At 61.3% G+C, this 51,224-nt stretch carries 47 protein-coding genes and 1 other RNA gene (1 of these 48 only partly in view); 14 read left to right on the top strand and 34 right to left on the bottom strand.

Annotated features, from left to right (window positions below):
* From JIN84_RS15810 to JIN84_RS15755, 12 genes are all read right to left on the bottom strand, one after another.
* Window positions 1-767: filamentous hemagglutinin N-terminal domain-containing protein (locus tag JIN84_RS15810; RefSeq protein ID WP_200350456.1), on the bottom strand; the 767-nt coding region annotated here is incomplete at its 3' end.
* Between the two features lie 324 nt (window positions 768-1,091).
* On the bottom strand, window positions 1,092-1,751 hold the full coding sequence (locus tag JIN84_RS15805) for a hypothetical protein (protein ID WP_200350198.1): 660 nt from the start codon (window positions 1,749-1,751) through the stop codon (window positions 1,092-1,094).
* A 9-nt stretch (window positions 1,752-1,760) separates the two neighbouring features.
* Window positions 1,761-3,572, bottom strand: coding sequence for a putative porin (locus JIN84_RS15800; protein ID WP_200350197.1), 1,812 nt, complete (start codon window positions 3,570-3,572; stop codon window positions 1,761-1,763).
* Window positions 3,573-3,590: 18 nt separating this feature from the next.
* Complete coding sequence (locus tag JIN84_RS15795) at window positions 3,591-4,304, bottom strand: energy transducer TonB family protein (protein WP_200350196.1); 714 nt, start codon at window positions 4,302-4,304, stop codon at window positions 3,591-3,593.
* A gap of 101 nt (window positions 4,305-4,405) precedes the next feature.
* Window positions 4,406-4,810 (bottom strand): ExbD/TolR family protein, encoded by a 405-nt coding sequence (locus JIN84_RS15790; protein WP_200350195.1) that lies wholly within the window; start codon window positions 4,808-4,810, stop codon window positions 4,406-4,408.
* Between the two features lie 79 nt (window positions 4,811-4,889).
* Window positions 4,890-6,746: a MotA/TolQ/ExbB proton channel family protein gene (locus JIN84_RS15785; RefSeq protein WP_200350194.1), complete on the bottom strand. Its 1,857-nt coding sequence runs from the start codon at window positions 6,744-6,746 to the stop codon at window positions 4,890-4,892.
* 52 nt (window positions 6,747-6,798) lie between these two features.
* A complete protein-coding gene (locus JIN84_RS15780) occupies window positions 6,799-8,400 on the bottom strand; it encodes a ShlB/FhaC/HecB family hemolysin secretion/activation protein (protein WP_200352004.1) in 1,602 nt (533 codons plus the stop codon).
* A 44-nt stretch (window positions 8,401-8,444) separates the two neighbouring features.
* Window positions 8,445-9,158, bottom strand: coding sequence for a hypothetical protein (locus JIN84_RS15775; RefSeq protein WP_200352003.1), 714 nt, complete (start codon window positions 9,156-9,158; stop codon window positions 8,445-8,447).
* A gap of 117 nt (window positions 9,159-9,275) precedes the next feature.
* On the bottom strand, window positions 9,276-10,634 hold the full coding sequence (locus JIN84_RS15770) for a hypothetical protein (protein WP_200352002.1): 1,359 nt from the start codon (window positions 10,632-10,634) through the stop codon (window positions 9,276-9,278).
* Between the two features lie 35 nt (window positions 10,635-10,669).
* Entirely contained in the window at window positions 10,670-11,461 is a 792-nt protein-coding gene (locus JIN84_RS15765) for a hypothetical protein (protein WP_200352001.1), read from the bottom strand.
* 187 nt (window positions 11,462-11,648) lie between these two features.
* Window positions 11,649-12,701 carry a thrombospondin type 3 repeat-containing protein gene (locus JIN84_RS15760; protein ID WP_200352000.1) on the bottom strand — a complete coding sequence of 351 codons (1,053 nt, stop codon included), beginning with the start codon at window positions 12,699-12,701 and terminating at the stop codon, window positions 11,649-11,651.
* 1,215 nt (window positions 12,702-13,916) lie between these two features.
* Window positions 13,917-15,959, bottom strand: coding sequence for an ATP-dependent helicase (locus tag JIN84_RS15755; RefSeq protein ID WP_200351999.1), 2,043 nt, complete (start codon window positions 15,957-15,959; stop codon window positions 13,917-13,919).
* 107 nt (window positions 15,960-16,066) lie between these two features.
* On the opposite strand from JIN84_RS15755, the gene JIN84_RS15750 reads away from it, so the two are divergent.
* Window positions 16,067-17,131, top strand: coding sequence for a TerC family protein (locus JIN84_RS15750; RefSeq protein WP_200351998.1), 1,065 nt, complete (start codon window positions 16,067-16,069; stop codon window positions 17,129-17,131).
* Window positions 17,132-17,326: 195 nt separating this feature from the next.
* Here the strand turns inward: JIN84_RS15750 and JIN84_RS15745 are convergent, their stop codons facing one another.
* Window positions 17,327-18,418, bottom strand: coding sequence for a hypothetical protein (locus JIN84_RS15745; protein WP_200351997.1), 1,092 nt, complete (start codon window positions 18,416-18,418; stop codon window positions 17,327-17,329).
* A 113-nt stretch (window positions 18,419-18,531) separates the two neighbouring features.
* Between JIN84_RS15745 and JIN84_RS15740 the strand changes: the two genes are divergently transcribed.
* The gene (locus JIN84_RS15740; protein WP_200351996.1) at window positions 18,532-20,919 is read left to right on the top strand and encodes an MMPL family transporter; all 2,388 of its coding nucleotides are present in this window, start codon (window positions 18,532-18,534) and stop codon (window positions 20,917-20,919) included.
* 48 nt (window positions 20,920-20,967) lie between these two features.
* Here the strand turns inward: JIN84_RS15740 and JIN84_RS15735 are convergent, their stop codons facing one another.
* The 13 genes from JIN84_RS15735 to JIN84_RS15675 all read right to left on the bottom strand — a co-directional run bounded on the left by JIN84_RS15735 (window position 20,968) and on the right by JIN84_RS15675 (window position 32,248).
* Window positions 20,968-21,366 carry a hypothetical protein gene (locus JIN84_RS15735; protein ID WP_200351995.1) on the bottom strand — a complete coding sequence of 133 codons (399 nt, stop codon included), beginning with the start codon at window positions 21,364-21,366 and terminating at the stop codon, window positions 20,968-20,970.
* A gap of 64 nt (window positions 21,367-21,430) precedes the next feature.
* Window positions 21,431-22,138: an ABC transporter ATP-binding protein gene (locus JIN84_RS15730; protein ID WP_200351994.1), complete on the bottom strand. Its 708-nt coding sequence runs from the start codon at window positions 22,136-22,138 to the stop codon at window positions 21,431-21,433.
* Between the two features lie 60 nt (window positions 22,139-22,198).
* On the bottom strand, window positions 22,199-22,558 hold the full coding sequence (locus JIN84_RS15725; protein ID WP_200351993.1) for a four helix bundle protein: 360 nt from the start codon (window positions 22,556-22,558) through the stop codon (window positions 22,199-22,201).
* 52 nt (window positions 22,559-22,610) lie between these two features.
* Window positions 22,611-23,384 (bottom strand): ABC transporter ATP-binding protein, encoded by a 774-nt coding sequence (locus JIN84_RS15720; protein WP_200351992.1) that lies wholly within the window; start codon window positions 23,382-23,384, stop codon window positions 22,611-22,613.
* Window positions 23,381-24,304: a branched-chain amino acid ABC transporter permease gene (locus tag JIN84_RS15715; protein WP_200351991.1), complete on the bottom strand. Its 924-nt coding sequence runs from the start codon at window positions 24,302-24,304 to the stop codon at window positions 23,381-23,383. Before JIN84_RS15715 ends, JIN84_RS15720 begins: the two co-directional genes overlap by 4 nt.
* On the bottom strand, window positions 24,304-25,212 hold the full coding sequence (locus JIN84_RS15710; protein WP_325099606.1) for a branched-chain amino acid ABC transporter permease: 909 nt from the start codon (window positions 25,210-25,212) through the stop codon (window positions 24,304-24,306). The genes JIN84_RS15715 and JIN84_RS15710 overlap by 1 nt, the downstream gene beginning before the upstream one ends.
* A gap of 104 nt (window positions 25,213-25,316) precedes the next feature.
* On the bottom strand, window positions 25,317-26,453 hold the full coding sequence (locus JIN84_RS15705; RefSeq protein ID WP_200351990.1) for an ABC transporter substrate-binding protein: 1,137 nt from the start codon (window positions 26,451-26,453) through the stop codon (window positions 25,317-25,319).
* Between the two features lie 117 nt (window positions 26,454-26,570).
* Entirely contained in the window at window positions 26,571-27,308 is a 738-nt protein-coding gene (locus JIN84_RS15700; RefSeq protein ID WP_200351989.1) for an alpha/beta hydrolase, read from the bottom strand.
* 14 nt (window positions 27,309-27,322) lie between these two features.
* A complete protein-coding gene (locus JIN84_RS15695) occupies window positions 27,323-28,210 on the bottom strand; it encodes an NAD(P)-dependent oxidoreductase (RefSeq protein ID WP_200351988.1) in 888 nt (295 codons plus the stop codon).
* A gap of 72 nt (window positions 28,211-28,282) precedes the next feature.
* Entirely contained in the window at window positions 28,283-29,392 is a 1,110-nt protein-coding gene (locus JIN84_RS15690; protein WP_200351987.1) for a lactonase family protein, read from the bottom strand.
* A 119-nt stretch (window positions 29,393-29,511) separates the two neighbouring features.
* Window positions 29,512-29,997: an Lrp/AsnC family transcriptional regulator gene (locus JIN84_RS15685; RefSeq protein ID WP_200351986.1), complete on the bottom strand. Its 486-nt coding sequence runs from the start codon at window positions 29,995-29,997 to the stop codon at window positions 29,512-29,514.
* A gap of 196 nt (window positions 29,998-30,193) precedes the next feature.
* Window positions 30,194-31,267: a 6-phosphofructokinase gene (locus tag JIN84_RS15680; protein ID WP_200351985.1), complete on the bottom strand. Its 1,074-nt coding sequence runs from the start codon at window positions 31,265-31,267 to the stop codon at window positions 30,194-30,196.
* 27 nt (window positions 31,268-31,294) lie between these two features.
* Complete coding sequence (locus JIN84_RS15675) at window positions 31,295-32,248, bottom strand: D-alanyl-D-alanine carboxypeptidase family protein (protein ID WP_200351984.1); 954 nt, start codon at window positions 32,246-32,248, stop codon at window positions 31,295-31,297.
* A 177-nt stretch (window positions 32,249-32,425) separates the two neighbouring features.
* Between JIN84_RS15675 and JIN84_RS15670 the strand changes: the two genes are divergently transcribed.
* Together JIN84_RS15670 and JIN84_RS15665 are read left to right on the top strand one after the other, a co-directional pair.
* On the top strand, window positions 32,426-32,902 hold the full coding sequence (locus JIN84_RS15670) for a hypothetical protein (RefSeq protein ID WP_200351983.1): 477 nt from the start codon (window positions 32,426-32,428) through the stop codon (window positions 32,900-32,902).
* Window positions 32,899-33,222 (top strand): hypothetical protein, encoded by a 324-nt coding sequence (locus tag JIN84_RS15665; protein ID WP_200351982.1) that lies wholly within the window; start codon window positions 32,899-32,901, stop codon window positions 33,220-33,222. The genes JIN84_RS15670 and JIN84_RS15665 overlap by 4 nt, the downstream gene beginning before the upstream one ends.
* Before the next feature lie 135 nt (window positions 33,223-33,357).
* Here the strand turns inward: JIN84_RS15665 and JIN84_RS15660 are convergent, their stop codons facing one another.
* Window positions 33,358-34,740, bottom strand: a complete 1,383-nt coding sequence (locus JIN84_RS15660; RefSeq protein ID WP_200351981.1) for a Gfo/Idh/MocA family protein — start codon at window positions 34,738-34,740, stop codon at window positions 33,358-33,360.
* Between the two features lie 211 nt (window positions 34,741-34,951).
* Between JIN84_RS15660 and JIN84_RS15655 the strand changes: the two genes are divergently transcribed.
* The 8 genes from JIN84_RS15655 (at window position 34,952) to JIN84_RS15620 (ending at window position 39,980) form a co-directional block, all read left to right on the top strand.
* Window positions 34,952-35,488: a DUF456 domain-containing protein gene (locus JIN84_RS15655; protein ID WP_200351980.1), complete on the top strand. Its 537-nt coding sequence runs from the start codon at window positions 34,952-34,954 to the stop codon at window positions 35,486-35,488.
* A 4-nt stretch (window positions 35,489-35,492) separates the two neighbouring features.
* Window positions 35,493-35,699 carry a type II toxin-antitoxin system HicB family antitoxin gene (locus tag JIN84_RS15650; RefSeq protein ID WP_200351979.1) on the top strand — a complete coding sequence of 69 codons (207 nt, stop codon included), beginning with the start codon at window positions 35,493-35,495 and terminating at the stop codon, window positions 35,697-35,699.
* Window positions 35,700-35,738: 39 nt separating this feature from the next.
* Window positions 35,739-36,029, top strand: coding sequence for a hypothetical protein (locus tag JIN84_RS15645; protein WP_200351978.1), 291 nt, complete (start codon window positions 35,739-35,741; stop codon window positions 36,027-36,029).
* 35 nt (window positions 36,030-36,064) lie between these two features.
* Window positions 36,065-36,454: RNase P RNA component class A (gene rnpB, locus JIN84_RS15640), an RNA gene on the top strand.
* 288 nt (window positions 36,455-36,742) lie between these two features.
* A complete protein-coding gene (locus JIN84_RS15635; RefSeq protein WP_200351977.1) occupies window positions 36,743-37,333 on the top strand; it encodes a fasciclin domain-containing protein in 591 nt (196 codons plus the stop codon).
* Between the two features lie 162 nt (window positions 37,334-37,495).
* Window positions 37,496-38,503 (top strand): DHH family phosphoesterase, encoded by a 1,008-nt coding sequence (locus JIN84_RS15630; RefSeq protein ID WP_200351976.1) that lies wholly within the window; start codon window positions 37,496-37,498, stop codon window positions 38,501-38,503.
* Between the two features lie 18 nt (window positions 38,504-38,521).
* Complete coding sequence (gene truB / locus JIN84_RS15625; RefSeq protein ID WP_200351975.1) at window positions 38,522-39,256, top strand: tRNA pseudouridine(55) synthase TruB; 735 nt, start codon at window positions 38,522-38,524, stop codon at window positions 39,254-39,256.
* Window positions 39,257-39,440: 184 nt separating this feature from the next.
* A complete protein-coding gene (locus tag JIN84_RS15620) occupies window positions 39,441-39,980 on the top strand; it encodes a hypothetical protein (RefSeq protein WP_200351974.1) in 540 nt (179 codons plus the stop codon).
* Window positions 39,981-40,093: 113 nt separating this feature from the next.
* On the opposite strand, the gene sucD is transcribed toward JIN84_RS15620, so the two are convergent.
* From sucD to trpD, 5 genes are all read right to left on the bottom strand, one after another.
* Window positions 40,094-40,990 (bottom strand): succinate--CoA ligase subunit alpha, encoded by an 897-nt coding sequence (gene sucD / locus JIN84_RS15615; protein WP_200351973.1) that lies wholly within the window; start codon window positions 40,988-40,990, stop codon window positions 40,094-40,096.
* A gap of 32 nt (window positions 40,991-41,022) precedes the next feature.
* A complete protein-coding gene (locus JIN84_RS15610) occupies window positions 41,023-41,424 on the bottom strand; it encodes a VOC family protein (RefSeq protein WP_200351972.1) in 402 nt (133 codons plus the stop codon).
* An 18-nt stretch (window positions 41,425-41,442) separates the two neighbouring features.
* Window positions 41,443-42,624 (bottom strand): ADP-forming succinate--CoA ligase subunit beta, encoded by a 1,182-nt coding sequence (gene sucC / locus JIN84_RS15605; protein WP_200351971.1) that lies wholly within the window; start codon window positions 42,622-42,624, stop codon window positions 41,443-41,445.
* Between the two features lie 223 nt (window positions 42,625-42,847).
* Complete coding sequence (locus JIN84_RS15600; protein ID WP_200351970.1) at window positions 42,848-45,538, bottom strand: 4-alpha-glucanotransferase; 2,691 nt, start codon at window positions 45,536-45,538, stop codon at window positions 42,848-42,850.
* A 163-nt stretch (window positions 45,539-45,701) separates the two neighbouring features.
* The gene (trpD, locus tag JIN84_RS15595) at window positions 45,702-46,772 is read right to left on the bottom strand and encodes an anthranilate phosphoribosyltransferase (RefSeq protein ID WP_234043482.1); all 1,071 of its coding nucleotides are present in this window, start codon (window positions 46,770-46,772) and stop codon (window positions 45,702-45,704) included.
* A gap of 323 nt (window positions 46,773-47,095) precedes the next feature.
* On the opposite strand from trpD, the gene JIN84_RS15590 reads away from it, so the two are divergent.
* On the top strand, window positions 47,096-48,343 hold the full coding sequence (locus tag JIN84_RS15590; RefSeq protein ID WP_200351969.1) for a TraB/GumN family protein: 1,248 nt from the start codon (window positions 47,096-47,098) through the stop codon (window positions 48,341-48,343).
* Between the two features lie 11 nt (window positions 48,344-48,354).
* Here JIN84_RS15590 and JIN84_RS15585 read toward each other — a convergent pair whose 3' ends face one another.
* Both JIN84_RS15585 and JIN84_RS15580 read right to left on the bottom strand, forming a co-directional pair.
* The gene (locus JIN84_RS15585; protein ID WP_200351968.1) at window positions 48,355-48,612 is read right to left on the bottom strand and encodes a histidine kinase dimerization/phospho-acceptor domain-containing protein; all 258 of its coding nucleotides are present in this window, start codon (window positions 48,610-48,612) and stop codon (window positions 48,355-48,357) included.
* Window positions 48,613-48,700: 88 nt separating this feature from the next.
* Window positions 48,701-50,437, bottom strand: coding sequence for a 4-alpha-glucanotransferase (locus tag JIN84_RS15580; RefSeq protein WP_200351967.1), 1,737 nt, complete (start codon window positions 50,435-50,437; stop codon window positions 48,701-48,703).
* A 282-nt stretch (window positions 50,438-50,719) separates the two neighbouring features.
* Here JIN84_RS15580 and JIN84_RS15575 point away from each other — a divergent pair, with 282 nt between their 5' ends.
* Window positions 50,720-51,224 carry the beginning of a glycogen synthase gene (locus JIN84_RS15575; RefSeq protein ID WP_200351966.1) on the top strand. The gene runs 1,034 nt beyond the window's last position, so 505 of the gene's 1,539 nt are visible here — the first part of the coding sequence; it begins with the start codon at window positions 50,720-50,722; its stop codon lies off the right edge, out of view.

Here is a 51,224-nt window from a genome sequence, read left to right as displayed (position 1 = left end):
TCCGGGTTGTTGAGCAGGCCGCGGCCGATGAGGTTGTCGTTGATCGGAAGGCTCGACGCCGTCAGCGCCCGCGCGTTGACCTGGCTGCCGCCGCCGAAGATGATCCCGTTCGGGTTGATGATGTACACCTGGCCGTCCGCCTTGATGTTGCCGAGGATCTGCGTCGGGTTGCCGCTGGGGTCGGTGATCTTGTTGAAGGCGATCCATTTGCCCGCGTCCGCCCCGCCGGCTTTCTGGTCGAAGTTCAGCGTGGTTTTCTTGCCGACGTTCATCGTCTTCCATCCGAGCAGCGCCTGCTGGGTGGTCTGCTTGATGGTGACGGTGGTCCTGCCGTCCTTGACGGCCTGCACGGGGTTGTGCGCGCCGGTGACGGTGCCGAGGTCGAGCCCGCCGGCGCCGAGGCCGTTGGGGACGTTGGGCAGGGTGACGGTGGGGCGGTTGGGGTTCTTGCCGAGGTTGTTGGCGCCGTTGCGGATGGCGGCGTCGCGCGCGGCGTTCTGAAGGTTGCGGACGGCGGCGAGGGTCCGGGTGGTGCGCGCGAGGGTGTCTTTCGCGCTGGCGCGCGCGGCGTCGGTGGCGGCGGGGGTGGGCGCGCCGGCGGTGGCGCGCGCGGATTTCCCGGAGCGCGGGCTGCCTCCCCGCAGGATGTCTCCGGCGTCCGCGGTGAGCCCGGTGATGGCGAAGGTGAAGCCGATGAAGACGGGGACGCCGTATTTGAAGGTGGTGCCGAAGAGGCCGGTGGCGCGGTGGTGGCGGCGGGGTTTCATGCTGGTGGGCCGGGGTGCGGTGGAGAGTGGGTGCCGTCGGGCGGCGGTGGTTGGAGGGGTGCCGGGTGGCCGGTGGCCGGGTGACTTATGGCCGGTGATCGGCGGAGGGGCTTCCGCCGGATGGCGGGTGGCGGGGTGTGATGGTTTTCCCTGTTTCCGGCGGGAAGAGCGCGGGCTCCGGCGGGGGAGCGCGCGCCCTGTCTTTCCATAACTCGGATGATCCGCCGCCGGGGGCGGCCTTGGATCACCTTCATCATGTTTTTGTCATCTTTATGTCATCTTTTAATGATATGTTTTTAAGATATGCTTTCCGGCATGTCACGGTCACGGGGCCTTGCCGGCGGCGGGGGCGGCGATGCGGTTGTCGAGGATCCGGTCCTTGTAGCCCTGGACGAGGTTCTCGACCTTGACGCGGGTGGTGCCGATGAACGGCTCGCGCGCGGCGAGGGCCTTGCCGAGGGAGTAGTTCTCGAACTTGTCGAGGATCTCGGTGGCGGTGTTGAAGAGGGCGATGTTCTTGCGCTCGCGGTCGGCGAGGGTGTTTTTCGCGGCGGTGAGTTCTCCGGCGAGGCGGGCGCGTTCCTGTTCCTTCGCGGTGGCGGTGGCGGCGGCTTTTTCGTAGCCGTCCTTCCATTTGAGGAGGGCTTCCTTGTGCTGGGCGAGGCTGGCGTCGCGGTCGGCGACCTTCTTTTCAAGCGCGGCGGTGGATTGCTCGGACGCGGTCTTGTCGGCGAGGGCTTTCTTTTCGAGGGCGGCGCCGCGTTTCTCGAGCGTCTCGATCTTCGCGGCGAGGTCCTTGGATTTCTGGTCGGCGGCGGCGGCGGCGGCCTGGGCGTTGGCTCCCTCGGTCTGGGCGGTGCGCAGCTGGAGGGTGACGGCGCGGAGCTGCTCGCGCAGCTTGAGGCCCGGATCGGGTTCTTCGGCGGCGTGGAGGAGCGAGGGCAGCGCGGCGCCGAGGAGGAGGATGGCTTTGAGGAGTTTCATGACCGGTTGTTAGAACTTGGCGTTGATGTCGAACTGCAGGGTGTCGGTGCTCAGCGGGGAGCCGATGATCTCGTCGCTGCTCATCCATTTGAGGCCGACGCGCACGGCGGGGCTGACGGCCATGCTGCCGCCGAGCAGGAAGCCCTGGACGTTGGTGCCTCCGCCGCCGAAGTCGGAGTCGGTGAAGCCGTCGACGACCGCGTCGCTCTCGACGTAGCGGTAGCCGAAGCCGGCCTGCCAGTCGCCGAATTGTTCCATGGCGGGCTTGCCGACGGTGAAGGCGAGGTTCCAGGCGGTGTCTCCGCCTTCGAACTCGCCGGCCTTGCCGGCGGAGCCGGGACCGCGGTTGTTGACGGCCTTTTTGCCGATGGCGCCGTTGTCGAAGGCGATGTTCTTGGTGACTTCTCCGGCGAGGGCGAGGCGGACGGGGTCGTAGGCGTCGTATTCGAGCTTGCCGGTGATGGTGAGGTTGCGGAATTCGGAGGCGAGGCCGTAGTACTGGTATTGGTATTTGGTGCCGAAGTCGTTGGCCGCGGTGGGGACGATGTCGCGCAGGGCCATGTAGGTGTTGCCGCGCTGGGCGAAGCCGGGCCGGGTGCCGTCGGTGCTGCCGGCGTCGCTGGCGGTGAGCGGGGTGTAGGGGTCGGACAGCTTGCCCGAGATGTTGCTGAAGTCGTAGTAGGCGATGCCGAACCTGGCGGTGAGGTCGTCGGTGATCTTCCAGTCGATGCCGATCTGCGCGCCGGTGAGCCACTTGTCGGTGCTTTCGAACTTGGAGGGCTGGTTGGAGGCGAAGTTGAAGTCGGTGTTGTAGACGGGGAAGTAGCCGGCGGTGAAGAAGGTGCCGGCCTTGTCGTTGAGCCTGACTTTCCCGCGCACGGCGAGGCCGTCGAAGCCGAGGTCGTCGTCCCACTGGACTTCGCTGGAGAGGAAGGGGTTGTCGAAACGGCCCATCAGGAAGACGAGCTCCTCGCCATCGCCCGGACCGGCGTCGTAGCTGAGGAAGGCGCGGTCGAGCCAGATGGCGTATTTGGAAAAATTCCCGCCGGAGCCGCCGAGCGTCTGGTTGGGCGAGGTCGGGCTGTTGGTGTCGCCGGTGGCGACGCGCAGGCCGCCGTTGAAGCCGTCCCCGAGCATGATGTCGGTGCCGACGCGGGCGCGCAGGCGGGTGCGCTCGCGGTCCTGGTCGACGTTGTATTGCGGGGAGAACTGGGTGCCGGAGGTGTCGAAGGGCGATCCGGTGTTGATGGCGTTGAAGTTGGGGAAGGCGCCGGTGTTGTCGTTGCCCTCGCCGAAATAGACTCCTTCGTAACGGCCGCGCAGGTCGCCGAAGGGGCGGAATTTATCGGTCCATTCCGGGTAGCGTTTCTCGCTCCATTTCTGTTCGCGGGCCTCGGCGAGGAGCTCCTGCTTGATCTCGTCGCGCATGTTGTTCTTCACCACCTCGGGGATGTAGCTGACGCGCATCTCGTCGGCGGTGGGCTCGGGCGGCAGCGCGGCGATGTCGGCGGCGGCCGCGGCGGCCTGCTGGGCTTGCAGCGCCTGCTGTGCCTCGGCCTCGGCCTGTTGGATCATGGCGGCGGCCTCCTCCTTGCCGAGGATGCCTTTTTCCACGAGCCGGGCGATGAGGTTGACGGTGACGTTGGTGGAGGGGGCGGCGGGCTGCTCCTCCGCGGCTCCGGGTGGAAGTACGGGAGTTTCCGTAGCTGGCACGTCTTCGGAGGGGTTGGCGGGCGCGCTGCCGATGTCGGGTTCCTGCGCGTGGAGCGGGGTGCCGAGGGCGAGCAAAAGGGTGGCGGCGATGGGGCGGATGGAAGACATGGGGAACGGGAAAAGGTGTCAGTTGCCGGGCTTGCGGGCTTTGATGCGGATTTTGACGGAGGGTGGCATTTCGGCGGCGCTGGCCGCGGGCGGTGTTTGCAGGCCGGTGAGGACGCGCCTGACGGCCTGGTCGAGATCCGAACCGGCGGAGGAGCCGATGATGCGGGCGCGGGTGATGGTGCCGTCGGCGCCGGGCCAGAACTCGAGGGTCAGTCCGCTGATGACGGCCTTGCGGGTGACCGGGTCGTTCCTCAGGGCGTTCTCGATGGAGGTCTTGGCGGAGAGCGAGTAGCGGGCGTACTTGTTCCCGCCGCCGAGGCCGCCCTTGCCGCCTCCGGCGCGGCCGCCGCCCCCGCCGGCGGTGAGCCCCATGTCGGGACCGTTGCCGCCGGTGATGTTGGTGCCGAGGTCTTCGGACGGCGGGGCCTCCGCCGGTTCGTCCGGCGGCGTCAGGTCGACGGGCTGTTCCTCGACGAGCTCCTCCTCCGGCTTGTCCTCCTGTGGCGGGGGCTCGACCTTCGGTGGCGGCGGCGGCGGCGGTGGCGGCGGCGGCGGTGGCAGCGTGATGGTGACCACTTCCTGGCGCGGCACGGCCTTGCGCGTGTTTTTCCCACCGTTGAGCAAAAAGGAGAAGAGCCCCCCCACCAGCACGACGGCGAGCATGATGCCGATCAGCAAGCGGTGCTTGGACGGCTTGCGCGCGGGCGGCGGGAATGGCGGGCGTGGGGACATGTGGGAGGAAGTGGAGAGTGGATGGTTGATGGTTGAGAGTTGGAGGAAGAAGGCGGAGGCCTGTTCTTCGTTTCGAATTCAATGCTTGTGATTCAGTGCTTCTACTTCGGCGGCTGGGTGGCCAGGCCGATCTGGGTGATGCCCACGCGGCCGAGCACGTCGAGCACGTCCATGACGCCCTGGTACTGGCTGGCGCGGTCGCCGCGGACGACGACGGGCACCTCCGGCGTGGCGGCCTTGATGGCGGCGAGCTTGGTCTCCAGGTCCGCCAGCGTGACGGTGAACGTGTTGAGCTTGATGTTGCCCTGGTTGTCGATGGTGATGGCCTGCGTCTTGGGCGCCTCCAGCTTGGGCGAGGACGCCTTGCTCGCGCTCGGCAGGTTCACCTTCACCCCCTGCACGCCCGCCGTGGTCATGATGATGAAGATGAGCAGCAGCACCAGATAGAGGTCCACCATCGGGGTGACGTTGATGTCGTCGTAGCTTTTGTCGTCGGCGGAGGCCATGGAAGAGGTTGAGGGTTGGAAGTTGATGGTTGATGGTAAGAGGAGGATATAGGTCCCATGGGTCCTATGGGACCTGTCCTCAGTGAGAAGAACCTCCGTTGGTGTCCGCGCCGGCGGCGGGGCTGTGGAACTCGGCCATCTTGGCGACGAACTCGTCGATGAAGACCTGCATGAGGCCCAGCGAGTTCTTGATCCGCCCGTTCAGGTAGCTGTAGATGAACAGCGCGGGGATGGCCACCACCAGGCCCACCACGGTGGCCAGCAGCGCGGAGGCGATGCCCGGCGCGATCGAGTTCACGTTCACCTCGCCGGACTTCGCGATGATCGCGAAGGTGATCATCACACCCACCACGGTGCCGAGCAGGCCGACATACGGACCACCGGCGATGCTGATGGTCAGGTAGACCAGGCCGTCGGAAAGGCGGTGGCTCTCATGCACCAGCCCCGCGTCCAGACTGGCGCGGATGGCCTGGATGGAGCGGCCGTTGAGCCCCTGCCCGCGGGCGTCGCCCTTGTCGAGGCGGTGGCGGATCTCCTCGGAACCGATCTGGTAGATGTGGTAGAGCGGCGACCTCTCGATGAGGTGCTGCTCGTCCTCGCCGGTCTTGCCGCCGAGCGTGCTGATGCTGGACCGGTCGCCGTGGTCGAGCGCGGTCAGGTCGGTGGACAGGTGCTTCCATCGCTCGAGGAAGACCTTGGTGCCTTTTTCAATCGAGTTGAGATAAAGGAATTTCCGGACGGCCACCGTCCAGCCGATGACGATCATGATGGCGCACACGCCGATGGCGATCCAGCCGTCGAACATCATGTTGTTGGCGATGTCGCCGAACAGCGAGAGGTGCTCCATGAGGTGGCTCTGCTCGCCGCCGCCCTCGCCGCCCTCGCCGCCCTCGCCGGCTCCCAGCACCACGGTCCGCTGGGCCGCGTCCGTGGAACCCTGGTTCACCGCGGCCAGCTTGATCCACGCCTCGGAACGCGCGGTGGTGGAGAGCGTGAACTCGTCGACCTCGCCGGCGAACCCGGAGTTCTCCGCGCCGAGCGTGATCGGCGCCGCCAGCGCGGGAAGGCCGGCGGCAAGCGTGGCATACGGCGCGCCGTTGACGAAAAGCTGCAGCTTCGCGCCATCCGCGACGAGCGCAAGGTGGCTCCAGGTATTCGCCGCGACAGGCGCTCCGGCGGCGCTGGCCTGCGTGCCGAGCCTGATCACCGGCACCCCCTGGTTGAGCAGGAGCTGGAAAGAGGACGCACCCTCGCCACGGCTGAGCAGGACCGCGTTGTCCTGCAGCGCGGCGGGCTTGATCCAGGTGGAGAGCGTCAGCGCCTGGCCGGCCTTCCACTCGAGCGACGGCGACTGGGGCAGCGTCACCGGCGTGGCCAGCAGGCGCAGGCCGTTGCCGATGAGCGAGCCCTCCGCCGTGGTCGCCGGGGCCGTCGCGCTGTTGTTGTTCCCCGTGGTGTCGGCCGGGGCCGCGCCACGTCCGGCGAAGTGCCAGACCAGCGCCGTGTCCGCGTCATACGCCTCGGCCGCCTTCGGGCCGGCGTCCGGCGCCGGATTGCCGGAATAAAGATGGATCGTCGTCTTCCCCGACGCCCCGATGTCCGGCACCTTCACCCACACGAACGCCTCGTTGAGCAGGTTGTCATAACTCTCGATCTGGTGGCTGAGCGCCGTCTTCCCGTCCGCGGCGATGAAGCGCAGGTCGCTGCCATCCTCGCGGGCGCTGGCGAACGGGAAGTTCCCGTCCGACAAACGCACCAGCACCGTGGCCGTGCCGGGCGATCCGGGAAGAGCCGCGGCGTCACCCGAGGTGTCGAGCGTGAGCGTCTGGCGCTTCGTCCAGGCGGGGTTCCACCACGCGGCTCCGGCATCGCCGGCGGCGATGCCTGCATGGGCGAGCAGAAGCGAAACGGGGAGAATGAGGGCGGGATGTTTCATGTGGGAAAAATGAGGAAAATGAAGGAGGTCGGCGGATGCGGGCAAGGGGTGGTCAGAAGTCCGCCCAGCCACGGAAGGTCACCCGGACGTCTCCGGACTCCGTGTCCGTCTGGCTGATGAAAGGCACGGCCAGGTCCACCGAGCCGTTGTAATGATCCGCGAACTTGAAGCGCGTCCCAGCGCCCGCGCTGGCCAGACCGAAACGCTTCCGCTGGCCCGGCAGCGGGTCATAAATCCCCACCAGCCCCGCATCCACGAAACCATGGAACCGCCACTCGTTGGGCGTCGTCCCAGGCTTCGCTTCGGACCCGCCGGTGAGCGGCCGCGTGCGGTACTCCACCGTGCCGAAGACACCGTTGTCACCCAGCGACGTCGCCTCCAGGTAACCCCGCACCGTCCCCAGGCCGCCGCCGGAGATCTGCTCGTTGTTCACCAGCGGCTTGTCCGCCAGCTGGTACTGCACCTTGCCGAAAAGCTGCGAATCATCCCGCAGATCGCGCGTGTGCGCCACATCCCCGCGCAGGAACACATAACTCCCGTCCGCGTTGTAACGCTTGTTCGCATAATCCCTCTCCCCGCTGCCGATGCCCCGCAGGTGCAGGTTCAGCGAGGTATTCGCCTCCGTGAACGCCTTCTCCGCCAGCCACGTCGCCCCGTAATTCGCCGAAAGCGGCCAATACTCGATGGCGGTTTCATCGATGGTGAACTGTTTCTTCCCCAGGGAAACGACCTCGTCGGAGAAATGCTTGTAGTCGAGGCCCAGCGACAGCGTCTGGTAAAACTTGTCCTGTGACGGCAGGTCGATGAGCGCCTGCAGGCTCACCGTGTGGCCGCGGCCGATGCTCGCCGAGCCGCCGACGATGGCCACATCGCTGTCCTGCTTGGTGCCCTGCAGCATCAGGCTCACGCTGTCCGAAACCCGCGCCAGATAATAACCCGAGAACACCTTCGCGTCATCCGTGTTTTCCGGGGCCACCTGGAAATTGAAACCACCCGTATGCCCCAGCTGGTAGAGATTGCCATGGCTCAGCGACCCGTTCAACCGCAGCGGCGTCGTGTTCGAACTGTAACGGTTGTTGAGCTCCAGCGAACCATGCAGCGGATTCTTGTCCTCCACGTTCAGATCGATGTCCACCGTCCCCGGCACCACCCCCGCGCGCAGCTCCGGCGTCACCCGGCGGTCCGCCAGACGGTTGAGCGCCACGATCTCCTTCTCCACCCGCTTCATGTCCGGCACGTTCCCCTCCGCCAGCGACGGAGCGTCCGCCTTGATCCGGCTCGGCAGGAAAAACCGCGCGCCATTGACCCGCAGGCGCCCCACCCTCGCCTCCGCCACCTCCAGCCGGATCACCCCGCGCCGCGGATCCTGCTGCGGCACCACCACCGAAACCGTCTGGAAACCGCGGTCGTGATACGCCTTTTCCAAGGCCACCCGCGCCGCCTCCACATCATCCGCCGAACGCCCCGGCCCGAGATACGGATACACCGCCTCCTCCACCGCCAGCCGCGGCAGCCGCGCCGGGCCCGTGACGCGATATTCACGGATGTTGAATAAAACGCCTTCCTGGCCTTGGGCGTTTCCCATGGCGATCAGTATGGCGAAAGGAACAATCCGGAGCCATCCGGCGTGTCCTGCTATGTTAAAAAATTTCATCAATGGGAATCTATGGTAAGGTATCTCATCATTGCCGCCTCCATTCACTCGCTATGGCTCTCCCGGAGGACCTTCTGAACTTGATCGTATGCATGCCACCCCCACTTGGTACGGAAGAGCTCCTGCTCGTAGGACAATCCCTGCCAACTGGCGGTGCCTTGAGGCGGGACTTCTGTTCCAGGGGTCGCAACCACGTCGGAAGCAGCAGGCGTTTCAGGATTTGGCAATGGTGAAAAATTAATGGAATCGGGCGACGAGGGGACGGCATCAACCGCGAGTGACAGCATCACTCCGGAGGTGCCGGAAACCTGGCGGGAATCCTCCACCGTCACACGGCGGCCGAAGGCGGTTAAAGAATGTCCGGCTGGCTGGGGATCAATCACCCTGCTTTTCATGGTTGTTTCAAGCTCATTGAAAGCCGCGATGATCGGATCGGGACCAGCGTCCCCACGATGTGCCGCCTGTTGGGAGATTGGGTCATGGCTGCCAGCGGGCAACATTTCCAACTGATGCGATCCATGCATGGAAGCGGCATGGACCAACAATCCGGATCGGGCTCGCGAGGGTTCCTCATGAGATATTGCAGCCTCAATCCGTCCGGAACCCGGCAAGGATGATCCAATACCAATCCTCTTTGTTTCAGGATTGCGATTCACCGATACCGCGTCCGACGGCGCGGTAAGCTTCAGGGCCAGCAGGACCGCAGCAAGCAGAATCCCTGTTCCAATCATTTGAAAGAACTGGCGCGACAGCTTCATGCGGTGTTCGTCTGTGTGTATCTGGAGAAAGGTGGAGACTTGGGCACCGGCCCGCGGCATTGCCGCCGCAGGCCGGTGGAGCGAATTCATCGGTTTTCCATCAGGCTATGACCGGGATTATTTCGGCACGACGAGTCCACCGTCGGTGGTGCGTCTCACCTTGAAGGTGCCATCGTCAATGATACCACCACCGGCGACGGCGTCGGTAGATTTGATACGGTCGCGCAAGGCATTCGCGAAGGCCAGCTTGACTCCCTCAAGACCGCTCTGTGGTTTGATGATCCGGTTGTAGAGCCATGCGGTGTATCTGCCGGTTTTCACGTTGGTAGTGGTAAGCTCGACGCCGTTGTAACTGAGTGCCACACCACGGTTGGCGGGAGGAACCACACCATTTCCACCAAGGATGCGGTTGGTCGCATCACCGGGAGTGACGTAGCCGAGGTAGTAGCCGGCGGTGGCGTTCGGGTAGAGGAACTGGGGAAGTCCGCTGTCCTCATCGATGTATTTCCCTTTGTAGGCATCCGGTCCGAGTGTCACGGTGAGATTCTGCGCGAGCAGCGCTCCGGAACTGAAACCACCGCTGCCAAGCGGGCTGAAAATGCCGCTGACGGTTTCCACCGGCCACAGTTCCTGGGACTGGACGACACCGCCATAAGTGATGGTGCCGACGGTTGTCGGCTGCTGTGCTTGGAAGAAGGTGGGCTGCCACACGCGGACAGCGGTGCTCGTGCCGAGGCCGACCTCGGCATAAGCGCCGAAGCGCTGGCCGGCGTCGGTATTCCGTCCGATGGCGTAAACGATCTTGTTCGCGTCGGCATCGTGGTTACCCGTGAAGAGCGAAAGCGGAACCGCACCGTTGGTGTAAAGCAACTGCGCGAGCTGCGTGGTGATGTTCAGTCCGGACGGGAACCCCGGGCTGGCATAGAAACCGAGCGGAGAAACACCGACGTTTTCCTCGACGACGGGGTTATAGGTGGTTCCTTCGTAAGATCCGTTGAAAGGGGAGGTCGCTTGGAAATTCGTGGAGAATCCGAAGTCCGCGGTGTGAAGCACATAATCCGTGTCTTTCACCGCCGATCCGCTCAGAGGGTTCGTCACGGGGCCGTTGCCCGTGCCGTCGGTCACGACGAAACGCTGGTCCGTGTTCCCCGCAATGGCGGCGATGCCTGCCAGCGCTCCCGAGTAGGAAACCTTGATGACGACAGGGGTGGTTCCGTATTCCGGGTGGGTATAAGTTCCGTTCCATGCTCCGAAGTTCGAGGCGGCGACATCGGCCAGATTCGCCGACGAACCACTCGTGGTGATTCCGGTTCCGCGGTAGGTCCAGTTCGAACCCAGCAGGTTGGAAATCGCGGTCTGCGTCGCGGTGCGGTCACCGTTGGATGCGACGATGTGGATGGTGACGGTCTGGGCCATGGCTCCCCCGGTGGCGACTGCCGCCAAGGCTCCGATTGCGATGAGGTGTTTGAGTTTCATAGATATGAGTGGGTGATAGTGTTTGGTGTTTGGAATCAATGGGTGGGACGGCGGCGTCTGCCGGCGACGATCAGGAGCGAGCCCGCCACGCCGAGAAGGGCGGATGATGGTTCCGGAATGGCGGCGGTGAAACTGACCACCCCGGAGTTGCTGATCGAGAACGCACCGGGATTCGTGACACCCGTGCTGCTGATCCGGTAGAGATCGAGCGACGTCCCGGCGGTGCCGCCACCGAAGTCACCCTCGATGCTGGACCACGTGCTGAGTGATCCGAAATCGTTGGTGCCGCCCGTGGAGACTTGTTTGTTATAGCTGGAAGCACCGTCGGAATTCGGCTGCAGCACGGCGAACGCGCTGTTCGCGGTGGCTTGCCTGCCTTGATAACCATTGGTGCCCTGAAGCACGCTGACGATGTTGGAAGAGGTTGTGCCGCGTGAGATCTGGTCGAGCGCCGACCACCCCGGTGCGGATGATTCCCTGGAGGCATACACCGTCGGGTTCGCGGTGTTGGAAACCCCGAAGATCCCCCAGAAGAGGTCATTCCGGTTGCTCCAGTTCGCACCGAAGGTCGCCACAAGATCCGCGCCGATGTCTCCCAGGCTGTTGAGTGAAATGCTGGCACCCGGAGTAAGATCCCGGAACTGGGAATACTGCCCCAGGTTCACAAGATAGGATGTGCTGGCCCCGAGATTGCCGCTTGCGCGAAAACCAAGGAAGATATCGTTGTTCTGAGGAGTCGCCACCACCGCCGCCCGGGCGGGAGCGGTCGCGAGAACCGCAGCCAGCACGGCTGAGCCGAGATAGGGGATGTTGCTACTGAATTTCATTTGTCTGTTGAGTTGGTTTTGGCAGGCGGACCGTTGATTCCGGTTCGGGAATCAGGCGCACCATGCGGGGGTTGAGACTTGAGGAACTTCAGCGCTTGGTTGTCAGTCCCGATCGGTTGGTTTCTTGGATTAACCTCCGGCGTATCCGGTCGGGGAGAAGTTGAATGGAGAAAGGGGGGGGGGCGGTTCAGTTGCCGACACTAACCTTATAGAAGCCCTTGGCGCGGGCCCTGCGGTCCAGATTGTCGTCCAAATATTGGTGGAGTGTCGGGGAGGCTCCGCCCGTCACCGTGGCGATCCGCACCCACGAGCCCGCCGCCAGGTTTTCCGAGTAATAAATCTGATAGGAACTGCCGGGGATCGTCTTGAACGCAACCCCTGTGCCGCCAGCCGACCGTTGCAGGGACTGGATGCGGAAAAAGTCGCTCGCGTCGTTCGGGTTCGTGCCCGCCAGAGCCTCCTGGGAATCAAGGAAGCCGTCGCCATCGGTATCCACATCGACCGGAGGAGTGACGGTTGGAATGTTGAACTGCACGACGCCTTCGGCGCTGATGGTGAAATGCCCGACGCGCGTGACTCCGGACGCCCCTGCGATGCGGTAAAGGTCCAGAGCCGTTCCGGCCGGACCGCTCCCGAAGTCCCCTTCGATGGAGGACCACTCGCTGAGGGAGCCGAAATCCTTCGTCCCGGCGGAGGCGACCTGTTTGTTATAGCTGGATGCCTCGCCGGTATTCGGCTGGACGGCGGCAACCGGGCTGTTGGCGGTGGCCTCACGGCCCCTGTATCCACCGATGCTGTCGATCACGCTGGAGATCTGGCCTGCGGTGGTGTTCCGGGAAGTGGTGTCGATCAAGCTCCATGCGGGCGAAACCGATGTCACCGGATTTCTTTCCCTCGAACCGTAAATAATCGAACTGGTCGAAACCCGCGCAGCGAAGATCCCCCAGAACAAGTCGCCGCGGGAGCTCCATCCAGGTCCGTAAATCTCGGTGAGATCCGCTCCGATATTTCCCAAACCCGTCACGGTGAAAGAGGTTGTCGCATTCCGGAAATTGGCATCGGTCCCCAGATTGACGATGTAGGACTGGGACCCGCCTGTTCCACCGCTCGCACGGAATGCGAGGAAGATATCACCCGAAACGGGCGCCGGGACGATCGCCGCGAACGCGGCTTGGACGGAAAGAAGCGAGCCGACCACTGCGGAAAGCAGTTTGCGGGAACTGGGGACGAAAAGATTCATGGGAAGATGGAGTGACGATTTTGTTTTAAACCGAAGGAAGGAGACCAAAGGAGACCGAGATCAGCCGGTGCTGAGATGATCGCTGAGTCCGCAGCCCCCTGCCGATCAGGGCGGGGAGACACTCTTTCAGGGACATCCCGAAGCACGGGGTAGTCGGATGGCTGGTTCAGATTCCCGATGTGTGGGTCACCTGAGATTCGAATGAATGCCTGCCATCCATCATAGGATATGACAGGCGAGTCATCGTCGCCGTACCCTGATGCCGCTGCCCATGTAGGCTGTGCGACGAGTTTCGGAGGCGCGGCCAATTCCTACCATTCGGAATACTATACACAAGAGTATTCTTTAAGAAATTGAGAAAATAGGAAATCCGCCTGACATCGAACCCTCAAAAAGAGACCGATAAAAATACTCAATCAATTCATACTGAAATAATTACAAAATAATCAAATCGAATTCCTTCTCTTTCCAAGAATTACCACCGAACTAACAAGACATCTCCGATACCCCTCCTGCATAGTCCATATTGACCAATTCACCCCAGATTGGGGAATCTATCCCAAAAGCTGTGATCATTGCCGCTTCTTACGCCACAACCGATGAAGCAGCCGGTGAAACAGGCGTGCGATAAAACCGTTCACCTTCCCGCAATGTGGACATTTATTGATGCTGTTCGCGATACCGCGTCCGCACCTGATGCACGGCTTGAAATACATGAACATTTACACAAGGGATGGAAGATCGGCTCGAACGGAAGGATTTGGAATGCAGCACGGCACATTCCAATACGGATACCAACTTCCTGAGACGCAGTTTGCTCTACGCAGGAAGATCCAAAGAAGCGTCCAAACCCAGCGGGTTGCCAAAATAGATGATATTTTTGTAGGGGATTTACCTACATGATTTTCAGCTAAAACCCCAAATTTTGATCGATCCGCCTGCGACGACAGGTATGTTCGTGCCATGAGCGAACCATTCGACAAGCCCGTCGTTCCGACAGCCGCACCGATCAGACCGGCGCGAACCACCAATGCGGGACGGCTCGCAGTCGACAAAAAACAGCGCGAGCCCCGGCGGCAGGAATCGGGAGGAACATTCGAAAGCATCGGATCATCATCCCCGTTCCCTGTCGCCAGAGAGGTTTCAACCGGGCTTCTTTGACACGTTTCGCCTGTCCGTCCGGTTTGCAGCCCGGTGGAGAATCAACCGGCGGAATCAAAAGGGCTCATCATCGGCCCAAGGGTCATCGTTTCCCACGTTCCACTCCTCCACCATCTCCGCCGGGAAGTCCTCCAGGAATTGTGACGGACGGCAGATGATGTCGCCCGTGTAGGACTTCGGATTCATCATCGGGTAAGTGAGGTAGAGTTCGTCCTTCGCCCTTGTGAGCGCGACGTAGAAGAGACGGCGCTCCTCTTCCAACATGTCCGCGTCGTCGGCTTCGAGGATGCGGCCGTTCGGGAATTGGCCGTTGACCAACCAGATGAGGAAAACCGCCTTCCATTCCAGACCCTTGGCCTGGTGGATGGAGGAAAGGGTGACCTTTTCATCATCCTTCGCGGCACGCTCTCCGGAGGGTTCGCCGTCGGTGGAACTCATGAGCGAGAGCTGGGCGAGGAATTCCAGGACGTCGTCGAAGTTCCCGCCATACTGGGAAAGCTGCTCGATGTCCGCGCGGCGGCTCTCCGCATTGTCGAAGGATGCGGTGAGGTAATCGGCATAAACGCCTTCGAGGATGCTGAAGATCATCTGTGAAGGATGGGCCAACGCACCATCGGGAGTGAGTTCGTCGAGGGTGTAGCAGAGTTGTTCCCAGTGTTTGGCGGTTTTTTTCGGGATCTTGAACTTGAGGAAAAGATCCGACCATTTCGGCGGGACCTCCACCCTTTCCGACCATCCGGACTTCAACCACTCGGCCCACAGCTTCGCGGCGGTGCCGGGGCCGCAACCGGGGAGCAGCCCCACCATGCGGAGGAAGCTGATCTCGTCCCGGCGGTTCACCACGAAGCGCATGAAGGCGGAAACATCCTTGATGTGCGCCTGCTCGAAAAATCGCAAGCCGCTGGTGATGGCGAAGGGAATGCCCCGGACCGTGAGTTCCATCTGGATTTCCAGGCTCTGGAAATGCGCGCGGTAGAGAACCGCCATCTCCTCCAAGGGGATGCCCTCGTCGCGGAGTTCCAGAATGCGCTGGGCGACGAAGGCGGCCTGGGTCGACGGGTCCGGCAGTGCGACGAGCGCGGGAAGGGTGCCCTGAGCCTCGCGGGACGAGCGCAGGTCTTTTTCAAAGCGCCCCCTGTTCGCACTGATGGCGGCGTTCGAAAGATCGAGGATTTCCGGGACGCTGCGGTAGTTCGTCTCGATGATGTGGACCTTGGAGCCCGGATAACGCAGTGGAAACCCGAGGATCAACGACATGTCCGCGCCGCGCCAGGAATAGATGGACTGGGCGTCGTCCCCCACGGCCATGAGACTGTTCCTTTCTCCGGCGAGGAGATCTATCATCCGGCCCTGCACGCTGTTCGTATCCTGGTATTCGTCCACCAGCACGTGCTTGAACCGGCCTTGGTAAAGCTGGAGCACATCCGGCTGCTGCTCGAAAAGGCGGACGGTGAGGACCAGCAGGTCGTCGAAATCCATCGAGTTCGTTGCGAGCTTCTTCGCGATGTAGCCCAGGCGGACCTCCTCGATCTTCTCCAGCCAGTCGTAGAACTGGTCGTAACGCGAGGCGATGATCTCCGTGAGCGCGACGCCGGTGTTCTCCATGAGTGAGAAAATGGAGGCGAGCACGTCCGCCTTGGGGAAACGGCGCTGCTTTGTATCGATGTCCAGCGAGGCGATGACCGAGTTCAGGATGGATTTCTGGTCGTCGCGATCCAGAATGGAATAGGACTTCGTGAATCCCAGATCCTCGGCATGGCGCCGCAGGATGCGTGAACCGATGGAGTGGAAGGTGCCCGCCCACAGCGCGGAGGTGTCGTGCGGGACGAGCTCGCGCACACGCTCCACCATTTCGCGGGAAGCCTTGTTGGTGAAAGTGAGGAGGAGGATTTCCCTTGCATCGACCTGATGGTCCAGCAACCAGGCGACGCGGTAGGTGAGCGTGCGGGTTTTTCCGGAGCCCGCCCCGGCGATGACAAGCGCGCGGCCGGGCGGTGAGGAGACGGCGGCATATTGTTCCTCATTGAGCGCCGTCTTGTAGTCGATGCCGGAGGCGTGGACCTGGGAAGAACGGTGCAGTGTGTATTGACGGGCCATGCGCGGGACGATGGTGACATCCCTTTCAGCCCGGGGCAACCCGGGCGAGTGGAAAATCCACGGCCCTTTCCAATGGCCACCCGCAGGGGCATTTACCAAATTGCGGAATGATTTTGCCGTGGGTGATCTTTATTGGTTTCGTTTTCCTGATGCTGGCTCTCGATCTGGGGGTTTTCCATCGGAAATCGCATGTCGTTGGCTTCAAGGAATCCCTCGGCTGGTCTGCCATCTGGATCACCTTGGGACTCTCGTTCTCGATTCTCGTTTACTTCGGCTACGAATATCACTGGAGCGGCCTTGGAATGAGCGTGGATGCCGTGGACGGAGTGGTGAACAACGGAAAACTGGCGGCCACCAAGTATCTCACCGGCTACGTCGTCGAGAAATCCCTGAGCGTGGACAACATCTTCGTCATCGCCATGGTCTTCGGTTCGCTCGCCGTGCCCGCCCGCTACCAACACCGGGTTCTCTTCTGGGGAATTCTCGGCGCGCTCGCCATGCGCGGCGCGATGATCGGTGTGGGCTCCGCGCTGGTGCACAATTTCCACTGGATCCTCTACGTCTTCGGCGTCTTCCTCATCGTCACCGCCATCAAAATGCTGGTGATGGACGACAAGGAAGAGCATCCGGAAAACAACGCCCTCGTCCGCTGGATCACCAAGCGCTTCCCCGTCACCCGGAATTTCCACGGGCAACATTTCCTGGTGAAGGCCGGAAGCTCCCAGTCCCATGAAGCCGCCGAACCGGGTGAGGTCGTCGTCGCGGACCCGGTGGTGGATGCCGCTCCTGCTGGAAAATGGATGCTCACCCCTCTCGCGGTGGCGCTCATCCTGGTGGAGGTGACGGACCTGATCTTCGCGGTCGATTCCATCCCGGCAATCTTCTCGATCACCGCCGATCCCTTCCTCGTCTTCACCAGCAACGTCTTCGCCATCCTGGGACTGCGTTCGCTTTACTTCGCTCTGGCCGGAATGATCGCGAAGTTCCAATACCTCAAGCCCGCCCTCTCCCTGATCCTCCTGGTGGTTGGCGTCAAGATGCTCGCCGCCAAATGGCTCAAGGTCTGGCTGGGTGATTCCTTCAACTTCGTGATTCTCGGCGTGATCCTCGGTATCCTGGCGACGGGTGTGGTCACATCTTTGTTGGTCGGAAAAAAGCAATCTGACGGATAAGAAGAAAACACCAGGAAATGGGAACCTCGAATCTTGCGAATCCAGCGGACCTTTGAGACAATTGGGACCTTCTACCGGCACCACCGCTGAGGGCACCAGGGTTGGCGAGGTTCGCAGGATTCGCGGTTCCCATTTTTTGGTCGGTGCTTCAAACTTGAAGCACAGCGGCAGGCCGCAGCGCCAAAGCAGGAGTGGTCACCTGCCCTCACGGTAGTTCGGCGCGCCGGACACCGGAAGACTTTTCAAGCCGTAATCCTCCGGCACTCCCAATGGGGGATCAGGTAGGGGACGGACCGCGTCATGCTCAAGATTCCGACTCTTGTTGAGGTTTGTCCAGATGTCGATTTGCGGACTTTCCTCGTTGTCGACAGGGGACTGAAAGACCGAGTCCACCGCCGCATGCCAATACTTGTTTTTACTCCGGGCGAAGAAACGCACCGGAAATCCAGGCAACCCGGTGAACTCATTCACGCAGTCCGGGCCATACTCATAAGTGATGGATTGCTGATAACCCTCTTCCGGAGCTGTGAACATGAACGGGTCCTTCGGATCCGCTTTCATGACGCCGCAATCCTCATCATACCCTTCGATTTTCACTTCCCAGCGCGGCGGGCGGACTTCGCCGATTCGAGAAATGGAAATTTTAACATCCGGCTTGAATCTGCCGATCGCCTGCTCCGGGTAATTCCTCGAGACCAATGAAAAATACCGGGCGGGTTCCCCCACCCGAATCGACAATACCGCTCTCCCGATGGACAGGGGTTCGGGCTTCTTCAATTTCCACAACCTGAACTCCACCGGTTTGGATGGATCTGATGAAAACACGGGCTCGTGAGGGTCCATCGACTTGAATCGATATTCACGATTCGACCCTCCGGGATAGGTGGTGGAAATCTGGGTGGCGCGGGGCAGGACGTAGCCCTGCTTGCTCATTTTCTCAATTTTCAAGACGAATCCGGCCATGCCATCCAAGACAAAAGAACCGTCGCTTTTCGTCCGGGTCTCGACAACAGGATAGTCCCAGACATCTCCCTCCGGGGTCTTCTTGATCCGATAGGTTATCGCAACCGCCTTCACATATACCCCTTCCAAAGGATATCCGTCGGAATCCATAACCTTGCCCCAGAACCGGATCTTGGAATCATACTGCGAAAACCGAAGATTGCTCAGAAAAACAGCAGGAGAAAATCCGTTTATCACCTCCCACGCCATAAAAGCAACCATCGCGATCAATGCCAGGCAGAACGACCATCTGACGAAATTCCGTTTTTTTGTGTTCTGAGGCATTTGTGAATTCATCGCACTGAGGCGGCACAAGGCAAGACACAACCCCTGAAAGTAAATCACCTGGACCGTTCCTCCGGGTTGCAGAGCCATCGGATTCCCGCTTGAGTTCGCGCATGTTCCGCCGTCTGGCCATTCCCCTTCTCCTCGCCACGGCCGTCCTTGTCGCATCGCTCGGGCTCACGCGGCTGCGGTTTGATACGGACATCCTTTCCATGCTGCCCGGCGAACTGCCGGAGGTGAAGGGTCTGAAGGCGTTCCACGAGGCGTTTTCCCGGAATGACGAACTGATTCTCGTCATCGGTGGCCAGGAAGGTGACGCGGGCACCCTGGGGGAAGCCGCCGAATCGCTCGGGCAGGCGCTGGCTTCCGCAAACCTGGTGAAGTCCGCCCGCTGGAAACCCCGCTGGAACGATGATCCGCAAGGCATCGCAGAACTTCTGGCCTACCTCTGGCTGAATGGAGACGCAGCCGCGGTCCGGAACCAGGCGGAACGGTTTTCACCGGAACGTTCGGAAAAAACCCTCCAGGATTCGTTGGCCAAGGTCGCGACCTCGATGGAGGGGCTGGACATGGTGATGGTCGCACACGATCCATTCGGCTTCCTTGACCACCCGGCGGTCGCCACGCTGATGAATTCCTCCGGCCACGGCGGCGAGGCGTTCGAAAGCGAGGACGGGCGCACCCAGTTGCTTTTCGTGGACTCCCCCACCCCGCTGCCCGGCTACCGGGAAGCGGACGCATGGATCAGGAAACTCCGCTCCACCATTTCGACATGGCAGAAAACCGATGGTGCCGGCCTGACGGTCCGCCTCACCGGAGAACCCGCCTTTTCCTCGGAAATCGGCACGGCGATGGAAAACGACCTCAGTGGTTCCATCGGCGTCACGCTGGGGCTCATCGGCCTGTTGTTCTGGTGGATGCAGCGGCGTTTCAGCCTGCTGTTGGGACTCACCGGCATCCTCATCATGGTCTTCGCCATGGCCCTCGGCATCGCGGGCTGGATCTACGGGGAACTGAGCATTATGGCGCTGAGTTCCATCGAAATCCTCATCGGTCTCGCCGTGGACTACGGCCTCGTCATCTGCCAGGAGGCGAAGGTGGCGGGCCACGACAAACACGAACTCCGCTCCGCCGCCACCAAACCCGTCCTTTTCGGCGCCCTCACCACCACGGTCGTATTCCTCGCGCTGAACCTCGGAGGCCTGCCGGGCATGGCCCAGCTCGGCAGCATCGTCGGCATCGGCCTCACCGTCGCGGCGGTGTTGATGCTGGTCGTTTACCTGCCGTTCGTGGCGAAGTTCGGTGTCAACCGCCAGCCGGCAAGAGGTTCCGGCAGAATCCTCCCAAGGAGCCGGCGCTCATGGACCATCACGGGAATTCTTCTGGCAGGGGCCGCCGCCGTGCTCTCCATCCATGGCCTGCCCGGCGCCGAATTCAGCTCCAAGATCATGCGCCCTCGAGACAGCGAGGCGATGGAAACCTTCGAGCACGTCCAGCGCGCCTTTCCCGCCTACAGCGGAAAATCACTCGGCGTCGTCATCGAAGCGAAGACCGATGCCGCAATGGGACAACGCCTGGAGGAGGCCCGCACCCGTCTCGGCAAGGCGGAGGCGGATGGACTGGTGGAGAAAACCACCCTCCCCGTTGGCTGGTGGCCGGCACATGACCAACAAACCGTGAACCGACCCGTGCTCGCGGCTCTGGCAAAAGACCAGGAGCGGCTTGTGCGCGAGGCCGATGCCGCAGGATTTTCCGAGGAAGGCATCGCGCTGGGACGAGGGGTGCTGGAAGCGGTTTCCAGACAAACGGAAAGCACCGCGCTGGTTTTCCCTTCCTCTCCGGCAGCCCGGGAGGTCATGCGCCTCTTCCTCACACGCAAGGAAAACGGCGGCGGCCACATCCTGGGTTCCATTCTGCCTGCCGCCGACATCGATCCGGCGGGCAAGGACTACGAAAAATTCCGCACCCTCGCCGGTGACGGGATCTGGCTCAGCGGTTGGGATCTTTTCAAACCCGCCATTTCAAAACTCGTGCGCGAGGACATGACGCGCATGCTGGTGCCGATGTTCATCCTGCTCGTCGGCATGATGATCCTCATCTTCCGCCGCATCGCGGATGTGGGGCTGGCTCTCTTCGCCATGCTCGTCAGCACCGCGCTGCTGCTGGCCGTCATGAGCCTCACCGGGCTGAAATGGAACTTCGTCAATCTCATGGCCACGCCCCTGCTGCTCGGCACCGGCATCGACTACGCCATCCACGTCACACTGAGCCTGCGCCGCACCGGCGGGGATTTCAAGGAACTGTGGCAGGGCACCGGAAAAGCCCTGTTGTTCTGCGGAGCCTCGAACGTCATCGGCTTCGGTTCGCTGGTGTTCTCCTCCAGCGACGCGCTCGTCAGCCTGGGAACCGTTGCCGTCATCGGCATCCTTCTCAGCATGGGAACCTCCATTTTCCTGTTGCCGGGCTGGAGGGACACGAACGGATCCGACGGCACGCCCTGAAAAGAAGCATCCTCGCCTGCGCTCTTCTCCAGCACCCGTGACACGCCATCACTCCACCCGCTTTCCGGACGACGGCGCATCCGGCCCCCAACCCGTCACGATGTGGACGAGAGCCAGCAAACCATCGCCATCCCCCTCCAGCCCCAGCTCACCCACGCACAGGAGCCAGAAGGCGGAGACTTCGATGTCGATCGCCGGGAAGGAAACCCCATCCGGCAGCCCCATCCCCTTGCAGGCCATCTGGAAATAAAGCGGCGAGAGATCATCCTCGGACAACCGGTATTTCTCACCCAGATCCCTGAGCAACATCGCCTTCTGCGCGCCCTCGGTGCGCCATGTAAGCTCATGTCCCACTCCTGCGGTGAACGCATATCTCCTGAGCCATCCCGCGACGACCATCTGGTAGGCGACGCGTTCGAAAACGACTCTTACTTGATCCGGACTCATGATCCATCCTCCCGCAGCAGATCCGGGGAATCAAGCGATCAATCTCTCTCCACACACCGGGCGATCAAGCCCCGAGGTAGCACTCCTGCACCTTCGGATCCGCCTTGAGCCGGGCGGACGGCCCTTCCAAAAGGACCTTGCCGGTCTCAAGCACGTAGGCATAGCTCGACACATCCAGCGCGAGATTCGCATTCTGCTCGACCAGCAGGACGGTCAGTCCCTGCTCGCGGTTGATTTCCACGATGCGTTCGAAAATGGACTTCACCAACAATGGCGCGATCCCCAGCGACGGTTCGTCCAGCATCAGGAAATCCGGTTTGCTCAGAAGAGCGCGACCGATCGCCAGCATCTGCTGCTCTCCACCGGAAAGCGTGCCCGCAGCCTGCCCCTCGCGCTCCTTGAGGCGGGGAAACAAACCGAAGACATAGTCCGTCTGCGAGGCGATCCATTTCTTGTCCCGCTGGAGGTAGGCTCCCATTTTCAGATTTTCCAGCACCGTGAGGTTGGCGAACACCATGCGCCCCTCCGGCACGTGGCACAATCCGGTCTCCACGATCTTGTTCGGAGACAGTTTGGAAATTTCCCTCCCCTTGTATTTCACCGAACCCGCCGCGGTTTTCACCAACCCCGAAAGCGCGCGCAGGGTGGTCGATTTCCCCGCTCCGTTCGCACCGATGAGCGTGACAATGCTTCCCTCCGGCACCTCGAGATTGACGCCGTGCAGCGCCTTGATCGCGCCGTAGCTGACATGGAGATTTTCGACGGTAAGCAAGAGAGTTGATGGTTGGGAGTTGATGGTTGATAGTAAGAAAGAAGAATTGCGATGAAGCCGTCATTTCTCACCCAATAACGAGCGACGCAAGCCACTAAGCATTCGCCCCTGTTCCTCTGCGGCGGTATAAAGCAACTGGAACTCTTCGGGCGTCAGCAGTCCTTGGTTTCTGCCAATGAAAGATTGGGATACCACTTCAAATACCGACCCTGTGGCAATCTCAATGAACCGGGCGAAGTCTTTGGGAGAATTCCGCGAACTGCCTTCCGCAATATTCGAGGAAATGGAAACCGCAGCCCTCCGCATTTGATTTGTCAGGCCGAAGCGTTCATCGGAAGGAAACGCACGGGTTACCGAATACACCACATCGGCGAAATCAATCGCCTTGTTCCAGACATCGAGTTTTTCAAATCCAAACATCGTTTTGTTCTTTCTGACTCTTCACTATCAACCATCAACCAAAGACCATCAACTAAACAGCCGCCGCCCCCAGATAGGCCTCGATCACCTTCGGGTGGCACTGGATTTCCTTCGGCGTTCCTTCGGCGATCTTGATGCCGTATTCCAGCACGGCGATGCGTTGGCAGATGCCCATGACGACCTTCATGTCGTGCTCCACGAGGAGGACGGAAAGGTTGTAGCGCTCCTTGACGAAGCGGATGAGGCGCATGAGATCGTCTTTTTCAGACGGGTTCATGCCCGCCGCCGGTTCGTCCAGCAGCAGGAGTTTCGGACGCGTGGCGAGCGCGCGGACGATTTCGAGGCGGCGTTGGTCACCGTAGGGAAGCGAGACCGCGAGTTCGTCACGATGTTGGGCGAGGTCGAAGATCTCGAGGAGTTCGATGGCGTTCCTCTCGGTCTCCGCTTCCGCGTTTTTCCACGCCTTGCCGCGCCACAGGGCGCTGAAATACCCCTCTCCGTTGTGGAGGCGGGCGGCGACGCGGATATTGTCCAGCACGCTCATGCTGGAAAAGAGGCGGATGTTCTGGAACGTCCGGGCGATGCCGAAGCCGGCCAGGCGGTTCGGCTTGATGCCCCGGGTGTTTTTCCCGGCGAAACGGATCTCGCCGGAGGTGGGCTGGTAGACGCCCGTGATCATGTTGAACGCCGTGGTTTTTCCCGCGCCGTTGGGTCCGATGAGTCCGACGAGTTCGTTATCCACCACCGACAGCGTGAGCTCGGAAACGGCGGTGAGGCCGCCGAACCTGATGGTGGCCTTTTCCAATTCCAGCAAGGGCGCGCTCATGAGTGTTTGCGGCGTTTGAGGTTGAAGGAGAAAAGACCCGCAGGACGCAGCAGCATGAGCAGGATGATGAGCAGCGCGTAGAGGATCATGCGGTATTCGGAGAAATCCCGGAGCAGCTCCGGCATGAGCGTCAGCAAAATGGCCGCGGCGATGACTCCCACGGTGCGCCCCATTCCACCGAGAATGACCATCACCACGATATCGATGGACTTCAGCCAGTCGAAGCCCGTGGGCGAGAGGAACTGCTTGTGGTGGGCGTAGAGCCCCCCGGCGATCCCGGCGAAAAAGGCTCCCGTCACGAAGGCTGTCACTTTGGTGCGTGTGGTGTCGACCCCGTTCGACTCGGCGGCGATCTCATCATCATGCACGGCGATGAAACCACGGCCGTAGGTGGAGTTCACCAGCGCGGTGATGGCGTAAATGGTCACGGCGGCGAAGCCGAAGGTCCAGCCGAGGGTGGTGAGTTTCGGAATGCCCTTGAGTCCGCTGGCGGCACCGATCGCCTCGGTGTTCTGGGCGACCACCCGGATGATTTCTCCGAAGCCCAGCGTCACGATGGCGAGATAGTCGCCCCGCAGCCGCAGTGATGGCACGCCGACAAGCAGTCCCACCACGGCGGAAAGAAGCCCTCCGGCGACGAGGGCGAGCGGGAAAAACCAGAACGCGTCGGCGGTCACGCCCGCTTTTAAAGAAAGCCACGCCGAGAAAAACCCGCCCACGGCCATGAACCCGGCGTGCCCGAGGCTGAACTGCCCGGTATGGCCGTTGATCAGGTTCAGACTCGTCGCGAGGATGATGGCGATGCCCACATCGATCGCGACTCCGAGGTAGTAGCGGTTGAACTGGGGGGCGAAATAGGACGCGAGGATCGCCAGCGCGACTCCCAACAACAGCCAGCGTTTTTCTCCGGGAAACGGCATCAGACTTTTTCGACAGATGAGCGGCCTAGAAGGCCGGCGGGTTTGAGAATGAGAATGAGGATGAGGATGCCGAAAGCGATGGCATCCCGGTAGTTCGAAAGTCCCGGAATCCCTCCGGCGATGGTTTCCAACAGTCCCAGAAGCACACCGCCCAGCACCGCGCCCGGCAGGTTGCCGATGCCTCCCAGCACCGCCGCAACGAAAGCGCGGAGGCCGGGCTGCACGCCCATGAGCGGCTCGATGCCCGGAGCCTTGATCGCGTAGAGGATCCCCGCGACGGCTGCGAGCGCGGAGCCGAGACCGAAGGTGAAGGAAATGATGCGGTTGACCGGCACGCCCATCAGCAAGGCGGCCTGCTGGTTGTAGGAAACCGCGCGCATGGCCGTGCCGATGCGGGTTTTCTGGACAATGAGCCACATGGCGGCCAGCAGCACGATGGTGACGGTGACGGTCAGCAGGTCGTTGCTGGAGAGGATCACGTTTCCGAAGTGGATGGACTTTTCCGGCAACAGCTTGGGGAACGGCTGCGGCGAGGCTCCGAAGACATTTTCATTCTGGCAGGTGAATTCGATCAACAACGAGACACCGATGGCCGTGATGAGCACCGTGAGCTTCGGACGGTTCCTCAGCGGCCGGTAGGCCAGACGCTCGATGAGCATCCCCAGACAGGCACAGATCGCCGCAGCGAGGATGAACACCAGGATGCACCCCAGCAGCGACTGCGAACCCATCACCTTCTCGATCTTCGGAGCGATGTAGAACGAGGAGAACGCGCCCAGCATCAGCACGTCGCTGTGCGCGAAGTTGATGAAACGCAGCACCCCGTACACCATCGTATAACCGAGCGCGATGAGCGCGTAGATGGCTCCGAGGCCGAGTCCGTTGATGATCTGCTGGAGCCAATCCACTAAGAGTCGATGGTTGGGGGTTGATGGAAAGAGGAGGCGGCGGACGCGACAAATGAAGATCTTTTTCTTCGCTATCAACTATCAACCAACCACCATCAACTTCCTCAAGGATTCACCGTGGCGTTGTAGGTGAACTTGCCGCCCTTGATCTGGATGAACACGAGTGCCTTCACGGCGTCGCGGTCCGCATTCAGGGAGAACTTTCCACTGGCACCGGAGAAGTCCTTGGTCGCGGCGATGGCGTCGCGCAGGGCGGGGCCGTCGGTTTTGCCCGCGCGCTTGATGGCGTCCGCCAGGACGAGGGCGGAGTCATAGCCCAGCACCGCCATCGCGTCCGGGGTCTTGCCGTTGAATCGCTTCTTGTAGGCGTCCACGAAAGAGGTCATCTCGGGGGTCGGCTGCTCGATGGAGCAGTGGGTGGAGAAGTAGTGGCCTTCCATGGCTTCCTTGCCGATGGTGAGGAGGCTTTCGCTTTCCCATCCGTCGCCGCCGAAGATCGGGATGTTCATCCCGAGCTGTTTCGCCTGGATGCAGATCAGGGCGACGTCGTTGTAATAACCGGGAAGGAAGATCGCGTCGGGCGCGTCATTCTTGATGGTGGTGAGCTGGCCCTTGAAGTCCTTGTCGCCGCCGTTGAAGTCCAGCTCCACACCGATCTGGCCGCCGCTGGTCGCGTATTTCTCCTTGAAGCTCTTCGCCAGACCCTTGCTGTAGTCGCTCTTCACATCGGTGAAGATGGCGACCTTCTTCGCTTTCAACGTGCCGCTGGCGAAGTTCGCGAGCGCGCCGCCCTGGAAGTTGTCATTGAAACAGACGCGGAAAACATAGTCACCCTCCTTGGTCAGCGTCGGGTTCGTGGACGCTGGCGAAATCATCGGAATCTTGTTCTGCTGGCAGATCGGCGCGGCTTCCAGCGAGCGGCTGGAGGCAACCTCGCCGAGGATGGCGATGACACCGTCCTTGGAAATCAGCTTGTTGACCGCGTTCGCAGGCTCGCCGGCCTTGGTCTGGTCGTCTTCCGTAAGAAGCTCGATTTTCTTGCCCAGCACCCCGCCGGCGGCGTTGATCTGCTCCACGGCAAGCAGCGTTCCTTCATGCGAGGAGGTGCCGAAGGTGGCTTCCTTGCCGGTCAGCGAGGCGAATTCCCCGACCTTGATCGTGTCCCCTCCCCCGGATTTGCAGCCAATGACGGCGGTGGCAATGGCGGCGACGACTGGGAGTAGGAGAAATTTGGATTTCATACGGAGAAGTGGGAAAATGTCTCCCGGAAACTAGGAAACGCGTCTGGAGAGCGCAACAGCATTTTGCATGCCTTGACTTCCAGCCTCACCGGGAAAATCCAGCGCCCCCCCCAATCCTCAGTTTCCGCCAAATGCCGCGGAGAGCCATTCATCCACCGCATCGACGAGCTGCGGATGGCTGGTCTCGTCGAACGAATGTCCGGCACCGGGGATGGCGAGAAATTTTTTCTCAACCAGTGCGGCTTCGAAGGCATCGCGCCCGTCCTGGATCGGCACCAGGTCATCCGCGTCACCGTGGATGAGAAGCCATGGTTGAGTGACGGCTTCGGCAGCGGCGAGGGTGCTCCCGATCTGCAGGAGATCGTTCACATAGGTTTCCGAAAGCGGGCAATTCTCATCCTCCCACATGAAACCTTGGCCGGGTGTGACATCCGCGAACTCACGACGGACGAAATCCGCCGTATGGGTCATGCCGGCCAGCGAGACCAGCAACCGGATGCGGAGATCCCGCGCGGCGGTGAGCACTCCCACGGCCCCGCCCATGCTATGCCCCACGTAGGCGATGCGCGCGGTATCCGGAACCATGTCCATCACCGCCTGGAGATCACCGACTTCCTTGGTGATGCAGGAGTCTTCGAAGCGTCCTTCCGATCCGCCATTGCCGGCATAGGAAATCCGCAGGCACGGCCAGCCCCGGGCGGACAAACCTTCCGCCAGCGCGACAAGCTGCGGGCGGTCCTTGTTGCCGGTGACACCATGGGCGAGGATGACGAGAGCGTCCGCACGGAACCCGGGGTGGAACGAGTGGTCGATGCGCTCTCCCGAGCGGTTCCTGATTTCACAGTCGGTCATCATGGCGGAAATGGCGGTTAGACTCCGGCGCGGTCCGGGAAGGTCAGTTCGGCGATGCCGGATTTATCCAATTCACCCAGCCCCAGGTCGATCATTTTCCGGTATTGCACCTCCGTCGCGTGGGAGAGAGGCACGGTCACACCGGCTGCGGCGGCGAGCGAATTAGCGATGCCGCTGTCCTTCGCCGCGTGCGCCGCGGAGAAATAGCAGTCGTGCTCGCGGACGATCATGTCGTCGCCATCGGTTTCAAGCACCCGGGAATTCGCACCGGTTTGGGAAAACACCAGCTTCAACACCGCCAGATCAAGTCCGAGCGCCGCTCCGAGGCCGAGCCCCTCCGCCAGGCCCGCGGTATTGATGTTCATGACCATGTTCACCAGGGCCTTGATCTTCGCCGCATTCCCCACCGGGCCGACGTGGATCAGCGATGCGGAGATGTCCTTGAGCAGTTCTTCCTGTTTTTCGAAAACCTCCGGCTCGCCGCCGATCATCAGATAGAGCGTGCCCTGGCGCGCCTGGGTGATGCTGGAGGCCATGCTCGCCGCGAGCGTTCCGGCTCCCGCCGCAGCGGCCGCCTCCGCCGCCGCCTCGTGCACGGCGGGGCTGACAGTCGCGCAGTTGATGAAAACCTTGCCCGCCGCCCCCTTGAGCAGGGACTCGTCGCCGGAGAAAATCTCGCGCATCGCCGCGTCATCCGTGACCACGGTGAAAATCACATCCGACGCAGCGGTGACCTCCGCCAGCGAGCGGGTCGCCGTGCTGCCCAGCTCCACCGCCAGCGAGATGGCGGACGCCTCGTGGTGGTCATAAATGGCGGCGATCTTGTAGCCCAGGTCCGCAAGCCGGCGGGCCATGTTCGCCCCCATCCTCCCGACACCGACAAATCCAATAGACGCTTTGTTCATCACGCGGAATCTGGCGGCATCTATTTGGCGACGCAACCCCTAGTTTCCACAGGAGGCGGACCTTTCCATCCGTCACTTCGCAAAGAGCAGACAGATCGCGCTCGGCGCGGAAACGGTGTTCGCGGGCTCACCCAAAAGTCCCGTAGCGGGATCCAGCGACAGCACGCTGATGGTGTTCGAATCCTGATGGGCGCAGAGCAACCATTTCCCACTCGGATCGATCTTGAAATGGCGCGGAGTCTTCCCGCCGCAGGGAGCGTGCTGCACGAATGTCAGATCACCAGTCTTCTCGTCGCGACGATAAACGACGATGGAGTCGTGCCCGCGGTTCGAGCCATAAACGAATTTCCCGTTCGGGTGTACCTCGACCTCCGCAGTGGTGCTGCCGCCCTTGAAATCGCCGGGGAGCGTGGCGACGGTGCCGAGGGCCGTGAATTTTCCCGCATCGTAACGGGTGGCGAGCACGGTGTTGTCCAGTTCGTTGATCACGTAGGCGTTCTTCTCGTCCGCGGAAAAAGCCAGATGCCGTGGTCCGGCCCCGGGCGCGGTGACCAGCGGGGCAAGCGGCTCGCCCAGCTTGGAGGTGGCCGCGTCGAATGGATAGACCAGCACCTTGTCCAGTCCCAGGTCCGGGACGATCAGATGCTTGTTCGCCTTGTCGAAATAAACGCCGTGCGCGTGCGGTCCCTGCTGGCGGTTCTTGTTGGGCCCCGAGCCCTTGCTGAGAATCACGGTGCCGATTTCCCCCGGCACGCCATCCGCACCGAGCTTGATCGTGGAAAAGCTGCCATCGCCGTAGTTCGCCACGGCCGCGGTGTTCCCGGTTCCATCCACCGCCACGTGGCACGCGCCTTTGCCGCCGACGGAAGCCTCGCCGAGAAACTTCAGCGCGTGATCCCCGCCGATGGCGAAGGCGGCGACGGAGTTCGTGCCATCGCCGAAATCCTTCGTCGGCTGGCCGCAGGCATAGAGGATGGGCTTGGAGGGATGCAGCGCGAGGAATCCGGGGTTCTTGTATTCCGCCGCCAGCTCCGGCTCGGAGAGCTTGCCGGTGGCGGTATCGAAATCCGCCAGATAGATCCCCTTGCTTCCGGATTTTCCGGTGTTCGTACCAATGAAAACAGGTGCCGCCTGCAGTGAGACCGTCAGGAACAGGAATGGTAGCAAGGTTTTAGGAAGCATCGTGAGAAAACGTCCGGAGCTTCTCATTTCATTCATCGAAATGATTCCGAATGGCATCACGTCATAGGCTCCATCAGTCCCATGGAACCTATCGTCGAATGCTCCCTCTATTCAGCACCTCACGGAGAAACCGCCAACCGCTCGGTCGTGGCTCCGCGGTCGAAGAGGAATCCGTTCTCCTTGTAGGTCTTCAGGCGGAAGTGGGTGGCCGTGGAGATGACCCCTTCCAGCGAGCTGAGTTTTTCCGAAACAAAGCGCGCCACCTCGCGGAGGTCGCCACCTTCCACCACGACCATCAGGTCATAACCGCCGCTGGCGAGGTAGCACGACACCACCTGGTCAAAACGGGCCACACGGGTGGCGAGACGGTCGAAACCACCACCGCGCTCGGGCGTGACCTTCACCTCGATGAACGCGGAAACGGAAGTGTCTCCCGTAGCCTCCGGGTCGATCACCGCGTGGTAGCCAAGAATGGTGCCGTCATCCTCCCATGCGGCGACGCTTTTCGCCACGGTTTCCTGGTCCGAGGAAAGCAGGTCGGCGAGTTCCTGATCGGTGACACGGGCCTTGCGGCGGAGGATTTGGAGAAGTGGATCGGAGGACATGGGAAGAGGTAGAGGATTGAAGGTTGGGTGTTGGGAGTGGGAAGAAAGTGGAAAAATCCGTTTCGACTTCCACCCCGGCCACGGACTCGCAGGAAAGGTGTCGGACAGGATGGTGGCGTGTTGGCAGCGAAGAGGAAGCGGAAAAACCGAGTCTTGCCTCTCGCCCTCAACTCTCAACTCCAAACTCCCGGCTTCTTCAATCTCCCAGACAGATGCCCACGGCCTTGGCGGCCTGCACGACCTCGCTGTCCGGCTCGACGAGACGGAGCTGGTGCACGGCTTCCTCGATTTCCACGGAGTCAACGTGGTAGGCTTGGTAGCTCACCATGCGGCCGAATGCTCCTTCCGCCGCGAGCTTTACCGCCATCACTCCGAAACGCATGCCGAGAATACGGTCGAGCGCGGTGGGAGAGCCGCCGCGCTGGAGGTGGCCCAGCACGCAGGCGCGGGCTTCCTTGCCGGTGAGCTGCTGGAGTTTTTGCGCGACCCGCTCGCCGATGCCACCGAGGCGGACCTCTCCGGCGCAATTCGCGTCCACGGTGACGATGTCCCCGTCCGGCAGGTGCGCGCCCTCCGCCACGACGACGAGGGTGCTGTGGTGCCCCTGTTCCTCGCGGGACCGGATATGTTCGGCGATTTTTTCAAAGGAAAAGGGAATCTCCGGCAGCAGGATGACATTCGCCCCACCCGCGATGCCTCCCCAGAGTGCGATCCAGCCGGCATGGCGGCCCATCACTTCCAGTACCATCACCCGCTTATGGCTCTCGCCGGTGGTATGGAGGCGGTCCAGCGCATCGACCACCGTGGAAACGGCGCTGTCGAAGCCGAAGGTGAACGCCGTCGCGCTGAGGTCGTTGTCGATGGTCTTCGGCACTCCGATGATCGGCCAGCCGAGACGGTGGAGCTGGAGCGCGGTGGTCAGCGACCCATCGCCTCCCACCACGACGAGCGCCTTGATTTCCAGCGCGTCCATCGTCTCCTTTGCCCGGGCCACCACTTCCGCCGGGACTTCCGCGATGTCGCCCTTGCCCTTTTTCGCGACGAAATGCCCCTTGTTCGTGGTTCCAAGGATGGTGCCGCCGAGTTTCAGGATCCCGATGGTGTCCTTTGGCTTGAGCACCGCATAATCAGCCGGCGGCAGCAGGCCCTCGAAGCCATCTCGGAAGCCGATGACCTCCCATCCGAGTTGGTCCGCCGCGCCGACGACGCCGTGGATGACCGCGTTCAAGCCGGGGCAATCCCCGCCGCTGTTGAGAATTCCAATTCGCATGGTGGTGGGTGGTTTGAAAATTTCCGGTTATTTCGGCATCGGCACGTGCAGGATCTCGCGCTCCTTGTTCTGCACCGGAGCACCGGCGGAGAGCCATTGATCGTAAATCCCCCACCCTTGGCGCAGCAGATTGCGTGCGCGGCTGAAACGGTCCGGATTGTTCAGCACCACCACCACGAGACGCCGCGGCGTGGCGCCCTTCGAGCCATCCGGCTTCTGGCGGACGAGCGGATCGCGGTCCATGCAGACGGAAAGACAAGGCCCGGCGGCGGCGGTCGTTCCGGTTTTGACCCCGAGGATGCCGGTTTCCCCCGCCAATTCGTTGGTGTTCTTAAGGGTGAAGCTCCGCTTGGCACCACCGCTGGTCACCGAGATCTGGCGATCCTGCTTGCTCGTGATGAAGGTGATGGCGGGGCGGCGCATCGCATAGATCGAGAGACGGGCCACATCGGCCGCGGTGGAATATGCCTTGGTCCCCTGCCGTTCGAGGCCGTGAGGATTGGCGAAACGCGTGGCGGTCGCTCCCACCGCTTTGGTCAGTTGGTTCATTTCTCCGACGAAAATCCCCACCGGATCGGCGTTTGAACCGCGGCGGGAGGCGATTTCACCACCCACGTGGTTCGCGATCGTCACCGCAGCCAGATTGTCGGACCCCAGCAGCGCGGAATACAAAGCGTCGCGCAGCGACATCTGGTCGCCGGGTTGCAGGTTCATCGGATTCGGGCCTCCCACGAGCGTGATCGTCTGCGGAACGGTGATGGTGGTGCCGAGATCCGTGCCAGTAGCCGTCGCCCAATCCACCGCCACACAGGCGGTCGCGACCTTGGTGATGCTGGCGATGGGCCGCTTGAGACCGGCGTTCGATGCGATCAGCACCTTGCCGGAATAAGCTTCGACCACCATGATGCTCTCAGGGGCTTGGGCGGAAAGACACAACGGCAGCAAGGCTGCGAGGAAGGCCAGTGTTTTTAAAATGGTCATTCGATTCATTGGGGGTCCGTCCGGGCAGAGTATCCGGGCGAAATGGCAACTCAACCCCAAAGCACCACGGAATCCAAACACCGGTCCCGACATTTTGATCCGGAACGGCAGGGTATCCCTTCCATTTCGGAAACTTCTCGCCACCCGCCGCCATGGTTGGCATACCAAGCGTCCTACATGGAGCCGATCGCCACTTATTCGGAAAAACGCTTCGACGGCCGCCGCGTCTTCAACCTGTTGCCGGACAGCGTGCTCATCTCCGGCAGCACCACTTTCCGGGCGGAGTTCCAATGCCGCGTTCCGCTGAAAGGATTGGACCAGCATTACGACACCATCTGGCTCCGGAATCCGTTGTTCGGGGCGGGTCTCGGGCTGTTTGGCGTCTCACTTTTGGTCAACGTCACCCTCATCAGCGGCTTCCACATGGACTGGGCGTCCAAGCCTCCCATCCTCACCGCCTGCGCCGGCATGTGGGGCTTCGCTCTGTCGCTTGCCACCTTGCGCAAGGTCGAGTTCGTTTGTTTCAGATCTCTCGCGGGAGCATCCGGTCTGGATCTCGCCCGCTCCGGTCCGCAAAAGGAAAAGCTGGATACCTTCGTCGCTTCCTTGATCCGACAGATCGAGGAGTCCAACAGAAACGATCCGGCGAAATGACCCCTTACCGCGTTATCCGCGTGCGCTACGGCATGCGCGCCATGTACCCGATCCTGATGTTGCTGATCGTCGCATTCTCGTTGCGGGATACCGCATTCACCATCATCGCCGTGGCGATTTCCCTGCTGCTGCTCCCGTTGGCCTTTCGTCCCTTCCTCCTGGTGGAAAACGGTCGCGCGCGGTTTGTCTCGCTCATGTCGGACTCGATCTCCCGGGAAATAGAACTCTCCGCGTTAAGATCACAACTGCCTTCGATGCGATGGATGCTCCGGCGTTCGGACCTGATCGAACTCGAATTTTATCTGGCGAACTGTCGATAGGAACGGGAGACGACGGACCATACGGATACCTTGGCAACAAAGGATCATCCCTCCGTCGATCGGAGCGCAATCCCCCCACCGGGAGCGCGGAATGACTTCCGCGCTCCCGGTGGGGAAAATCCCGCAAAAAGTCGTTCACCAGCCCGTGCGCTCGTTGCGTTTCACGAACTGCGCCGCTTCCGGGCAATTCGGCGAGCGCATGCCGGGGCCGTCCCATTCCATCCTCACCCCTTCGCCAACGCGCAGGGCGATGCAACCGAGCAGGATGATTTCCGTGAGGTAGCCCGCGATCTCGAAATTCGAATAGGCCGGCGTGCCGTTCTTGATCATGTCGAACCACTCCTGGTTGTGCCCCGGAGAGCGTGGGATCGTTTGCGGGATCGCCGCGACAGCCTCATGCTTGCTGCCGTCCGTAAGACCGGGCTCGCCCTCAAGCTGGATGAGGAACTTCGCGCCGTAGTCGTCCGGAGAGAACACCTGGCCTTTTTCTCCGATGATGAGGCAGCCGCTGGCGGGGAATTTCCCTTCGAGCGCCGTCACGCTGCTGACGATGTCCGGATACGGGCGCAGCGGTTTTTCCGCATTTCCCGGCGATCCGTCATACCACCAGAACTTCAGCGGCGGCAGGCCTTCCCGCTCGGGGAATTCGAAGCGGATGCGCGAGGTGAGCGGATACGTGTCCGAATAGATGCGGGACGCCATCTCACACTCGACCACGGTCGGATAACCCAGTTTCAACGCACGGAACGGCATGTTCACCGTGTGGCAGGCCATGTCGCCCAACGCGCCCGTGCCGAAATCCTTCCAGCCACGCCATTTGAACGGATGATACGTATCTTTCAGATAAGGTCTCATTTGCGCGGGACCGAGCCAGAGATTCCAGTCCAGACCCTCCGGCACCGGATTCTCCCCCGCCGGGCGGTCCATCCCCTGCGGCCAGATCGGGCGGTTCGACCAGACGTGGAGCTCCTTGGGATTTCCGATCAATCCCGACTGGATGACCTCCACCGCACGGCGCAAACCGTCCGCCGCACTTCCCTGGTTCCCCATCTGGGTGGCGAGCTTGTTCTCCAGAGCCACGCGGCGAAGTTCGCGCGCCTCGAAAACGGTCTGGGTGAGGGGCTTCTGGCAGTAGATGTGCTTGCCCAGCTTCATCGCCGCCATCGCCGCTACACCGTGCAGGTGGTCCGGCGTGGAAATGGTCACCGCGTCGATGGACTTGTCCATTTCCTCCAGCATCTTGCGGAAATCGACGAACTTCTTCGCGTCCGGATACTGTTCTCCCTTCTTGTTCAGGTAACCCGCATCCACGTCACAAAGACCCACGATGGTGCCGCCGCACCTTGCGGCATCATTCACGTCGCTGTCACCTTTTCCTCCCACCCCGATGCACGCCACGTTGATACGGCTGTTCAGGTTCTGGCCACGGACGATGGCGGGAAATCCCAGCAAGGCGCCACCGGCACCTAGCCCGGTGGTTTGAAGGAAGCGACGGCGGCTGAATGACGATGAGGGCATGGATGTGGGGCTGTTTCTGGGTTTGACTCCCGTCCGCACGAAGGAACGGTCAATCTCGGGAGTTTGTATGATTACTCGAACTTCGTGTGAGGTATTTCTCGTCGATTGTGAAAATCGCAAGAACGATTTGGGATGGGAATATTCCTGTCCTCCAAGCCCTCCGCATCCTAAGCATTTGCACCTTCCCTCATTCCCCTGTAAACAACCCGCCATGTGGGAAGCGATGCAATCCAGCGGAATGTGGCAGGGCGTGGGAACGGGCGCGGCCTGGATCGTGACGGGATGCCTTCTGGCGGCGGGGGCGGTGGGATGTGTGCTGCCGGTCCTGCCCGGACATCTTATCCTGCTCATCGCGGCGGTCGCCCATCGGCTGATGCTGGGTGAGGCATCCGGGTTGAGGTGGTGGTCGTTCTTGGTGCTGGTGTTGCTGATGGCCGTCTCACAAGCCTTTGAAATGCTCAGCGGCGCGGCGGGAACCAAGTGGTTCGGTGGAACACGGTGGGGCGCCATCGGCGCGCTCGTCGGCAGCATCGTGGGGTTGTTTTTCCTCCCGTTCGGGCTGCTGCTGGGGCCCCTGATCGGGGCCGTCGTCGGGGAGGTCGCGTTCTCCAGACAACAAGCCAAGCCAGCACTAATGTCCGGAGTGGGATCGGTCGTCGGGACTGTGGCAGGGATGGGATTCAAGATCGTCGTCGGCGTGATGATGATCGCGTGGTTTTTCCTGGATGTGTTCTGGATCGGGAATTGAGAACATGAAAATCGAATATCAACAAAACTCGGATGGACGCTGGTTGGCGAAGGCGCCCCAAATTCCGGGTGCCCGGGCATTTGGAGAATCACGGGAGGAGGCGATTTCCAAGGTGAAGGTCCTCGCCCTCAGGATTTTCGCGGATCAGTTGGAAAAAGGAAATCCCCTGCCCCAGCTCAACCATGTCTTCCGGTCCAATGACTGGTCCTAGGCCAAGACAATCCTCGCCAGCATCCGCAAACGCCCTGGGATGCATTGGGGTGACAGCGATTACCCGTTCACCAGCCTGGTGGCATTTGTCAGTGGTCATGACATCGGCTCGCGTGGGCGTGATCAACTAATGCCGTGGGATTTCCACCAATTTGTCACCGGGCGCTTCGGTCATGCCTATCCCCATGGAGGAGCGGGCTGGATGACCTTCATCGAGGAGAACACCTCGTCCCAGGAAGAAGCGTTCCAACTGTTCTTCCAACTTTGCGATGAATACGACCAATCTCATCCGGACGGAGAAACCCCGATTCCGTCCGGACATTTTTTTTGATTGGAAAACCACCTCCTCTCCCCCACCTTGCGCCCGCCGCTCCCCGGGCGGTCGCAGTTCCACGCAAGTGGAGGTGAGGAAAGTCCGGACACCATAGAGCAACGCGCCCCATGAAAGTGGGGGACGGGAAACGAGAGGATCCCGGACAGACAGTGCAGCAGAAAGATACCGCCGATGGACCGCAAGGTCACAGGCAAGGGTGAAATGGTGGAGTAAGAGCCCACCGCGAATCCGGGCAACCGGACGGCATGGCAAACCTCGCGTGGTGCAAGACAGAACAGGGAAAGGGCTGCTCGTCCGTTACAAAACCCGGGTATTAGTCGCATCCCGCGCAAGTGGGGCGCTCCGCTCCGGCGGAGTGAGAGAAATGGCCGTCCAGCCTCGCAAGAGGGGGACAAAATCCGGCTTACAGGGGGGCGGCACCTCCTTTTCATGGTCTCTTCAGGCAAATGGGTGGGAACGGGCGCAGGTTTCCTCAACAGAGACGAACTCCGTGCAGGTTGCATTCCCCTTACATCATTTGCACCTCGGGGCAGGGTTCCCGCCACGAACGTATTCGGAATTAGCCTTTCACTTTCAGCGAGTTGCTTTTCAAAAATCCATCAGGCACGCCGACTGCGAATAGAACGATGACAACCGCCGCAGTGCTCCCTGTCATCCCGGATCGGGAGGTTTTTCTGCGGCACCCAACCAACAAACCATCTGACATTACCATGAAAATCAACCAGTTCACCCGCTTCGCCGTGCTTTGCACCCTCGCGACTGCAACTCCATGTGCCTTCGCCCAGGATGAAACCGCAACCGCCGAGAAAACTGTCAAAACCGAGACCACCATCGAAACCAAGGTGGAGAAGGGTCCCGTGATTGAGAAGGGCTCCCTCACCAACGTCATCAATGACAGCGTCACCTTTTCCACCCTGAAGAAAGCCCTCGTCGCCGCCGAACTTGATGTGACACTCGGCAGCAAGGGCGCCTACACGATCTTCGCCCCCACGGACGAAGCCTTTGACAAGCTCCCCGCCGGGCTCCTCGGCAAGCTGATGCTTCCCGAAAACAAGGAAAAGCTCCGCTCGCTCCTCCTCTATCACGTCATCGCCGGCAACATGCCCGCCTCCACACTGAAGGATGGCGATGTGAAAACGATGAACGGTGAAAAAATCAAGATCGACGTCGATGGAGACAAGATCGAAGTCGATGAGGCCAAGGTCTTCAGCGCCGACGTGCCCGCCACAAACGGCGTGATGCACTCCGTCGGCAAGGTGCTCATCCCGAAATCACTCAAAGACTTTTCTCCACTGGATTGATAAGGGAATCCACGGAGGGATGGCATAAAACAGCACCTGCGGTCCGCCGCAGGTGCTTTATTTTTAACCAACGCCGGAAGCGGAGGGGTCCGTCGCAAGGTTTATCCTTGCGCGGTCGGTCTTCGCGGGAAGAATCCGCCCCCCGCGCTGCGGTTCCATCCCATGAGCGAAATGAACGCCACTCCCGAAAATGCCAGCATCGCCCGGATCGGCGAAGTGCTGCGCGACCACCAGTCCTTTGTGCTCATCAGCCACGTCCGTCCGGACGGCGATGCCATCGGCTCCCAGCTCGCCCTCGGATTCTCCCTGATGGCTGCGGGAAAGTCCGTCCGTCTGATCAATGAGGACGGCCTGCCGGACAATCTGGCCTTCATGTCCGGTTCGGACAAGATCGAGCTGCCACCCGCCGAGCCGCTTGATGTCGAGGTGGCCATCGCCCTCGACACCGCCGCCAAGCCACGCCTTGGCGACAACGCGCTCCACGCCGCATCCAAGGCGAAAATCTGGCTGAACATCGACCACCACAAGTCGAATCCTTCCTACGGCGACCTGAATTTCATCGATTCCTCCAGCCCCGCCACCGGCCAGATCCTTTATCAGATCATCACCCAGCTCGATCTCCCGCTGCCCGCTGAAACGCGCGACGCCATCTACGTCGCCGTCTCCACCGACACCGGTTCGTTCCAGTATCCGTCCACCACGGCGAAGACCTATGAAATGGCCGCCGATCTCATCCATCGCGGGCTGAACGTCGGCACCCTGAACTCCCAAACTTACGACAACCACCCGTACCGCCGTGTCGAGCTGATGCGCGCCCTGCTCAACACGCTCGAACTCTCCGCCGACGGACTGGTGGCGAACTGGGAACTGCGCGACCAGACCCGCATCGATCTCGCTCTGCTGCCCGAGGACAGCGAGGGTCTCATCGACATCATCCGCGCCATCCGCGGAGTGCAGCTCGCGGTGTTTTTCGAAGAGCTGGAAGGCGGAAAAATCCGCGTCTCCATGCGCTCGAAGGACAAGCGTCTGGATGTCTGCAGGATCGCCCTCGAATTCGGCGGCGGCGGTCACGCGCTGGCCGCGGGCATCCGCATGACAGGCCCTCTCGAAGAGGCCAAGGCCCTCGTGCTCGCCGCCATCCGCCGCCACATCGAGGCGGCCGGATTATAACACCCCATTCTCCCTGATATGCGAAATTCATCCAACGACTACGAAGGCCCGAGCGGCGTGCTCCTCATCGACAAGGCGGAAGACATGACATCCCACGATGTCGTGGCCATCGCCCGCCGCGCCTTGAATACCAAAAAAATCGGCCACTGCGGAACCCTCGATCCGATGGCTACCGGACTGCTCATGCTCGTCATCGGTCGTGCGACGAAGATCCAGGATCTGCTCATGAGCGAGGACAAGCAATACGTCGGCACGCTCACGCTCGGTTCCACCACCAGCACCCAGGACCGCCAGGGTGAGGTATTGGAAACCAAGCCTGTCAGGGATTTCTCAAAGCAGGAGATCCAGGAAGTGTTCGACAGCTTCATGGGGGACTTCGAACAAATCCCGCCGATGGTCTCCGCGATCAAGAAGGACGGGGTGCCCCTCTACAAGCTTGCGAGAAAAGGCATCGAGATCGTCCGGGAACCACGCAAGGTGCACATCACGGGAAATGAGATTTCCCGCATCGAACTGCCCGAAGTGGACTTTACCGTGAATTGCTCCAAAGGCTTCTACGTGCGCACCTACGCGCATGACATCGGTGAGAAACTCGGTTGCGGCGCTCACCTCAGCGCCCTCCGCCGCACCCGCTCCGGCAAGTTCACCCTGGACCGCGCCGTCACCGTCGCGGACCTGAAGACCGCCCCGCGTGAGGACTTGTACAAGGCGCTCGTCTCCCTTGCGGAAATCTCGCTGATGCGGGGGGCTTGAGGATCTGAAGAGTTGCTGAAGCGGCTCGGAACCTGGCAGCCGGATCATCTGTTCTGAGAGCGTCGGGCTTGAATCCGGCGCTCCGATCATGAACCCCCATCCGAACAAATGGAACAAGTCTTGCGATTGGACTTCCAGTCCACGCCCTCGGTCGGGTAGTTCCCGGTCCACAAGGAAACTAGCCATGAAACTCCTCTTTCCCATTCTTCTCCTCCTCGGTGGCTGTGCCTCGCCCGTTGCGAGGAACTCCGGATCAAATACGGACGCCCGGCATCCGTTCTTTTCCGACCGCAATGAACACAAGATCGGGGATTTCGTGCTGGCACTGGATTACAGGGAGACGGCATCCAATCGGTTGCAACATGCCGGAGCGATCATCGAGAAAGGATACCCCAAGCCCGCATTGGCACAGGAGAAATATCTCGTCATGCCCGAGGAAGCCCTCAATCCGACGACCCATTACCTGCTTCTCGACCAGCGGCATATCCTGATCTATTGCGAATACTTCGAATTGGACAACGGCTACCCGGCCAAGCTTGAAATCCTCCGCCGGACCGGGGACACGGACTGGACGGATATTTCGGACCAAACGCTCCCCCAATGGACGCGAACTCCGAAAAGCGTCTCATTTTCCGCTGATCGATCCCGGCTCACGGTCACAGGTCCGTCAGGCGAATCCCAAACCTTTTCGTGGAAGTCGGGAAAACTTGAGCCACAGGATTGATCAAACCGGATACCCCATCCGCCTGGAGTGACTGGTTTCAACCCAGAATCACCCCAATCCGGACGAGTTCCATCACCAAACCGGGAAAGGTGTGGCGCACCTCTCCCCACATCTCACTTGCCCCAGCGCTCGAGCAGTGTCTTCGCCATGTCCGAAGGTGTTTCAGAAACGGCGATGCCACACTCGGCGAGAATGCGCTTCTTGGCTTGGGCGGTGTCTTCCTCACCGCCGACGATGGCGCCGGCGTGGCCCATGCGGCGGCCCGGAGGCGCGGTCGCTCCGGCGATGAATCCGGCGATCGGCTTCTTGCAGTTTTCCTTGGCCCAGCGTGCGGCGTCCACCTCGGCGGTGCCGCCGATCTCGCCGATCATGATGATCGCCTCGGTCTCAGGGTCGTTGTTGAACATTTCCAACACTTCGAGGTGGTTGGTGCCGTTGATCGGATCTCCGCCGATGCCGACGCAGGTGCTCTGGCCGTAGCCGAGCTGGGTGAGTTGGAAAACCGCTTCGTAAGTGAGCGTGCCGGAACGTGAGACCACACCAACATTGCCACGCTTGTGAATGTAGCCGGGAGCGATGCCGATGCGGCAGCCACCGTGGGATTTCTCCCCGCGGCCCGGAGTGACGAGGCCGGGACAGTTCGGGCCGACGAGGCGGGACTTCGAACCTCTGAGGGCTTCCTTCACGCGCATCATGTCCATCACGGGGATGCCTTCGGTGATGCAGACGATGAGTTCCACGCCCGCGTCCGCGGCTTCGAGGATCGCATCGGCGGCGAACGGAGGTGGCACGAAAATGGCGGAAGCGGTGGCACCGGTTTCATTCACCGCCTGGCTGACCGTGTCGAAGATCGGCACGACATTCTCAAACTTCTGTCCGCCCTTCCCCGGAGTGACACCGGCCACGAGCTTCGTGCCGTAGGCGAGTGAGAGCGAGGCATGGCGTGCGCCGAAGCTGCCGGTGATCCCCTGAACCAGGAGCTTGGTGTTTTCATCAATGAGGATGGCCATAGTAGAGATTGTTGGTTTTCAGTTTGAAGCTTTCAGTGGGAACACTCGGGATGGTTCGCCTTCTTCTGGTGCAGCGCGATGGTGTTTCCGGACGGGTCGGACACGAGCGCGAGGCGGCACACGGGGTAGTCCTGGATGGGCAGGGCGAACTTCGCCCCGGCCGCTTCCAGCGCGGAGACCGCGGCATCAAGGTCGGCGACCTCGAGACAGACACCGCCACCGTGGGCGCTGGGCTGCCATTGTTCGCTCGCCTTGGTGATGGCGATCGTCTGGCCGCCGGGAATCGTGAACTCGACCCAGCCGACCTCGCCTTCATGCTCGAAGACCATGCCTTCCTTGAGACCGAGGGTCTCGCGGTAGAACACCCGCGATTCGGCGATGTCGTTCACCGCGTAGCCGACGAAGGCGAGTTCCTTGATTCCGATGTCAGGCATGGTTTCCGAAGGTTGGGTTCAAGCCACGGCGGCGACGATCTTCTTCGCACCGTCCGACATGTCATCGGCGGAAACGATGTTGAGTCCGGAGGCCGCCAGGGTGGCCTTGCCCATTTCAACGTTGTTTCCTTCCAGACGGACGACGAGCGGGATCGGCAGGCCGGTTTCCTTCGCGGCGGCGATGACGCCTTCCGCGATGACGTTGCAGTCCATGATGCCGCCGAAAATGTTGATCAGGATGCCCTTCACGTTCGGATCGGCGAGGATGATCTTGAAGGCGGCCGTCACCTGCTCCTTGGAAGCTCCGCCCCCCACGTCGAGGAAGTTGGCGGGCTCGCCACCGAAGTGCTTGATGATGTCCATGGTGGCCATCGCGAGACCGGCGCCATTGACGAGGCAGGCGATGTTGCCATCAAGGCCGATGTAGTTCAGCTCATACTCGGAAGCGGCGACCTCGCGGGGGTCCTCCTCCGTCTTGTCGCGCATGGCGACGATGTCCGGGTGGCGGTAAAGAGCATTGTCATCGAAGCCGAATTTCGCGTCGAGAGCGAGCACGCGGCCATCCGGTGTGGTGACGAGCGGGTTGATCTCGAGCATCGCACAATCACAGGAAATGAACAGCTTGTAGAGATTACCCAGGAGTTTCGCAAACTGTTTGGCGATATCCCCCGTCAGGCCGAGCGCGGCGCTGAGCTTGCGAACCTCGTAGCCCTGGAGTCCGAGCAGCGGGTGGATGAACTGGCGGATGATCTTCTCCGGTGTGTTGTGTGCCACGTCCTCGATGCTCATGCCGCCTTCGGTGGAGGCGACGATGACCGGGCGGCTGGTGGCGCGGTCCATGAGGATCGCGAGGTAGTATTCGTGGGTGATGTCCACCGCCTCGGCGATCATCACCTTGCTGACGAGCTTGCCCGCCTCACCCGTCTGCACGGTGACCAGCGTTTCATTGAGCATCTTCCCGGCGTATTCCGCAGCCTGTTCGGGCGATTCGATGAGATGGACACCGCCTTGGAAACCATTGGTGAAGTGACCCTTGCCACGACCGCCGGCATGGACCTGGGCCTTGATCACCAGTTTGGCTCCGGCGAATTCCCTAGCAGCCGCAGCCGCTTCCTCGGGAGTGCTCGCGACCCGGCCGACGGGGCTGGGGACTTGGAAACGGTCGAAAAGCTCCTTGGCTTGGTATTCGTGAATGTTCATGATGGCGGAAAATCGTGCTCTTACACTGGGAATCGGCGGCACGGTATTCCCCCCACCCTCGCCGGGTCAAGGCATCCTCATGGAAAATTCGATTGTCATAACACATTTTCCACCGGCGGGAAACCGGGAGCGCACCCGGACCACGCACGTCCGCTCCGGAAAATCCGCCGCAATGCCCCACACCCCGGAACGCCGGCAAATCCCTCAGCCGATCTGTTCACAATCAGCGGTTAACAGACACAATCATATGCCTCAACCTCTTGTTGAATCCATCCGCCGTGGCGAGTTGCGCGGTGCTGAGATGCATGCGGTAGCGCCAATAATACGGGATGACGGCGGGCACGTTGATGCGTTCGGCCTCGGGGACCGGGTGGCGCAGCTCCTCATCCATCGCCAGCAGGTCCTGTAGCGGGAAAATCGCCCACATCGCCGGAGACTGCAGGTGTTGCCAGATGATCTTCGCCGCGACGTCCCCGGACAGTTCCTTTTCCGGTTGGGAGATGCCGAACATTTGCCAGGCGAACCGCGCAGTCGCGGCGGCATCCTCCTCCCACCACCCTCGCAGCGTCGACATGTCGTGGGTGGAAGGACTGACCACACTCATGTAGGGGGCATGTTGCGGATGATAGAACTCCACTTCGTGAGTCTTCGGCATCCGCTGGATCTCCAGGGAAAGAATTCCCAGTTCCTTCAGGACGCCCGGCACACAGGCCGGCACCATTCCGAGGTCCTCGCCGCACAAGAGCATGTCGCTGGCACGACGCATCGCCGGGAGCTTCGCAAGTCCCTGGCCTTGCCAGAATTCCTCCTGACGCCGGAAAAAGTAATCGTTGTAAAGTTCCTCCACCCGCCAGCGTGTGTCGGGATCCAGGTCTCGGTACGAATGCGTCGCCTGCATCGACATGCGGGGATGGAACAAGGTGCCGTGCGAACCCGCCACCTCGAAAAACAACACCTCCGCCGCGCAGTCCAACAGTCCCTGGCGGACGAACGGTTCATGCGGATGTTCCTGAAAATAATCGTCGATCCGTCTTTGCGTCAGCACGTTTTCCCGCAATTGGAAATACCCGTGGCCCGCTTCGTGCAGGAAATTGTTTTTCACATATTCCGAGGCATCCCCGAACCGTTCGGCGATCGCATCCCACCGGATGTAGGGTCGGCAATACCGGTTGTAATCAAACGCGATCCCCCGCTCCCGGATCTCGTCGATATGGATCGGCAGCGCGGGATCGAAGAATCCCATGATACCCTCCACATGGTCATACGGCACCTGCCAGATGCGGAAGAAACCGAGGATGTGGTCGATGCGGTAGGCGTCGAAATATCGGCTGAGCTGTCCGAAGCGTGACCGCCACCATGCATATCCATCCCGCCGCATGACCTCCCAGTCGTAGGTGGGGAATCCCCAGTTCTGCCCCTTCACCGCGAAGGCATCCGGCGGCGCGCCCGCCTGTGCGTCCATTTTGAAAAGATGCGGCTCCGCCCACGCGTCCACAGACTGGCGGTCGATGCCGATGGGGAGATCCCCCTTGAGAGCCAGCCCCTTCGAATGGAGATGCGCGACGGCGTCCGAGAGTTGCTTGTCCAGTTCCTGTTGTAGCCAGATGTGGTAGGCGACGGCATGCCACTCGGGATGTGACGGCTCTGTCAGCGCCTCCACCTTCTCACGGTCATACACGGCCCACTCCTCCCATCGGGAAAAATCCGCCGTGCCATAATGATCCCTCTTCACACAAAACACCGCATACGGAACAACCCAACCTTCATTGGCCGAGAGGAATTCCCGGAATGGGGCGCCGGCCACGATCGCCGCACGATGTTCTTCAAACACCTCCCGGGTCAGCGCCATCTTCACATTCATCACCGCCTCATGATCCACCCGCTCATGTGGATTGAGCGACTCCCGCGCGGACAGCACCCGCTCCTTGAAGGCCGCGGACATGGAGTGATCCAGATCCTGGATCCGGAGGTAGATGGGATGCAACGCGAACACGCTGATGGCCGAATAAGGATAGGAATCCGTCCAATCGTGCGAGGAGGTCGTATCGTTGACGGGAAGGATCTGGATCAGCTTCAAGCCGACTCCGCACGCCCAGTCAGCCAGAGGCTTCAGGTCCGCGAATTCACCGATCCCCATGCCCTCATCGCTCCTTAGGGAAAAAACCGGGATGGAGACACCCGCCGCGTGATAGAGACCCGCATGGTCCCGGCGATAGCATTCATCCCTTACCTGCACCCATTGGCGGGGGGCGTGGTTGCGGGGGTCGAGGCTGCGGTTCTCACCGTGTTCGACACCCACCACACAGCCCAGCTTTTGATCGAAGAGTCCGTATTTGTATTCGATCCTCCAGTCCGGCGGAAGGTAGAGATGGGTCTGCCAGACGCCCTCCGCCACCTCATCCAGCGTGACCGCGGAGTGCCAGCCCCAGTTACCCATTTCGCTCACGCTGCCAAGCAGGCACGGCACCTTTCCCTCGGGGACGGCTTCCATCCGGAGTTGGAACGAATGGTTCGCATTGGCCGGTACCCCGGGCTGGGAAAACTCCCGCACTGCACCCCGCGCGGCAAGGAACGCCTTCGTGTCGTATGCGTAATCCGCAGTCCCGGCGGAGCACCACTCATCCATCAGCACCACCGCGTCCCGCGCGTCGAGATCCACCTCCGCCACACGGACGGGCCCCCATTCGTCCAGCACGACTCCATTTCCGGACTGGCGGAGCTGGTAATTGTATTCGAGGCGGAACCTCCCGGCCCCACCAACGTTCACGCACGCCTCCCACTGCCGGTCGTCGAGCCACTGCAACGGCACCACCTGGTCGAAACGGACACCCTTTTCATCCAGCACGGTCGAGTATTTCAACCAAAGCGACTGTCCCGGAATGGTATGATAGTTCAGGCGGAAAACGATCTTCATGCGGCTAACAAGTAATGTCCGGAATCCCTCGTTTGGCGATGCGAAAAACGAGGATGCCGGGACTTCCGCCCACCTGTCGATGAGGAGTCGCGGGAAAGCAAGAGGCCTTCGCATTCTTCCTCAGAAACGCCCCACCGGAAGGCCGGCCGGCGTGCCACCGGCCTCACGCCCGCGATGCTTTCTGCAACAACCGCAGTTTCTCCAGCGCGGCACCGCTCGCGATCACCTCGCGGGCCAGATTGATACCATCGCCCATGTTGTCCGCCAGGCCACAGCATGCGAGGGAAGCTCCGGCGTTCATGAGCACCATGTCACGCTTCGGCCCGGTTTCCTTTCCGGCGAGGATGTTTTCGAGAATCACCGCATTCACCTTGGCGTCCCCGCCCTGGAGATCCTCCACCTCGGCATGGGCGAAGCCGAAATCCCTCGGCCGGACTTCCTCGTCCTCCTGGTCCTGATACGCGCCGCTTTTACAGATCCGTGTCGATCCCATGAGACTCACCTCATCCACCGAGCGGCCGTCTCCGGTCGTGCCATGCACCGCCCACGCGCTCTCGCGCCCCAAGCGTTGCAGGATCTCGGCAAACGCCGGACACAAGTCCCTCGAAAACACGCCGATGAGCTGGCATTGCGGCCGCGCGGGATTCATCAGCGGCCCTATCAGGTTGAAAATCGTCTTCACTCCGCGTGACGCCAGGGATTTCCGCACGGCGGCAACCGATTTGAACGCCGGATGATACAACGGAGCGAACATGAATCCAAGGCCCGCCACCTCGACGCAGCGGCGGAAGTCATCCGCCGGCATATCGATCCGGATTCCCAAGGCCTCCAGCACATCCGCGCCGCCGCTTTTCGAAGTGATGCCGCGGTTCCCGTGCTTCACCACCACCGCCCCCGCCGCGGCGGAGACGAACATCGCCGTGGTGGAGACATTGAACAAGTCCAGTTGGTCGCCCCCGGTGCCGCAGACATCCAGCGTCGGCCCTTCCAGATCCAGCAATCCGAGGTGCGGGTTCACCGCTTGCTCCAGAAACGCCTCCACGAAGCCCGCGATCTCGTCCGGCTTTTCCCCCTTCGCCGAAAGAGCTTCCAGCAGGCGTCCCTTCTTTTCATCCGGTGCGGCGGGATCCAGCAACAGATCCACCGCCACCCGCACCTCACGGGGTGAGAGATCCTGTTTTTCTTCGAGGTGGTGAATCAGGGCGTCCATGCCGGAGCCTACGTCTGCCAGCATGGAGAGGGCCAGAAAGAAACTTCGTATTCGCGCCCTCCCGCCCGCCGTTTCCGTCACGATCCCAGCGGGTCCCCAAATTCCCCGCCTCCGGTTATCGAAAATTTCCAGCCCTCCTATGCGTTCGGGATCAGTTTACAATTTCTCCTGGCCGAGAGAGCCGTGGCCAGCGTGTTGGACCCGGTGGTTCACATGATATCGGTCATGGGCGGTCAGTGACAGGATCCGAAGAACGCTGAAGAGGGTTTTGTCGGCGTCATCCTGGTCCCCTGTCTTTCCTTGGGCAAAGCGGGAGCGGTGACTGGAAACCGCCGGTCAAATCGTAATTGCCTGAAGCACCCGGCCACGAAAGGCTCTGCGGCGTGATGACAGCAGAGATTTCACCACCTCCCATTCCGAAACCGCGGTCCGTCGTGAGGACGGCCATCGCCGCGATCCTCAGCCTCACTCTCGTAATGTCGCTGGTGAACGCGACCGTCGCGCTGGCAAGCGACTCGCTCGTCGTTTTTCTCGGCAACCACTCGCTGGTCGGAGCACTGCCATGGGTGGCGCTTCCCACCCTGCTGATGACCTTCGCGGTTTACGGACTGATGCTCCTCACCCCGATGATCCCGAAGCGGTGGTTCATCCCTCTGACCCTCTGCGGCCCGGTGACGGCGCTCGCGGCCCTGCCGCTGATGATTTATTTCCACACGCAGGCCCCGTGGATCGCCTTCGGAATTTCCGTGGTCCAGATGGTGGTCTGCCTGGTGGTCCTTCGCAAGATGCGCGGTTCGTGGAGCATCCGCTGGCCGCTGTTCAACGTGGACCAGCTTGGAGACCGGGGGTTCCGATGGGGACACACGGCCGGTTTCGCCACGGTGAACCTGCTGGTCCTGCTGCCTGCGACGGTGGCCTATCTCGTCGTCTGCGGCGGCCTCGCGCTTAACCATTATACCGGCGGATTCGTATCACTCCGGCCCGAGGGCATGACGATGCAGGCGCGGAAATACATCCGCGATGATGGCAAGACGGTGGAGCTGGTGCCCATGAGCCACATCGGCGACTCGGATTTCTACCAATCCCTCACCGCATCGTTTTCTCCGACAGCCGTCATCCTGATGGAAGGCGTTTCGGACAAGGACAAGCTGTTCGCCAACAAGGTGGGCTACAAGAAAACCGCCCAGGACCTCGGACTTTCCGAGCAACAGGAGTTTTTCAAACCCAAGGGAGAACTTGTCGCCGCGGATGTGGACATTTCCCAGTTCAGCAAGGCCAGCCTGGAGTATCTGAAGAAAACCATGACGATCCATGCCAAGGGCGTCACTCCCGAAACCCTGCCGCTCCTGATGCAACCCGCTCCCGAGGATCTGCCGAAGCGGCTCATCGACGATCTTCTCACCCTGCGCAACCGGCACCTGCTGGAGGTGATGGAGGAGCGGTTGAAAACGTCCGACCACATCATCATCCCATGGGGGGCCGCGCACATGCCCGGCATTTCCGAAGGCGTGTTGAAAGCGGGATTCCGCGTGCAGGACACGGAGGATTTCGTGGCGATCCGCTTCAGCGGAAGGAAGACGGCAGGCGGGGGCTGAGCATCGAGCGCTCAGTGCCTGGAGCGGGAGCCACCGGGCAGATAGGCTCTCGGATCATTCACAAGGTCATTCACCTGGGCGGCGAGACTGTCGATCTGTTTCTCAAGGATCTCGATCATCCGGGTGTCCTGCTCGGACGACGCGAGCATGCGCAGCACTTCCACGGTCGTCCGCATGCAGGAAAGCGGTGTCCGCATGTCATGCGCGGCCTTGCCGATGATTTCTTTCCATGGCAGCGGCTCCCCGTCCGTGTTTTCCAGCGTGCTCATGCGGGCATCATGCGAACCATGTCTTTCCCTGTCCAAGCGAAATTCACTTGTTATTTTCATGTGTCGGTCGGTGCGGAGTTACGTAGGTTCAGGCACGGTCGTGTTCGAAAATCAGGCGGCGCACCGTCGCGATGCGCGGGCCGAACACCGCATGGTTGGCGAAGTCGGCAAAGGGAAAGTCCAGCCGGTCGCACCAGGTTTCGATTCCGTAACTTCCCGGCAGATTGAAACGGAGCGGCACCCCCAGCAGATCGCTGCACATGAAGACGGCCAGCTTGCAGCGGGTGGCGAGCAGGGCCGTTTGCAAAGCCACCAGAAGACGATCGTCCAGCTCCTCAGGAGGTGCTTCGGCCCAACCCGCGAACCCGAGAAGCCAGGCGAGCTGCGAGGCTTCCCTGCCATCCGGATTGGCGGCCGCGGCGCGTTGCAAATGGAGATAAGTGATCGCCAGCGGCGCGTTGTCATGGTTCGCGTAGGTCACCAGACTCAGCTCGCGCAGCAGCAGGTCCGCAGGATCTTCCTGTCCGGAAAATTGTTCGAGTTGTGGAAAAACCAGGTTCGCCAACGGAAGTTCTTCAAGCGCGCGGCTCATGTATTCCGGCATCGCGCCCATCAGCTCCGCCACCAGTTCCATAGGCCCGGCGGCCTCGCGGATGACACCGATCAGTTCGCGCCCCTGGAGTTCGTTCATTCTCGCGAACTGCGGATCGTCGTCCGGACCGAGGACGAAGCGCGGCAGTTTCCCTCCTGTCTTGAGGGCTGCCTCCTCATCGGTCAGATTGGAATATTCCGAATGCCTGGCACCGCCCGGCCACGGAAACATATAGGCACGGAAATATCCGCGAAGGTGGTCCAGGCGGCAGATGTGGAAAAACCTCCGCTCTCCCGCCACCCGCGAGCGCAGCCATGCGAATCCCTTCGACCGGTGGTTCTCCCAACGGTAGGAAGGCAGTCCCCAGTTCTGTCCCCAGCGTTCCGCGTCCTTGTTGGTGTCGAAATGGGTCAACGGCCGAGAGCCGAGGTTCCACTCGAGATCGAACAGTTCGGGGTTCGCCCAGACATCCGAACTCCCCCGGCCCACTCCGAACGACATCTCTCCCATGAGCATGACGCTCCTGCTCTCCGCATAAACCCGCACGTCATCCCACTGGCGGTGCGCGATCCACTGGGCATAGGCGTAGCCATCCCGGATATCCTCCAGTTCCTCCCGGTCCGGGTGCTGCATCAGCCAGTTGTTCGCGCCTTGGAAAGTGTGGTGTTCGGGCCGCCAGTCCAGCCACTCGGTGTTGCCCTCGTACTCGCGGATCAACAGCCGGAACAAGGTGTAATGTGGCAGCCAGGCCTTCTCCTGCTCACGGAACTCCGTGAACTCCCGCATCAGGTCCGTCTGGTTTCCCGTCAGGAAACGGTGCCACGCGAGTTGCAGGACCTGCATTTTCAGCGGATGCACCGAACCGTGTTTGACGATGCCGTTCCTCAACTGTGCCCGCCATGCGTCGGGCGCGGCGCGCTCGAGATCTCCGGCCAGCAGACCCGGCACCTCGTCCGGATGCAGGTAGATGTAAACGGGAGAAAGCGCCCTGGAACTGATGGGATTGTAGGGGCTGTGGTCGCCGAACGTCTCGTGGATCGGCAGGAGCTGCAGCACCTTGAACGAGTTGTCCGCACAAAAATCGATGGCCTCGCGCACCGCCCGGGTGTCCCCCACGCCGAAATCCTCGCGATGCCGCATCGCGAAAACCGGCACCAACAGGCCCGCCCTGCGCTGGGTCAGCGGTATTTCGTCATGAGGGGGAGTGGCGGGTGCGGAGAGATCGGTATCCATGTGGCGGCCTTCGTTTCGCAGGCGGCGTGCCACGTGGACCACCCTACCGGAGCCTGGGGCGGCCCGCGTTAAGAACCATGGCGAAGCGTCACGAAACACCGTTCCCATATTGAAAAACCAAAATGTGCCAGCCCGCGCTTGTTCGCACATTGCAATCGCACGGTATGCAATTTGCATCCCCGGCGGATGTGTCGGGAAAAAACCTGACACACTATCAACGCCTCCGCCGCGTGAGGATTCTGGCATGCCACGGGCTACACGAATTGAAAAAAGAACAGATCCATGTCCTTTACAGCCCCTTACTCGATCCGCCATGCCACAAGTTCCACTCCAATTCCCAAATCCCAGGCCAAAGAGGTGAATCGTGGCAGGCGTCCGAGAATCCTTCTGGTTACTCCTGAAATCAGCGCCAGCGATCATCTGGCGAAAAACGGCAAACCCGCTCCCTGCGTCAAGGCCGGCGGACTGGCAGACGTGAGCGCGTTGTTGTTCGATTCCCTCGCGGAGTCCGGCGCGGACGTCCATGTCGCCATTCCCCATTTCAGGTCCCTCTTCCAACTGGGTCCCAAGGGACATTCGAGGCGACTGCACCTGTGCCAGGACCGCGAGTTTTCCTACCGCCGTTCGGTGTATGACGGTTGCGCGCAGTCGAACCTGAGAGCGGCCCTCGCCTTCCAACGGGATGTGATCCATTACGTCATGCCGAGGTTGCAGCCGGACCTGATCCACTGCCATGACTGGATGACAGGCCTCGTACCCGCCGCCGCCCGCTCCATGGGCATCCCTT

The sequence above is a fragment of the Luteolibacter yonseiensis genome (assembly GCF_016595465.1).
GTDB lineage: Bacteria > Verrucomicrobiota > Verrucomicrobiia > Verrucomicrobiales > Akkermansiaceae > Luteolibacter > Luteolibacter yonseiensis.
The sequence above is the reverse complement of the archived record's forward strand: the minus strand, read 5'-3'. Positions and strand labels throughout refer to the sequence as shown.

What these genes read in the sequence shown, in the direction of transcription:
- JIN84_RS15805 (WP_200350198.1), bottom strand. Translation starts at nt 1,751, where the DNA reads ATGAAACTCCTCAAAGCCATCCTCCTCCTCGGCGCCGCGCTGCCCTCG.
- JIN84_RS15800 (WP_200350197.1), bottom strand. Translation starts at nt 3,572, where the DNA reads ATGTCTTCCATCCGCCCCATCGCCGCCACCCTTTTGCTCGCCCTCGGC.
- JIN84_RS15795 (WP_200350196.1), bottom strand. Translation starts at nt 4,304, where the DNA reads ATGTCCCCACGCCCGCCATTCCCGCCGCCCGCGCGCAAGCCGTCCAAG.
- JIN84_RS15790 (WP_200350195.1), bottom strand. Translation starts at nt 4,810, where the DNA reads ATGGCCTCCGCCGACGACAAAAGCTACGACGACATCAACGTCACCCCG.
- JIN84_RS15785 (WP_200350194.1), bottom strand. Translation starts at nt 6,746, where the DNA reads ATGAAACATCCCGCCCTCATTCTCCCCGTTTCGCTTCTGCTCGCCCAT.
- JIN84_RS15780 (WP_200352004.1), bottom strand. Translation starts at nt 8,400, where the DNA reads ATGAAATTTTTTAACATAGCAGGACACGCCGGATGGCTCCGGATTGTT.
- JIN84_RS15775 (WP_200352003.1), bottom strand. Translation starts at nt 9,158, where the DNA reads ATGAAGCTGTCGCGCCAGTTCTTTCAAATGATTGGAACAGGGATTCTG.
- JIN84_RS15770 (WP_200352002.1), bottom strand. Translation starts at nt 10,634, where the DNA reads ATGAAACTCAAACACCTCATCGCAATCGGAGCCTTGGCGGCAGTCGCC.
- JIN84_RS15765 (WP_200352001.1), bottom strand. Translation starts at nt 11,461, where the DNA reads ATGAAATTCAGTAGCAACATCCCCTATCTCGGCTCAGCCGTGCTGGCT.
- JIN84_RS15760 (WP_200352000.1), bottom strand. Translation starts at nt 12,701, where the DNA reads ATGAATCTTTTCGTCCCCAGTTCCCGCAAACTGCTTTCCGCAGTGGTC.
- JIN84_RS15755 (WP_200351999.1), bottom strand. Translation starts at nt 15,959, where the DNA reads ATGGCCCGTCAATACACACTGCACCGTTCTTCCCAGGTCCACGCCTCC.
- JIN84_RS15750 (WP_200351998.1), top strand. Translation starts at nt 16,067, where the DNA reads ATGATTTTGCCGTGGGTGATCTTTATTGGTTTCGTTTTCCTGATGCTG.
- JIN84_RS15745 (WP_200351997.1), bottom strand. Translation starts at nt 18,418, where the DNA reads ATGCCTCAGAACACAAAAAAACGGAATTTCGTCAGATGGTCGTTCTGC.
- JIN84_RS15740 (WP_200351996.1), top strand. Translation starts at nt 18,532, where the DNA reads ATGTTCCGCCGTCTGGCCATTCCCCTTCTCCTCGCCACGGCCGTCCTT.
- JIN84_RS15735 (WP_200351995.1), bottom strand. Translation starts at nt 21,366, where the DNA reads ATGAGTCCGGATCAAGTAAGAGTCGTTTTCGAACGCGTCGCCTACCAG.
- JIN84_RS15725 (WP_200351993.1), bottom strand. Translation starts at nt 22,558, where the DNA reads ATGTTTGGATTTGAAAAACTCGATGTCTGGAACAAGGCGATTGATTTC.
- JIN84_RS15720 (WP_200351992.1), bottom strand. Translation starts at nt 23,384, where the DNA reads ATGAGCGCGCCCTTGCTGGAATTGGAAAAGGCCACCATCAGGTTCGGC.
- JIN84_RS15715 (WP_200351991.1), bottom strand. Translation starts at nt 24,304, where the DNA reads ATGCCGTTTCCCGGAGAAAAACGCTGGCTGTTGTTGGGAGTCGCGCTG.
- JIN84_RS15705 (WP_200351990.1), bottom strand. Translation starts at nt 26,453, where the DNA reads ATGAAATCCAAATTTCTCCTACTCCCAGTCGTCGCCGCCATTGCCACC.
- JIN84_RS15700 (WP_200351989.1), bottom strand. Translation starts at nt 27,308, where the DNA reads ATGATGACCGACTGTGAAATCAGGAACCGCTCGGGAGAGCGCATCGAC.
- JIN84_RS15695 (WP_200351988.1), bottom strand. Translation starts at nt 28,210, where the DNA reads ATGAACAAAGCGTCTATTGGATTTGTCGGTGTCGGGAGGATGGGGGCG.
- JIN84_RS15690 (WP_200351987.1), bottom strand. Translation starts at nt 29,392, where the DNA reads ATGCTTCCTAAAACCTTGCTACCATTCCTGTTCCTGACGGTCTCACTG.
- JIN84_RS15685 (WP_200351986.1), bottom strand. Translation starts at nt 29,997, where the DNA reads ATGTCCTCCGATCCACTTCTCCAAATCCTCCGCCGCAAGGCCCGTGTC.
- JIN84_RS15680 (WP_200351985.1), bottom strand. Translation starts at nt 31,267, where the DNA reads ATGCGAATTGGAATTCTCAACAGCGGCGGGGATTGCCCCGGCTTGAAC.
- JIN84_RS15675 (WP_200351984.1), bottom strand. Translation starts at nt 32,248, where the DNA reads ATGACCATTTTAAAAACACTGGCCTTCCTCGCAGCCTTGCTGCCGTTG.
- JIN84_RS15670 (WP_200351983.1), top strand. Translation starts at nt 32,426, where the DNA reads ATGGAGCCGATCGCCACTTATTCGGAAAAACGCTTCGACGGCCGCCGC.
- JIN84_RS15665 (WP_200351982.1), top strand. Translation starts at nt 32,899, where the DNA reads ATGACCCCTTACCGCGTTATCCGCGTGCGCTACGGCATGCGCGCCATG.
- JIN84_RS15660 (WP_200351981.1), bottom strand. Translation starts at nt 34,740, where the DNA reads ATGCCCTCATCGTCATTCAGCCGCCGTCGCTTCCTTCAAACCACCGGG.
- JIN84_RS15655 (WP_200351980.1), top strand. Translation starts at nt 34,952, where the DNA reads ATGTGGGAAGCGATGCAATCCAGCGGAATGTGGCAGGGCGTGGGAACG.
- JIN84_RS15650 (WP_200351979.1), top strand. Translation starts at nt 35,493, where the DNA reads ATGAAAATCGAATATCAACAAAACTCGGATGGACGCTGGTTGGCGAAG.
- JIN84_RS15645 (WP_200351978.1), top strand. Translation starts at nt 35,739, where the DNA reads ATGCATTGGGGTGACAGCGATTACCCGTTCACCAGCCTGGTGGCATTT.
- JIN84_RS15635 (WP_200351977.1), top strand. Translation starts at nt 36,743, where the DNA reads ATGAAAATCAACCAGTTCACCCGCTTCGCCGTGCTTTGCACCCTCGCG.
- JIN84_RS15630 (WP_200351976.1), top strand. Translation starts at nt 37,496, where the DNA reads ATGAGCGAAATGAACGCCACTCCCGAAAATGCCAGCATCGCCCGGATC.
- truB (WP_200351975.1), top strand. Translation starts at nt 38,522, where the DNA reads ATGCGAAATTCATCCAACGACTACGAAGGCCCGAGCGGCGTGCTCCTC.
- JIN84_RS15620 (WP_200351974.1), top strand. Translation starts at nt 39,441, where the DNA reads ATGAAACTCCTCTTTCCCATTCTTCTCCTCCTCGGTGGCTGTGCCTCG.
- sucD (WP_200351973.1), bottom strand. Translation starts at nt 40,990, where the DNA reads ATGGCCATCCTCATTGATGAAAACACCAAGCTCCTGGTTCAGGGGATC.
- JIN84_RS15610 (WP_200351972.1), bottom strand. Translation starts at nt 41,424, where the DNA reads ATGCCTGACATCGGAATCAAGGAACTCGCCTTCGTCGGCTACGCGGTG.
- sucC (WP_200351971.1), bottom strand. Translation starts at nt 42,624, where the DNA reads ATGAACATTCACGAATACCAAGCCAAGGAGCTTTTCGACCGTTTCCAA.
- JIN84_RS15600 (WP_200351970.1), bottom strand. Translation starts at nt 45,538, where the DNA reads ATGAAGATCGTTTTCCGCCTGAACTATCATACCATTCCGGGACAGTCG.
- trpD (WP_234043482.1), bottom strand. Translation starts at nt 46,772, where the DNA reads ATGCTGGCAGACGTAGGCTCCGGCATGGACGCCCTGATTCACCACCTC.
- JIN84_RS15585 (WP_200351968.1), bottom strand. Translation starts at nt 48,612, where the DNA reads ATGAGCACGCTGGAAAACACGGACGGGGAGCCGCTGCCATGGAAAGAA.
- JIN84_RS15580 (WP_200351967.1), bottom strand. Translation starts at nt 50,437, where the DNA reads ATGGATACCGATCTCTCCGCACCCGCCACTCCCCCTCATGACGAAATA.